Source organism: Paractinoplanes brasiliensis (assembly GCF_004362215.1).
GTDB classification, from domain to species: domain Bacteria; phylum Actinomycetota; class Actinomycetes; order Mycobacteriales; family Micromonosporaceae; genus Actinoplanes; species Actinoplanes brasiliensis.
The window spans coordinates 911,904-969,206 of the sequence record NZ_SNWR01000002.1 but is presented as its reverse complement, the minus strand read 5'-3'; the positions used below and the strand labels follow the sequence as shown (position 1 = coordinate 969,206).

Genomic DNA, 57,303 nt, shown 5'->3' with positions numbered 1-57,303 from the left:
CGGTCGCTGTGGAGACCGCTCACGGCGTCCAGCAGCGGCCCATCCACCACGCCGGCCTCGACCTCGGGGGCCAGCAGGTCGCGTGTCCAGCGCCGTTCAGTGGTTGAGGCCTGGCGCCGCACCCACAGGAGGGTGGCTATGGCCAGGGGCATGATGATCAGGTACGGCATGTATGCCTCGAGGAACGGGTTGCCGAAGGCCAGGCCGGTCACGTCGTCCCAGGCGAAGTGCAGGAACATCGCGGCCAGGCAGGCCAGCACCCCGCGTACGACGTGACGTTCGCCGGCGGCGCGGCCCAGGATCCACATGACGCCGGCGCAGAAGACGGCGCTGAACAGGGCGTGCGACGTGATCCCGGCGAATCCACGGATGACGAGGACGAACAGTGTCGACGACAGTTGATTCTCGCCGAACGTGCTGGTCGCGTTGTTGTAGGCGTACAGGATGTCCTCGGACACCTGGAAGCCGAGCCCGATGAACGCGCCGATGATGAACCCGTCGTACGCGCTGCGGACGAGCGCCGGGGCCAAGCCGATCAGCAGGATGAGGCCGAGGGCCTTGCCCCACTCCTCGTTGATCGGGGCGGTGAGGCCCGCGCCCCACTTGGCCGCGCCGGACGGGCCGAGCAGCTTCGACCAGATCTCGAGCATCGCCGCGTTGGCGGGCAGGGCGATCCAGAACGTCGCCGCGAAGGCGCCCCAGACGAAGCCGGTGGCGAGCAGGCCGCCGGGCTGGGCGGTGTATCTGTTCTGGTGGCGCAGGAAGAACAGCCACGGGACCAGGTAGATGCCGAAGAACAGGATGCCGCTGGTCACGGCGAGCCGGTACGTGTCGAAACCCGCGCCGAAGTACTTGATCATGCCGACGGCGCCGATGCCGACGCCGGCGAGCCACACCCAGAAGGCGGCGTTGTGCGGCTGGAACAGCTTGAAACGGGTGCCCCAGCCGGATTGGTCGATCGCGGCGAGCTGGGCTGTCCTGGCGGTGGCGCCGGTGATGGTCATTCGCCCGCTCCCGGGCTGATGCTGCGCAGCAGCGCCTCGAACTCACCGGAGTACTGCTGGAACGACCCGGGCACGGTGTCGGCCTGGACGAGCAGGGCGGGCGCGGCCGTGGGTTGAGAGGTTGACATCTTGAATGCCGCAATCAACATGTCGCCGGCCTGTCCACTCGCGGTGCGGACGACACCGACCAGGCCCGAGGTCGTGGTGAAGGTGCTGGGTGCGCCGGAGATGTCGGCGCCGGGGTCCTGTGAGGTGATCACCTGGTCGAGGAACTGGGCCGCCGTGCCGTCGAACGCCGCTCCGGTCATCCGGATCTCGGCGCCCGCCTTGGCCAGTTTCACCGTCTCGCTGGTCGGGCTGACCTCGATGCCGTCGCCGACCAGGGAACCGTCCTCGAGCTGCCAGCCGACCGGCGGCACCGCGGTCGCCCCCGCGCCGAGATCGAGCACGTCGCCGGCCTTGGTCGGGTTGTCCCACGGCACGACGGCATTGAGCGCGGACCAGCCGTGGATCAGCAGCAGCGCCACGACCAGGACAAAGACGGCCGGTTTGAGCCGGCGCCGATCGAGTCCGAACCATCGATGTTCCACCGGCACCCAGCCCGGCATCTCTGTCGTCATGTCGACCCCCTGCGCATCAACCTAGTGCCGACTACAGTCGATCGCGCGGATTGACGGGAGTGGTTAGTGGGAAGCAACGCCGCCATGAAGATCTGGCCCGGGAACCCCTACCCGCTGGGTGCGACCTACGACGGAGGGGGGACGAACTTCGCCCTTTTCTCGGAGCTCGCCGAGCGTGTCGAATTGTGCCTGTTCGACGAAGAGGACAACGAGACACGAATCGACCTGCCGGAACGGGAGGCGCTCGTCTGGCACGGATACCTGCCCCGGGTCGTGCCCGGCCAGCGGTACGGCTACCGGGTGCACGGGCCTTACGACCCGTCCCAGGGCCTGCGCTGCAACCCCAGCAAACTGCTGCTCGACCCGTACGCGAAGGCCGTCGACGGACGCAACGACTGGAACGAGGCGCTTTTCCCCTACCGGTTCGGCGATCCCGGTTCCCGCAACGACGACGATTCCGCTGCCTACGCGCAGAAGTCGGTGGTCATCAACCCGTTCTTCGACTGGGGCAACGACCGGCCGCTGCGCATCCCGTTCCACCAGACGGTCATTTACGAGGCGCACGTCAAGGGCATGACCGAGCGGCATCCGGACATTCCCGAGGACGTACGCGGGACGTACTCGGGACTCGCCCACCCGGCGATGATCAAGTATTTGAAGCGCCTCGGGATCACGGCCGTCGAGCTGATGCCGGTACATCAATTCGTCCACGACAGCACGCTGGTGGACCGGGGGCTGACGAACTACTGGGGTTACAACACGATCGGCTTTTTCGCGCCGCACAACGGTTACGCGTCGTTCGGCGGGCACGGCGGGCAGGTGCAGGAGTTCAAGTCGATGGTCAAGACGCTGCACCAGGCCGGCATCGAGGTCATTCTCGACGTTGTCTACAACCACACCGCCGAGGGCAATCATCTCGGGCCGACGCTGTCGTTCCGCGGCATCGACAACCCGGCCTATTACCGGCTGGTGGATGACGACAAGCAGTACTACTACGACACCACCGGCACCGGGAACAGCCTCAACGTACGCCACCACGAGTCCTTGCGGCTCATCATGGACTCGCTGCGCTACTGGGTCACCGAGATGCACGTCGACGGCTTCCGGTTCGACCTCGCGGCAGCGCTGGCTCGCGAGTTCCACGCCGTCGACCGGCTGGCCGCGTTCTTCGACCTGGTCAACCAGGACCCGATCGTCTCGCAGGTCAAGCTGATCGCCGAGCCGTGGGACGTCGGCGACGGCGGCTACCAGGTAGGCGGGTTCCCGCCGCTGTGGACGGAGTGGAACGGGCGCTACCGCGATTCGGTCCGCGATTTCTGGCGGGGCGAGCCGGCGTCCCTGGGTGAGTTCGCATCGCGTTTCACCGGCAGCTCCGACCTGTACGAGATCGACGGGCGGCGGCCGATCGCCTCAATCAACTTCGTCACCGCGCACGACGGCTTCACGCTCAACGACCTGGTGTCGTACAACGAGAAGCACAACAGCGCCAACGGCGAGGACAACCGCGACGGCGAGAGCCACAACCGCTCGTGGAACTGCGGCGTCGAAGGCCCGACCGACGACCCGGACATCGTGGCACTGCGGGAACGGCAGAAGCGCAACTTCCTGGCCACGCTGCTGTTGTCGCAAGGCGTGCCGATGATTTCGCACGGTGACGAGCTGGGACGGACGCAGGGCGGCAACAACAACGTCTACTGCCAGGACAACGAAATCAGCTGGGTCGACTGGACCGACGCCCGCAACCAGGACGTGCTGACCGGATTCACCCGCCGGTTGACGGAACTCCGCGCCAAACACCCGATCTTCCGGCGCCGGCGTTTCTTCACCGGCGAACCCGTGGGCGACGACAAGGTGCCCGACATCGCGTGGCTGCGACGCGACGGTCAGCCGATGACCGAGGCAGACTGGAACACCCGCAGCGGCATGACCATGACCGTTTTCCTCAACGGGCACGGCATTCCGGAACGGGACGCGCTGGGCGAGGCGATCGTCGACGACTCGTTCCTGCTGCTGTTCAATCCGCTCGAGGAGAGGGTCGAGTTCACGTTGCCGGACCGATCGTTCGGCCGTACGTGGGAGATCGTGGTGAATACGGCCGACCCGCTGCTGGCCGTACGCCGGAAAACCGCGCGGGCGGCGTCACGGCTCGAGGTCATGAGCCACACCCTGGTGGTGCTGCGCTGCCGCTATTGAGGGCCGGAGCTCATTATCCACGGCCGTCGCGTTTCCCGCGGCGGCCGTTGCGTTTCCCGCGGCCGTTGCGTTACCCGCGGCGGCAGCTGCGTCATGGGGCGGCAGCTGCGTTTCTGGGGCGGCAGCTGCGTCTCTGGCACGGCCGGTTCGTTTCGAGGCGGTGGCTGATTCTCTGCGACCGGGGGTTGCGAGTCAGCGGCGGCGGTTGCGTGGATGATTGCGAGCCGCACGCTCGTTGCCATGCCGGTAATTGCCGGTCAGACGAGCCATCAGCTCCTGCGGATCGATTTCGTCGACCTCGGCGAGAAACCGCGCGGCGGTCGCCCCGCGCAGCACTCCCGCCGGCCGCCCGTGATGCAGCAGCTCGACATCGCCGTTCTTCCGAACCCGATACGTGAAACCTTCCGGAGGGCCTGCCATCGGCCCATGGTCGCCACGTTCAGCGGTTCTCGCGACCGAATTCCCGGCGCCGATCCCCTGTCAGACCTGCTGCGTCTCGGTGGTGGAGGGGTGCAGTTCGGCGGTCGTCTCCGTGACGAACTTGCCCGTGGTGGTGCTGCGGTGCACCTCGCGGTCGCCGCCGCTGTCCCCGCCGACGTGCTCGGTCGTGGTTTCCCGCGGGTTGCGCTCGGTAGTGCTTTCCTTGACGAACTTCCCCGTCTTCGCACTGCGGTGAACGTCGTGCTCGTTGCCGGCCATGAGAAGTCCCCTTTCGGTCATCGGATGTCCTCTTCGACCTGCCCGGCCCGGGGTGCCGCAAAACCTGCGCTCCGAAAGGCGCACCCCATTTCCCCGTACGGGATGCGCCTCGTACTCAGAGGCAAGGCGACATCCGCTTTCGTGCGGGACGCGCCCGGGATTCAGGCGACTCGGCGTTTCAGTGCCGCTTCCCAGCCGGGCAGCTCGTCGGGCCGCCGGGCGGACGGTCCCACGTAGTCGGCCGACGGGCGGATGATCTTGCCGAGGCGTTTCTGTTCGAGGATGTGGGCACTCCACCCCGCCGTACGGGCGCAGGTGAACATCGCGGCCAGCAAGTCCACAGGCACCTCGGCGAAGTCGAGCACGATCGCGGCCCAGAACTCGACGTTGGTCTCCAGCACGCGATCCGGCTTACGTTCGCGCAGCTCGGCCAGGGCCGCCTTCTCCAGTTCCCGCGCCACTTCGTAGCGCGGCGCACCCAGCTCGCGCGCCGTGTCGCGCAGGATGCGAGCCCGGGGATCCTCGGCGCGGTAGATGGCGTGCCCGAAGCCCATCAGCCGCCGCCCGCTGTCCAAGACCTTTTTCACGTACGCCCGTGCGTCCCCCGTTCGCTCGACGTCGGCCACCATGCCCAGCGCGCGAGCGGGCGCTCCGCCGTGCAACGGCCCCGACAGCGCCGCGACGGCGGCCGACAGGCAAGCCCCCACGTCGGCGCCCGTGCTGGCCACGACACGTGCGGTGAAGGTCGACGCGTTCATGCCGTGCTCGGCCGCGCAGACCCAGTAGCGGTCGATCGCCGCCACGTGCCGCGGGTCGGGCTCACCCCGCCACCGGATCATGAACTGCGACGTGACATCGCGCCCCTCGGCCACAAGACGCTCCGGCACCGGCGGCAGCGCATCACCTCGAGCCGCCGCTGCGACGACCGTCAACATTGATGCGGACGCCCGAGCCACGTCAACCCTTGCCGTCGCGTCGTCAATATCGATCAGCGGCCGCAACCCGAGCAAGGGCGCAAGGGCTGCCGCAGCAGCCTGCACATCAACCCGAACGTCCCCGCTCCGCAGCCCGGCCCAGCCCCCGTGCCTGCCGATGATCTCGCCGGGGCCAGGGTCGGCGATCTGTGGGCCCCAGCCGGGGAGTGACGCCCCCCTGCCCCGACCTGATGCGGAGTCGGGATGCAAGGACGAGGCAATGGAGCCGTCTGAGCGCTCCACCCCGGGTGCGGCGCCGTAGCCAGGGGCGGCGTCGTCTCCGTGCGTGGCGCCGTGGCCCGGTGCGACGCCGTGGCCCGGCACGACACCGTGGCCCGGCACAACGCCATGGCCCGGCACAACGCCATGGCCCGGCACAACGCCATGGCCCGGCACAACGCCATGGCCCGGTGCAACGCCATGGCCCGGTGCAACGCCATGGCCCGGTGCAACGCCATGGCCCGGTGCAACGCCATGGCCCGGTGCAACGCCGTGGCCCGGTGCAACGCCGTGGCCCGGTGCAACGCCGTGGCCCGGTGCAACGCCGTGGCCCGGTGCAACGCCGTGGCCCGGTGCAACGCCGTGGCCCGGTACGGGAGCGGGACCGGCAGCGGTCGGGAACTCCCCCGGCAGGCCCGTTGGGGTCAGGGGCGCGTCGAAGGAACCGTCGGCGAGGAGACCGTAGACGTCGCCGAACGAGACGGCGCCGGCGAGGAAGCGGATGTCGACACCTCGGTAGCGCAGGGCGCCGCCGTCGCGGTCGGGCTCGGCTATCTCGGTGTCGAAAGCTACTACGCCGGCCAGCCCTGGATTGACAGTCAACATGTCAACACGATGCGAGCCGTATATGTTGACGTCAACATTGATCCAGTCAATATGAGAGCATCTGCACATGCCCGTTCACCCGCCGCCGCCCCCGCTCACCACCGCCGAAGTCGCCCAGTTGCTCGGGGTCAAACCGGCGACCGTCTACGCCTACGTGAGCCGCGGACTGCTGGGCAGCCGGCGCAACGGTGACGGCAAGAACAGCCTCTTCGACCGGCGCGAGGTCGACGCTTTCCTGGCCGCGCGCAAGCGCCCGACCACGCCCGGCATACGGACCGGCATCACGCTGATCAGCGACGGGACCCTGCACTACCGGGGCCACGACGCGATAGCGCTGGCCAGCGTAGCCAGTTTCGAGGAGATCGTGGCGTTGCTGTGGACAGGCACCCGTCGCTACGAAACCCTCGCCCCCGACCCGCGCCTTCTCCGCCTGGCCGAGGACGTGATCGCGCCCCTGCCGGGCACGGCCCGGCACACCGACCGGCTGCGCCTGATCGTCGCCGCGGCGGCCGCCGGTGACCCGCTGCGCTTCGACACCACGCCCGCCGCGGTGATCGCCACCTCCCGCGCCCTGCTGGGCACGATGGTCGCCGCCCTTCCGCCGGTCGCGGGAGAGGCGGTGGGGGCACGTGGAAAGCCCCGGTCCAAGGGCAGCGCGATCGAGGGATTGACGAGCGGAGGCAGTGAATTGCTCTTCCGTGACGAGATGAGGACGGGCCTGGCGGAGTCAAGTGGCCAAGAGGCCGTGTCCGATTCGGGCGGCCCGCAGGCGACGACGGCCGAGACCGGGCTTGGGCAGGCGGGCGTACCGGACTCAGAGGACGGTTCGGCGGACGTAGCCAGCGCGGGCGGCGGGCACGCCGGCACGAATGGCACGAGCAGCACGCACACCAGCACGGGCGACACCAGCAACACCCACACCAGCACGGGCGACACAAGCAACACCCACACCAGCACGAACGGCACGAGCAACACGCACGCCGGCACGGGCGACACCAGCAACACCCACGCCAGCACGAACGGCATGAGCAGCATGCACGCCAGCACGAACGGCACAAGCAACACCCACACCAGCACGGGCGACACAAGCAACACCCACACCAGCACGGGCGACACAAGCAACACCCACACCAGCACGGGCGACACAAGCAACACCCACACCAGCACGGGCGACACAAGCAACACCCACACCAGCACGGGCGACACAAGCAACACCCACACCAGCACGGGCGACACGAGCAACACTGACACCGGCACGGGCGATACGCGCGACGCGCACTCCGGTGCAGAAGACACGCAGGCCAGACTGCCTCACGTGGTTGGGGACCTGGGGCGGCCGCAGCCCGTGGGCGGGCGGATTGCTGAGGCCCTGTGGGGGCGGCTCACCGGCTGGGAGGCGACGCCGCGGGAGCACAATCTGCTGGACGCGGCGCTGATTCTGCTGGCCGACCATGACATCGCCGCGTCGACGTTGGCTGCCCGGGTGGCGGCGTCGACCCGGGCTCACCCGTACGCGGTGGTCGGTGCGGGTTTGGCGGCGCTCGACGGGCCGCTCCACGGCGCCGCCAGCAGCCTGGCCTTCCCCCTGCTCGCGGGCGTGCTGGAGAAGCCGAACCCGATCGACGCGATCGCGGAACGGCTGCGGGCCGGGGAGCCGGTGCCGGGGTTCGGGCATCGGCTCTACCCGGACGGCGACCCCCGGGCGCGCGCCCTGCTCGACATGCTGGGCGACACGCGGGCACGCGACGCCGCCGAGCGCCTTTCCGAGGTCATGCGCGCACGCTCCGGCGTACGGCCGAATGTTGATCTGGCTCTGGCGGCGCTGACGCTGGAGTACGGGATGCCGCCGGACGCTGGAGAGACGATTTTCGCGGTGGCGCGGACGGCCGGCTGGATCGCGCACGCGCTGGAGGAGTACGCCGACCGGCCGTCGCGGTTCCGGCCGTCCGGGGACTATGCGGGACAGGTTCCGGGGTGAGTCCCACGGTAAGGTCCGGACATGCCGACCGATGATCCGCAGAGCCTGTCCCTGCTCGACGCGCTGCACTCCACCCCCGCCCGGCGCTACCTGTCCACCGAGCCCATCGCCGACGAGGTGATCACCGCCCTGCTGGATGCCGCCGTGCGCGGCCCGAGCGGCGGGAACAGTCAGCGCTGGGCCTGGATCGTCGTGCGTGACCCGCAGGTCAAGCGGCAGATCGCCGAGTGGTACAGGGAGGGCTGGGAGAAGAACTACGGGTCGCGGCGTGAGCAGATCCTCGGCGCCGACTCCCCGGACGGCGGCATGAGCGCCGCCACTTTCCGGGCCGCCGACCACCTCGCCGCCCACCTCGAGGACGCCCCCGTCTGGATCTTCCCCGTGCTGCTGGGGGCCAAGCGGTCCCGCAACCCGCGGCTGGGCTCGTCCATCTACGGCGCCGTGCAGCACCTCATGCTGGCCGCGCGCGCCTACGGCATCGGATCCACGCTGACCACGCTCTACGCCGAGCACGAGGACGACGTACGGGATCTGCTCGGTCTGCCCGAGGACGCGCTCACCATGGCGCTGATCCCGCTCGGGTACCCGGAGAAGGGGCGGTGGGCGCAGCCGAAGCGGCGGCCGCTCGACGAGGTCGTCTTCCACGATCGGTACTCCTCGTCATGACGTACATCAAAAGCATCACCGTCGACTGCCAGGACGCGCTGGTGGTGGCCCGGTTCTGGGCGGCCGCGCTGGGCGGCGAGCTCGACGGGGACGGCACCCCGGCGAAGGCGTTCGTCGAGGCGCCCGGCTGGGGCGGGCCGAACCTGTGGTTCCAGCGGGTGCCCGAGCCCAAACAGGGCAAGATCCGCATGCATTTCGACCTGCGGGCGCCCGGCGGGGACGTCCCGGCCGAGGTGGAGCGGCTCAAGGGCCTCGGCGCGACCTTCGCCTGGGAGGCCGACGGCCTGGTGGTGCTGCGCGACCCGGAGGGCAACGAATTCTGCGTGGAGGAGTAAAGGGGGTGGGGTGGCGGCCGATAGCAGGGGCACCACAGCCAGGGAAGGGACCCGCCCATGCCGCAACGGACTTTGCCCGTCCGTGACGATCTTTGGCAGCCGGAGGACCGCATCTACGACGGGCTGATCGCCCGTGCCGTCGGCCATTCCGAGGATTCCGAGGCCCGCGACGGGACGGCCGAGATGATGGCGGGTGCTCTCATCCTGGCCGTGCTGTTCATCGTCATCCTCAAGGGCGCCGACTCGGCGATGGCCGCGCTGGTCACCTGCGGGGTGCTTGGCGGCGCCGGCTTCCTGTGGATGGTCGCCAACACCAAGCCGGCCCAGCCCGACCGGTCTCAGGCTCTTCGCGAGCTGGGCGGGCCGGGGTCGCTGCCGGCCGGCTACCTGGTGCACGCCGGGGCGTGGGAGGCGGGCATGTCCGACCACGTCGCCGGGGTGGCCGAGTCGCAGCTGCTGGCCGCCGCCGAGCTGTGCAACATCTTCCCCGGTACGGTCGACGACCTGCTGCACTTCGTCGGCAACGTCGCGGTCCACGTGCCGAGCGGCCGCCACACCAACGCGGCGGACGTGCGCAGACGGGCCCGTGAGCTGGTGCTGGTGGGCAAGCCGATCCTCGTCGACTACGCGAAGAGCGCACCCAAGCTGCCCACTCCCCCGCCCGAGGGCAAGAAGCGCAAACGCTGATCGGTCGTAGTCGGCGGGGCGCCGTGCTGGTGACACACGCGCCGACCGGGACCGGCCGGTGTGGACCTGAGCGGCGTCAGGCGCAGCGGCGGATGTCGGCCTCGGCCGGGCGGGGCAGGAATTCCGGGGCCAGACCGAGCCGGTCGACGGTCATCCAGACGGCGGGGTGGGCCGCCACCACGTCGAGCAGGCAGCCGCGGGCACGAGCGTCGGCGTGCATCTCGAACAGGGCCCGCACTCCGGCCACGTCGATGAAGTGCAGACCGCCGAGATCGAGGTTGAGCCCGGCCGGCCGCCAGCGGTCGATGGTGTCGACGATCCAGCTGTGCAGCCAGGCCCGGTTGCCCACGTCCAGTTCTCCTGCCACGCTGATGCTCACCGCGGCAGCGCCGGCCGACGTTGTGCGCACGTGCAGCGACGCGGGCGTGTTCTCGACGGTCATACCCCTCATTGTCGCGGCGGCAATACGGCCGCCGAATCGGTCAGGTGACCGATTCCGCTAACCGCGCCGGGCGGCAACCCAGGTGGCGATCTGCGTACGGGCATTGAAGTCCAGCTTGGTCAGGATGTGCTCGAGGTGCGTGTTGGCGGTGCGGCGGCTGATCACCAGCCGGTCGGCGATCTGCTGGTTGGTCATGCCCGCCGCGACCAGCTCGGCCACCTCACGCTCGCGCCTGGTCAGCGGCGCCCAGTCGGGCACGGGGTCGGCGCGCTCCGACGTGGGGCGTTCCTCCAGCGCGTACGCCACCCCGGCCGCGAAGTCGAACGCCAGCCCTTCGGCCAGCAGCTCGTCGAAGCGCTGGTCGCCGAGCACGTCCCGGGCCCGCTTCTCGGCCCACACCCGGCTCGCCCCGAGGTCGGGCGAGCCCATCTGCGGCAACCCGACGGCCTCCCAGTGCCGGTGCGCCACGCCGAAGAGGCGGGCCCCCCGTTCGGCATCCCCCAAGGTGGACGTCGCGCAGGCCAGCGCGTCCATGGCCAGCGCGTTCCCGCCCACGTCGCCGAGCCGGCGCTTGATGCTCAGCGCGGACCGGGCATGCCGCGCCGCGTCGTCCGGGCGGTCCCGACCGAGTTCGATCACCGACCGCACGTACTCGGCGTACGAGCGCGCCCACTGCTCACCTGTCTGATCGCACAGTGCGAAGTGCTCCTCGGTGATGGCGGCGCCCCGCTCGTGCTCGCCGAGGAACGCCAGCGCGATCGCCTGGGTCGACATCGCGATGAGCAGACCCGTGCCGGGGTCGCCGCCGCGGGTGTGCAGCCGTGCCGCCTCCTGCGTCCTGGACACCGCGGTGGCAGGGTCGCCCCGCAGCACCGCCGCGACGCCGGTCAGGTACGACACCCACCCCTGCGCCTCGACGTCGGCGTGCTCCCGGCACTCGCCGGCGTACCGCTCGACCCGGTCCGCTTCCCCCTGCAGCGCGCAGAGCCAGGCGCACGCCCACAACGCGTGGGTGCGTGCCGGGCCCGGTTGCGGCGCCACGGCCATCGCGCGTTCCAGATAGTGCCGGCCCTCGCGAGGATGACCGCAGGCGAACCAGAAGAACTTGAGGGCGGCGGCCAGCTCCAGGCCGGCCTCATGTTCACCCGGGTCGGAAAGGCTGAAGTCCAGCGCCGTACGGAGGTTCGGGTGTTCCAGGGTGAGGCGGCGGAACCACTCGGCCTGACGGGAGCCGCACCACTCGGCGTCGAACCGCTGAGCCAGCCGCAGGAGGTGGTCGCGGTGCCGGCGCCGCACCTCGTGTTCCTCCCCCGAGGCGCGCAGGATCTCCACCCCGTACTCGCGAATGGTGTCGAGCATCCGATAGCGACCGGCGGACCCCTGACCGTCGAGCACCAGCACGGACTTGTCGACCAGGCCGGCCACCAGGTCGAGCGTCTCGCCGCACACGTGCTGCACGGCCTCGAGGTCGAACCCGTCGGCGAACACCGAGGCCCGCGCCCACACCGTGCGCTCGCCCTCGCTGCACAGGGCGTACGTGCCGTCGATGGCCTTGCGAAGCGACTCGTGCCGCCCGCCGCCGGCCCGCGTGAGCAGGCCCGACTCGTCGGCATACCAGCCCTCGACCAGCTCGGCGATCCGTTCCACGGGAAGCGCCCGGGTGCGGACGGCGGCCAGCTCGATCCCCAGCGGGATGCCGTCGAGCCGGCGGCACAGCCGGGCCACGGCGTCCTGGTTGCCGGCGGTGAGCGTGAAACCCGGGGAGGCCGCGGCGGCCCGCTCGGCGAACAGCAGGACGGCGGCGTCGATCTCGCGGTCGGCCGGGGAGGCGGCCGGGTCGGGCACGGGCAGCGGCGGCAGCAGGAAGACGTGCTCACCGTCCACCCCGATCGGTTGCCGGCTCGTGGCCAGCACCCGCAGCCCCGGCGCCGCCCGCAGCAGGGTCCGGACCAGCGCGGAGCATTCGGCGACGACGTGCTCGCACGTGTCCAGCACCAGCAGCAGCCGGCGGGAGACGAGGTAGCGGGCCAGGCCGCCGCAGGGCGGACCGGCCGACTGGTCCTGCAGGCCGAGCGCCTGTCCGACGGCCTCGGCGATCAGCAGCGGGTCCGTGATGGCAGAGAGGTCGACGAGCCAGACGCCGTCCGCAAAGGCCCGCTGCACCTCGGCGGCGACCCGGATCGCCGTACGGGTCTTGCCGACCCCGCCGATGCCGGTGATCGTGACCAGCCGCGAGGTGGCCAGCAGGCGTTTCAGTTCGGCGCGCTCGCGGTTGCGGTCGACGAAGCTGGACAGTTCGGCGGGCAGGTTCCCGCGGAGCCGCCGTGATTGCGCAGTGCGAGCGTCCATCGACGTACCGTAAGCACACCGGAGCGGGCTTTCCCACGCGGGCCCACCGATCGGGTGATGTCGGATGTGTGCGGCGACGCCGCCAAAAATGTCGTACGGGGGCGATAGGTTCTCGGCGTGCTCGAAACCCTCGATGACGTGCCCTGGTCCGACATCCACCACGCTTACGGCCCCGCCGGGGATCTGCCCGCTCAGCTGCGGGCGCTGCTGTCCGGCGACGCCGATGTCCGTAGGGAGGCCTACGGGGAGTGCTACAGCAACATCTTCCATCAGGGCACGCGATACGAGGCCAGCTCGTACGCCGCGCCGTTCCTGCTCGAGATGCTGGCGTCACCCTCCACGCCGGAACGCGATGAGCTGATCGAGCTGCTGGTGGCCCTGGCCATCGGCTACGACGCGCCCTGGCTGCCGCACGGCCTTGACTCCTCGTCGCTCAAGCCGGTTGAGCTGCGGGTTCACGAGGCTGTCAGCGAGGGCGTGCCGTTGTTCGCCCGCCTGCTGGAGGACGACGACGTCGCCGTCCGGCGTTCGGCCGCGTTCGCGTTGGGCTGGTTCCCGGCGCGAGCCGTGGTGAGCGTTTCGCCGCTGGCGTGGGCGTTGCTCGACGCCGACGAGTCCGTGGCGGCGACCGCGGCGATCGCGCTCGGGCTGATCGGTGACGGTCATGCGCCGGCGTCCGAGGTGCTGGAGGCGTCGTTCGCCGGGCCGCGGCCGCTGCTGCGCGCCGGAGCGGCGATCGGTCTGGCCCGGCTGCTCGGCCACGACACCCCGGCCGAGGTGGTCGGGGAGTTGCAGCGCTGGGCGGCCGACGTCGAACCGCCCGCGGCGCCTGGCCCGGAACCACGCGGGGTGGGCCCCGGCGCGGAGACCGGGGTGCGGTTCTACGACGGTGACCTGCCGGGTTACGCGTCGCTGGCGCTGCGGCTGGTGGCGAAGATGCCGTAAGCGAAACCGTCGAGGCGCAGCTCACCGTTCTGCTCGGTCACGCCGGACGTCCAGATCGGCTCGCCCACCGTGAAGTCCGCCGCGCCGCTTCCCGCGCCACTCCCTGCCCCGCTCGCGGTGCCCGTGGTGGTCGTCGCGCCTGTGGTGGTCTCGGTGCCCGTCTCGCCGACGATTTCGGAGATGTCGAGTGTGGCCGGTTCGCGGCGGGGGTTGAGGACAACGAGGTGGGTGCCGCCGCGCACGTACGCGAAGGGGTAGCCCTCGTTGACGACCCGGGTCGACGCCCGCGTGCCGAGCGCGGGTGTGGCCCGGCGCAGGGCGATCAGTTTGCGGACGAAGGCGAGGGTCGAGTCCGGGTCGTTCTCCTGCGCGGCGACCGTGGGCCGGTCGGGATCCGGGTCGATGGGCAGATACAGCCGGGACGGGTCGGCGGTGGAGAACCCGGCGTTCACGCCGTCGTCCCACTGCATCGGCGTGCGGCAGCCGGCCCGGTTGTAGCCGGGGTTGCAGATCGAGCCCTCCACGTTCGGCAGTCCCGGCACGTACCGCATGCCGATCTCGTCGCCGTAGTACAGGCAGGGCACGTTGCCCCAGGTGAACAGGAAGATCAGGGCCGTGCCGAGCTGGTCGGGCGTACGGGGGCCGCAGCGCAGCCGGTCGAAGTCGTGGTCGGCGGTGGCCAGGATGATCGGCCTGTCCGGGTGTCCCTGGCGGGCGCCGTTCCAGGCGTCGAGGAAGGGCCGGGTGCTGCCCTTGCCCTCGGCGTCGAAGAACGGCTCACGCGGCGCCTGGAACGGCAGCCGCCCCGCGTAGTGGTTGTTGAACAGGCTCGCGTGCGCGTCCTTGATCACGAGGAAGAAGTCGGCGTCGAAGGCGAGCGACCCGCCCGTACGGGGTTCACCGCCCTCCGGAATGAGCACCGCGTCGGGATGATCGGCCTCCAGCCACGAGCGGATCTCGCGCCACAGCTCGACCGTCTCGGCGTACCCCTGGGCCAGCTCTTCGTCCTTGACCAGCGAGAACGCCATGTCGACGCGGAAACCGGCCACCCCCAGACCCAGCCAGTACGCGATGATGTCGCGCAGCGCCTGCCGGTTGCGCCTCGGCCCGGGGGCGTCGATCGGGTCACGCCACGGCTCGTCCGGGCTCGCGCCGACCCAGCCGAAGTTCAGCGCCGGCTGCTCGTCGTAGAAGTTCTTGAGGTAGTAGCCCCGACGTGGCCCCGGCGACCGCACCCACGCCGGCGTTCCCGGCATGTCGCGCTTCCACGACCGTACGGGAAGCTCCTCACACCAGATGTAGCGGTCGCCCTCGGGATCCGGGCCGTCGGCGGCCAGTTCCTTCCGGAACCACGGGTGCTCGATCGAGGTGTGCCCGGCGACCAGGTCGAGCAGGACCCGGATGCCCTTCTGGCGGGCCTTGACGACGAGTTCGGCCATGTCCTCGTTGGTGCCGTAACGCGGCGCGATCGTCAGGTAGTCGGACACGTCGTAGCCGGCGTCGACGAACGGCGAGGCGAAACACGGGTTGAACCAGATGACGTTCACGCCGAGCGACGCGATGTGGTCGAGCCGGTCGATCACCCCGCGCAGGTCGCCGACACCGTCGCCGTCGGAGTCGGCGAACGACTGCGGGTAGATCTCGTACATGACCGCGTCGGCCAGCCATTCACGTCCCATGGCCGCCATGTAACCACGGGTCCCGTAAGTCTGCTGGTCGGCGCGGTGGACGGGCTGCTGTCCACCGCGCCGCACTCGATCCGGTGGGCGCGGACGGCGGAAAGGTGGCCCGCTATCTGCTTTCGATCACCGTACGGGCCGGGGTCGCCGGGCGGCCCAGGACCTGCTCGAGGGTCGGGTCGGTGACGGCGAACTCGCCGCGCCGGGCCGCCCGGAACATCCCGAGCGTGAATTCCGCCGCGGCCTCGGGCATCCCGCCCCGGACGGCGGCGGCCTTCCACTCGTCGTCGCCGACGGTCACATGGGTCAGCCCCGCGATCTTGGCGATGTCCGCGAAGTCGAGCAGTTCGGGGGCGGTCAGCGGGGGCGAGACGCCGTCCAGCACGCCGTCGACCAGAGCGGTTGCCGCCACCGCGGCCAGGTCGTCGTGGGTGGTCCACGAGAACGGGCCGTCCTCGGGGACGACGAGCCGATCCTGGGCGGATGCCAGGTAGTAGCCGATCGTGCCGGCGTAGAACCCGTTGCGCAGGGCCGTGAACGGCACCCCGGTCGTGGCCAGGTAGTCCTCGGTGGCCGCGTGCGTGAGCTGCGGCGCGAACAGCGACGTGTGCGACGCGGCCTGGTGGCTCGTGTAGAGGATCCGGCCCGCTCCCGCGTCGCGCGCCGCGTCGATGGCCGCCTTGTTGGCCTGCACGGCGGCCGGGCCGGCGATCGCCGCCGAGATCACGAGGACCTGGCCGGCGCCCTCGAACGCGTGAGCCAGGCTGCCGGGGTCGGTGAAGTCGCCCTGCCGCACCCGTACACCCCGGACGGCCAGGGGTTCGGCCTTGCTGACGTCGCGGACGCTCACCGCCACCTCGTCGGCCGGAAGCCGGGTGAGAACGAGGTCGACGATGCGGGAGCCGAGCTTCCCGGTCGCACCGGTAATGACGATCATGACGCCTCCTGTTTCCGTTGATACGACACGAACGTTATCACTGTTTCGGCAGGCGCTAACAGGGGGCTGTTAGCATCGCTTCATGCAGGTTCGTGACGACCACCGCGCCGCCATCGTCGAGGCGGCCACCCGTCTCCTCCGTTCACAGGGCACCCGGGCGGTGACCACACGGGCGGTCTCGGAACTGGCCGGGGTGCAGGCGCCGACGATCTACCGCCTGTTCGGCGACAAGGACGGCTTGATCGACGCGGTCGCCGAACACGTCATGGCCACCTACGTCGACACCAAAGCGGCGAATCCGGGCGGCGACGATCCCGTGGCCGATCTGCGCGCCGGCTGGCAAGGGCACATCGATTTCGGGCTGGCCAACCCGGGCCTGTTCGCGCTGCTCAACAACCCCGAGCGCGCGAGCCGCTCGCCGGCGACCGCCATGGGCCTCCGGGTGTTGCAGGCCCGCGTACGCCGTTTGGCCGAGGCGGGTTTGCTGCGGGTGGACGAGGACCGCGCCGTGGCGATGATTCACGCCGCCGGCACGGGGACTGTCCTGGCCCTGCTGGGCATGCCGGCCGAGAGCCGCGACGCCCACCTGCCCGACGCCATGTTCAACGCCGTCGCCGCCGCCATCCTGACGCCGGCCCCCGTGCCGGCGTCAACAACAGCCGACCCGGGCGCGGTGGCCGTGACGTTCCGAACCGTCCTGCCAGACCTGCCGGCCCTGACGCCGGCCGAGCGCGCCGTGATGGCGGAGTGGCTGACCCGTTCCCTGACCCAGCTCCAAGACAGCTGACCAGCAACCCTGTCACCCGGCGATGCCCTCCATCCGCAACGCCGTCGTGTTGAGGCGATCAACGACATGTTGACCTGTTGACTCCCCCATCAACATTGAGCAGCCTCATCAACATTGCCGTGATCCCGTCGACGCTCCGATCAACGTTGATTCCGCTCTTCAACTTCGAGCCCGCCACACAACCAGCGACACACCGCTCAACTCGTCGTGGACCGCGCCCTGCCCCCGGCCACCCCGATCCCGGCCCTCAACACCGAACCCGCCACACCACCAACGACACCGCTCAACTGGTCGTGGACCGCGCCCTGCCCCCGCCCACCCCAATCCCGGCCCTCAACACCGAACCCGCCACACCACCAACGACACCGCTCAACTGGTCGTCGACCGCGCCCTGCCCCCGCCCACCCCAATCCCGGCCCTCAACACCGAACCCGCCACACCACCAACGACACCGCTCAACTGGTCGTCGACCGCGCCCTGCCCCCGGCCACCCCAATCTCGCCCTCAACACCGAACCCGCCACACCACCAGCGACACACCGCTCAAGTGTTGATCCTGTGCACCAAGGTTGATCAAGCCCTTCAGATCGGGAGATCGACGTGACCGGGGTTTGCCGCGAACGCGACGTATTCATCGCGCTCCGGAACAAAAGCCATGAAAACCCGAGCACGGCACCGGCTCAGCCACTCGACAACCTCATGCCGCGAGCCGGTGACATCGACATAGTCCCCGGCATTCTCGGCCTCGCCCTGCCAGATCGCCGTGAAGACCCCCGGCTCGAGCAACGTGACGAACACGGTTCCCGTCCCGTCGGGCGGAGCACCCATAACAGACCTCGTCCCTCGCGCCCTGCGGCCTGACCTCGCACTGTCATCCTGCAACCCGCCTGCCCAGGCTGATTGCGGTTCTGTGCAGGAAGCTACGGACGGCCCGACAACTACGCCTACGGACTCGGCCGGGGTCGGACCAACATCGTGAGCAGACCCCAGGTCAGCTGCGTAAGCGCCCGCAGAGCGCACGCACCAACATTGGGCTCGCCACTCAACCAGCGATACACCAATCAACCGCTGATCCCGCCCATCAACATTGAGCTCGCCGCTCAACCCCAGCGACGCTCCGATCAGCTGTTGAACTTGTCTCGTCAACGTTGATGCCGCTGTCCAGCACTGGTCGAGCCTTGAGTGGAACCCATCGCATTGAGGTCGCTCAACTGGCGGTGGGTCCGAACTGCCGTCGAGCGTGCTGTCCAGCACTGATCAAGCCCTGAGCGCACCCATCGCATTGAGATGGCACAACTGGCGGTGGGTCCGAACTGCCGTCGAGCGTGCTGTCCAGCACTGATCAAGCCCTGAGCGCACCCATCGCATTGAGATGGCACAACTGGCGGTGGGTCCGAACTGCCGTCGAGCGTGCTGTCCAGCACTGATCAAGCCCTGAGCGCACCCATCGCATTGAGGTCGCTCAACTCGCGGTGGCTCCGAACTGCCGTCGAGCGTACTGACGACGTTGAACCCGACGTACAGCTCCGGGTCGCGGCCCGTCAACCCTTGAGGGAGCCCGTCAACCGTGGAAGGGGCCCGTCAACCGTCGAAGGGACCCGTCAACCGTTGGTTGGGCGGACAGGCGTCACTCCGTCGGACCCGTGTCCTACGTGGGGGACGCTATCGGGCCGGCTTCGGTGGAGCGCTGGTGCAGGCGGGCGGCGTGGGAGGGCCAGCCTTCGGCGGCGGCGAAGTCGGCTGCCGCCGACAGGTCGGCTGGGTCTTCGGCAGCGGTCAGCAAGTGGTCCAGCAGGCGGGTCAGGGCGGCCCGGCGGTCGGCCCGGCGGTCCTCGTCGGCCGAGCGGCCCGCGGCGTAGACGCGCACCAGGTCGTGGACCGACCAGCGGCCGGGGGTCGCGGGCCGGATCAGGTGGTGCCGGGCGAGCTCGCGCAGCTGTTCCTGGGCGCAGGCGCCGGTCAGGGCCTTGGCGGCGTACGTGTCGAACGTCCGCGCCGGGTGGTGGGCCAGCAGGCGGAGCAGTTCTCGGGCTCGGGGAGTCAGGTTGCGGTAGGACACGTCGAGGGCCGCCTGCACGCCGGGGTCGAGGCGGCCTGTGCGGCGGCGCTCGGCCAGCCAGTCGGCGTGGTCCGTGAGGGTCCAGCCAGGGCGTTTGCGCATGTGGCCGGTGACCAGCGAGAGGGCCAGTGGCAGGTAGCCGCACGTGCGGGCGATGCGGTCGAGGGCGGCGGGGTCGGGACCGGCCGGAATGCCGGGCACCGCGGTGCGCAGGAACGCTCGCGCCTCGGACGGGGTGAACACGTCGACGGGGACGTGCAGGGCCTCGGTCAGATCGTCGAGGCTGCGCCGGGTGGTGATCACCGTGGTGCTGCCGGGGACGCCGGGCAGCAGGGGCCGCACCTGGGCCTCGTCGGCCGCGTCGTCGAGCAGTATCAGGGTGCGGACGCCGGTCAGGCGCAGGCGGAACGCCGTGGTGCGGGCGGGCAGGTCGTGCGGCACGTGCTGGCCGGCCATGCCGAGCAGCCGCAGGAAGCCGTCGAGGACCGCGCCGGGCTCGACCGGGGGCTGGTCGGGGTGGCAGCCCCGCAGGTTGACTGCGAGGACCCGGTCGTACGGGGTGTCCGCCGCCAGCGTGTGGGCCAGGTGCACGGCGAGGCGTGTTTTGCCGGCGCCGGCCATGCCCGCGAGCACGGTCAGCGCGGCGGGTGCGACGGTGGTGCGGCCGATGTAGCCGGGCGGGTCGTCGGGCAGCGTGTTCAGCACGCGGACCTGGGCGTCGGGGCGGGATTCGCCGCTGACCACGCGCAGCGCCTGCCGCCACTGGGTGGTGTAGCCGACGTCGGCGTGCAGGGCCTCGACGACGGCGACGACCAGGTCGGGGTCGAGGCGGCGGCGGCCGGCGCGGAAACAGTCGACCACCGTGGTCTTGCCGACCTGCTCACCGACGGGGCGTACGGCGTTGACGCGGGCGGCGATCGTCTCGTACGACGGGTTGCCGGCCCAGGTCTTGAGCAGGCGCAGGCAGCCGGTGACCTCGTCGAGGGTCCGGGCCTGGCCGGGGTCGGGCAGCACGGCGAACTGCGACACGGCGGCTCCCGCGGGGGTCGGGACGTCGAACGTACGACACTAGCCGGTTCGGCAGCGGCGGGATGTCAGCGGATGGACAACGCCGGCCGGTTGCGACAGACCCGATACCCAGGAAACGACCAGCTCGAAGGGGCCGGCCGCGCCCCGGGTCGAACCGGCAGCTCCGGGCCGGTTCCGCAACGGGCGTACGTTGGGACGGGTCTCCGATGCCGGAACGGCCGGGCGGGTTCCGCCGAACGTACAGGGGGCGGATCAGACATCCGGATTCGTTCGGATTCCGCATACGGAGGGCGAATGTGCCGCAGAGTAGTTGGTGCCGGACGGATCCGATAACGGGGGGTCGTTCCCGCACGGGGGCGTGAGCGACACGGACCCGGCCGACGAGCACCGGGCGTGGCTGCCTCTGAGGCCCACGCCCGGTTCTCTGTCCATGGATGTCGCGGCGCGCCACACAAAACATGCCGCAGTCAGCCCGCCGCGCCGCGAGCAGGCCTGCGCCGGCGCAAGCCCGCGAGCGCAAGAAAAGCAAGAAAAGCAAGAAAAGCAAGAAAAGCAAGAACACGACGCCGCACCGCGCGCAAGAAAAGCGTCCCAAGACAAGCGTCCCAAGAAAAGCATGGGACGCCGCGCCGCGATCAGGCCGCCGCGCCGCGCAGAACCCCGTCGACCAGCTTCTCGACGAAACCTTCGGCCGGCACCCGCGGCTCCCACTGGAACAGCCCGTGCATCATCGACGGCCCGGTCAGCATGAGCAGGGCGAGCTCGACGTCGAGGTCGGCACGCAGCTCCCCGGTCTGGATGCCGCGCCGCAGCACCGCGCGCATCAGGTCACGTCGCGGCTCGACGACGCCCTTGTACATCTGCAGAATCGAGTCGTCGCGGAGCAGCTCGGGCAGCAGGCACGCGGTGACCTTGCTGTAGCCGCGCGAGTGGCCGCTGCGGTTGGCCGTGATCAGGGTGATCAGGTCGTCGCGGACGGACTCGCCGGCCAGCGTCGGCAGCGGGCCCTTCATGGCCGCGACGGCGTCGATGACCAGGGCCTCCTTGTTGGGCCAGCGGCGATAGATCGTCGCCTTGCCGACCCCGGCCCGCGCCGCGACCGCCTCGATCGAGATGGCGGCGACGGTCTGGCCTTCGCTGAGCAGTTCGAGCACGGCGCGCAGAATCGCCTCGTCGGCCTGGGCGTTGCGGGGCCGGCCGGGAGCTTTGCGCTCCTGGCCGGCCAACGAGGCTGTGGTCATGGCGTTCATTGTTACCGACGCGTCACGCTTCGACCAGCTCGACGCCTTGTTCCTCGGCCAGGCCCTCGCTGGAGGTCGGCTCCGGGGCGTCGGCCGGGCGTTTGCCGGGCAGCCAGAGAAGGGCCACCACGGCGCCGAGCACGGCGAAGACCGCCGAGCCGATCGAGGCGTAATGCATGGCGTCGAGGAAAGCGGCGTTCGCCGACGAGATCAGCTGCGGCGCGGCCGCGCCGGCCTGTTCGGCGACCCCGTACGCCCCGGAGATCGACTCGCGGGCGGCGTCGGCGGCCGGGCCGGGCAGCGCGTCGGTCACGCCGCCGAGGTTGGCGCGGTAGACCGAGCTGAGCACGGCGCCGAGGACGGCAACGCCGAGGGCGCCGCCGAGCTGGCGGATCGTGTTGCTGACGGCCGAGCCGACACCGGCCTTCTCCCGCGGGAGCGCCGACATGATCGATTCGGTGGCGGGCGGCATCACGTTGGCCATGCCCACGCCCATCACGAAGAACGCGGCGCCGACGAGCCAGATCGGGGTGTCCTGCCCGATGAAGATCCAGATCGACAGGCCGGCCGCGACCAGCAGCAGGCCGACGGTGCTGACCAGCTTGGGGCCGAACCGCTTGACCATGGCCGCGCTGCGCGGGGCGAAGACCATCTGGGCCACCGCGAACGGGACGAACAGGGCGCCCGAGGCGAGCGGGCCGTAGTCGCGGACCAGCTGCAGGTAGAACGCGCCGAAGAACATCGAGCCCATGGCCGCGAAGAACACCAGGCCGATCACGCCGGTCGAGGCCGAGAAGGTGCGGTTGCGGAACAGCCGCACGTCCAGCGACGGGAATTCGGTGCGCAGCTCCCAGGAGACGAACGCGACGAGCACGACCGCGGCGCCGGCGAGGGCCCCCCACGACGCCGGATCACCGAACCCGGCCTCGCCGCCTTCGATCACCCCGTACGTGAGCAGGGTGAGCCCGACGATCGAGAGCAGGACGCCCGGGATGTCGATGCGGTTGGGCTTGGGGTCGCGTGACTCGGGCACCAGGAAGTTGACCAGGAACACCCCGGCCAGGGCGACCGGCACATTGATCAGGAACACCGAGCCCCACCAGAAGTGCTCGAGCAGCAGGCCGCCGACGATCGGGCCGATGGCCACGCCGAGACCGACGGCGCCGGCCCAGATGCCGATGGCGCGCGGGCGTTCCTGCGGGGTGAAGACGTTCGCGATGATCGCGAGGGTGGCCGGCATGACGGCGGCGGCGCCCAGGCCCATCAGCGCGCGGGCCGCGATCAGCTGGTTGGCCGTCTCGGCGTAGCTGGAGATGAGCGAGGCCAGCGCGAAAACCGTGAGGCCGGTGATCAGGGTTACCCGGCGGCCGAGGCGGTCGGCCAGGATGCCGGCGGTGAAGAGCAAACCGGCGAAGACCAGGGTGTACGAGTTGATCGCCCATTCGAGTTCGCTCTGCGTGGCCCCGAGGCCGTGCTCGGGGTCGGCGATCGTGCGGAGCGCGACGTTGAGGATCGTGTTGTCGAGCACGACCACCAACAGGCTGATGACCAGCACGCCGAGGATGACCCAGCGCCGAGGGTGACCGGCCGGCGCGGTCGTTGTTCTTGAATCCATCGGGCGTTCCCCCATATTTCGAAACGGAACTGTTCCGTATCCGAGGAGCACGCTAGTCCGCCGCAATGCGAAACGGAACGTCTCCGTATCGAATGTGTCGGCGGTCACTGCACCCGTCGCGCAACCCGGCGACCCGACGCGGGGCAACCGGTCGCCGAGATGGTGGAGAAATGACTGGGACGAGCACGCTCCTCGGCTGGCTGCCCGCCGGTGGAGGGCTGCGCCGCGAGGACTGGGCGGGCCGACATCGGCTGATGACCAGGTTGCTCGCCCTGAGCATGGCCGCCCTGGTCGTCTACGGCGCGCTCACCGATGGGCTGCACAACTGGAACCTCAGCACCTGGCTGCTGCTGCTCATGCCGCCGTGCGTGGTGGCTGCCGTCCGTCTGCCCGGCCACCGCCTCCCGTCGATCTTCGTCTCGTTCGGCTTCACGCTCGCCTGCGCCGCCTTCGTGGCGATGACCCACGGCCGCACCGAGGCTCACTTCACGTTCTTCATCGCGGTCGCCGCGCTCGCCCTCTATCGCGACTGGGCGCCGTTCGGCGTTTTCCTCGCCGCCACCACGGTCCACCACGGGCTCTTCGGCCTGCTCGAACCCGGACTGACGTACGGGCATCACGCCGCGCAGACACACCCGCTGTTCTGGGCCCTCGTGCACGGCGTGGCCGTCCTGTTCGCCGCCGCGTTCCAGGTGATCGCGTGGCGGCTGACCGAGGCCGAGGAGCGGCGCGCGCAGGACAACCTGGACGAGAGCCAGGCCCAGCTCAGCGTGGCGTTCGACGCGACACCGGTGCCGATGGCGATGCTGGCGCCGGACGGCCGGATCCTGCGGACGAACGCGGCCTACCGCGCCTGGTTGCACCTGCCCGCCGTGTTGCCGGCCGGGTACCGCGTCACCGACCTGCCCCTCGAGGCGCTCGACGGGGCCGCGAACCCGATGACGGAGCACCTGCAGGAGGAGGACGGCTCCTCGGTCCTGCTGCGCAACTACCGCCGTACGACCGACGGCGAGCAGCTGTGGGTCGAGATCCACGGCACCAGCGTGTACGACAAGAAGGGCGAGCTGCGCCTGATCTTCGTGCACTGCCTGGACGTCACCGCGAGCCGCCGCCACCAGGAGGAACTGCAGGACCAGGTACGCCACGACGCGCTCACCGGGCTGCTGTCACGCTCGGCCTTCGAGCACGACCTGGCGGCCCGGCTGGACTCCGGCGCGCCGGTCAACGTGCTCTACATCGACGTCGACCGCTTCAAGTCGATCAACGACGGCTCCGGGCATGCGGTCGGCGACGAGCTGCTGCGCGCGCTGGCCGTCCGCCTGCGCGGCTCGGTGCCCGTCGGCTCGCTGGTGGCCCGTCTGGGCGGCGACGAGTTCGTGGTGGCGCTGGGCGGCTCCCCCGCCGCCGGCGCCGAGGCCGGTCAGGCCGTGCTGGCCGCGTTCGCCGAGCCGCTGCGGCTCGGCGGCGGCCACCTGCAGGTCTCGCTGAGCCTCGGGCTGGCCACCGGGCAGGGCGAAGGGCAGGCCGACGACACGGTGCTGGCCGCCGACACCGCCATGTACGCGGCCAAGCGGGCCGGCGGCAACCGGATGCACGCGTTCAGCGACGACATGCGGGTCAAGGTGCGCGAGCGCCTCGACGCCGAGGCCCGGCTGCGCGATGCCCTGGCCGGCGACCCGGTCGAGACGCTGCCCGTCTGGTTCCAGCCGATCGTCTCAGCCGCGACCGGCGAGATCACGGGCGCCGAGGCCCTGGTGCGCATGCGAGCGCCTTCGGGCGAGATCCTCGGGCCGGGCCACTTCATCCCGGCCGCCGAGGAGACCGGCCTGATCGTGCCGCTCGGCGAGCACGTGATGCGCCGGGCCGTGCTCCGCCTGATCGAGTGGGACGAGCACCTGGGCTACGTGTCGGTCAACGTGAGCCCGCGGCAGCTGGCCGAGGCCGGGTTCGTGCCGATGCTGGCCAACCTGCTCGCCGCGCACCCCGAGCTCGATTCGTCCCGGCTGGTCATCGAGATCACCGAGACGGCGCTGCTGGGCTTCTCGGTCGACGTCCGCGAACGCCTCGCGATGATCAAGGCCCTGGGCGTACGCATCGCGCTCGACGACTTCGGCACGGGGTACAGCTCGCTGACCTGGCTGCAGTCGGTGCCCGCGGACGTCGTCAAGCTCGACCGCTCGTTCGTGGCCGGGCTCGCCGCCGACCCGCGCAAGGCCTCGATCATCCAGGCCGTGCTCTGGCTGGCCCGTTCGCTGGGCATGACAGTGGTGGCCGAGGGCGTCGAGGAGCCGGCCGACTGGCACGCCCTGCGAAACCTGGACTGCCCGTCGGCGCAGGGCTACCTGTTCGGCAAGCCGCTGCCGCCGGCCGAGTTCGCAGCCACCCTGGCCCCGCGACGCATCGTGGAGCAGGCTGCCTAGCGCTCGAGGATGGCGACGACGCCCTGGCCGCCCGCGGCGCAGATCGAGATGAGGCCGCGGCCGGAGCCCTTCTCGGCCAGCAGCTTGGCCAGGGTGGCGACGATCCGCCCGCCGGTGGCCGCGAACGGGTGGCCGGCGGCCAGCGACGAGCCGTTGACGTTGAGCTTCGCCCTGTCGATGGAGCCGAGCGGGGCTTCGAGGCCGAGCTTCTCCTTGCAGAACTCGGGCGACTCCCACGCGGCGAGGGTGGCGAGCACCTGCGACGCGAACGCCTCGTGGATCTCGTAGTAGTCGAAGTCCCGCAGGGTCAGGCCGTTGCGGGCCAGCAGGCGCGGTACGGCGTACGCGGGGGCCATCAGCAGGCCCTCGTCGCCGTGCACGTAGTCGACGGCCGCGGTCTCGCTGTCGGTCAGGAACGCCTGCGGCGCCAGCCCGTTCTCGGCCGCCCACTCCTCCGAGGACAGCAGCACAGTGGACGCGCCGTCGGTCAGCGGGGACGAGTTGCCCGCGGTCATGGTGGCGTCGGTGGTGCCGAAGACCGGCTTGAGCTTGGCCAGTTTCTCCAGGCTGGTGTCGGCGCGCAGGTTCTGGTCGCGCGTCAGCCCCAGGTAGGGCGTCAGGAGGTCGTCGAAGAAGCCCCGCTCGTACGCGGCGGCCAGGCGCTGGTGCGAGGCGAGCGCGAGCTCGTCCTGCGCGTCGCGCCCGACGTTCCAGCGCAGCGCGGTGACGGCGGCGTGCTCCCCCATCGACAAGCCCGTACGCGGCTCGGCGTTGCGCGGGATGTCGGGCTTGAACGCCAGCAGCGGGTTGAGCCGGGCCGCCGCGCGCAGCCGGTCGGGCAGCGTACGGGCCCGGTTGAGGTCCAGCAGGGCGCGGCGCATGTCGTCGTTGAGCTGCAGCGGCGCGTCCGATGTGGTGTCGACGCCGCCGGCCACGCCCACGTCGATCTGGCCCAGGGCGATCTTGTTGCCGACCAGGATCGCCGTTTCGAGTCCGGTGCCGCAGGCCTGCTGCACGTCGTACGCGGGGGTGCGTGGGTCGAGGCGGGAACCGAGCACCGTCTCGCGGGTCAGGTTGAAGTCGCGCGAGTGTTTGAGCACGGCGCCCGCGACCACCTCGCCGAGGCGGCGGCCGGCCAGCCCGTACCGCGCGACCAGGCCGTCGAGGGCGGCGGTGAGCATGTCCTGGTTCGAGGCCTGGGCGTAGCGGCCGTTCGAACGGGCGAACGGGATCCGGTTTCCACCCAGCACAGCGACGCGGCGCACGGCAGCCTCCCACGGGGTCGGTCACATTACCGTCGAGTAGCTTACCAACGCGGGGGCCGAGTAGGCTGCGGCGCATGGGCGACAGGTACGCGAGCTTCGCGAATTCCGGTCCCGGGCGGGGCCTGGTCAAGCGGCTGGGGCTGCCCGACCCGCCACGGCTGCGGCGCTACCGGCCGGGTGACCCGCTGACCGAGGGTCCGGTGCTACTGGGCGCGGCGCCGGGCGGCCGGCTCGGCGACCCCGTACGCAAGCTGCTGTCGGCGGCCGGGGTCGACGCGATCGACGAGCCCCTGGCCGACGGCGGGCACGGCGCGCTGATCTTCGACGCGACCGGCATCACCGGCACCACCAAGCTTTCCGAGCTGTACGAGTTCTTTCACCCAAACGCGCGGTCGCTGCGCCGATCGGGCCGGGTGATCGTGCTCGGCACCCCGCCCGGCAGCGCCGCCGGTGGCCCCGAGGCGACCGCGCAGCGAGCCCTGGAGGGCCTGACCCGCAGCATCGGCAAGGAGTTCGGGCGCGGCATCACGTCCCAGCTGGTGTACGTCGATCCCGGTGGCGAGGGCGCGCTCGAGTCGACGTTGCGTTTCCTGCTCAGCGGCCGGTCCGCGTACGTGTCGGGCCAGGTGATCCGGGTCGGCGCCGGGAACCCGCCCGCGCCTGCCGACTGGCAGTTGCCCCTGGCCGGCAGGACGGCGCTGGTCACCGGCGCGGCCCGGGGCATCGGCGCGGCCATCGCCCGGGTGCTCGCCCGCGACGGCGCCGACGTGATCGCGCTCGACGTGCCGCAGGCAGGCGACGCCCTGGCCGGCGTGGCCAACGACGTGCGCGGCCGGGCCTTCCAGCTCGACCTGACCGCTCCCGGGGCGGGCGAGCGGCTCGCGTCCTACCTCAGCGGCCCGCTCGACATCGTCGTGCACAACGCCGGCATCACCCGAGACCGCACGATCGCCAAGATGGACCCGGCGGGCTGGCAGTCGGTGCTCTCGGTCAACCTGGTCGCGCCCGAGCGGATCAACGAGGCGCTGCTGGCCAAGGATCTGGTCCGTTCCGGCGGCACGATCGTCGGGGTGGCCTCGATCGCGGGCATCGCCGGCAACCGCGGGCAGACCAACTACGCGACCAGCAAGGCCGGCGTGATCGGGCTGGTGCAGTCGAGCGCGCCCGGCCTGCTCGCCAAGGGCATCACGATCAACGCGGTGGCGCCCGGGTTCATCGAGACGGCCATGACGGCGAAGATGCCGGTGACGCTGCGCGAGGCCGGACGCCGGATGAACAGCATGGCCCAGGGCGGGCTGCCGGTCGACGTGGCCGAGACGATCGCGTGGTTCGCGTCGCCGGGGTCGGCCACGATCACCGGCAACGTCGTACGGGTGTGCGGCCAGAGCCTTCTGGGGGCGTGAGGTCATGCCGGGGACCACGCTGCGGGCGGCGTTGGGGCTCATCCCCCGCCACCGGCCCGGCACGCTGCCCGACCTGGAACTGGCCGACCGGGGCGTCACCGTCGACCGCGACCGCCTGGCCGCGTACGACCGGGTCTGTGGTTTTCGCCTGAGCGACCGGCTCCCGGCGACGTATCCGCACGTGCTGGCGTTCCCGCTCAGCATGCGGCTGCTCACCGATCCCGCCTTCCCGTTCCCGGCGATCGGGCTGGTCCACATCGCCAACACGATCACCTTGCGCCGCCCCATCGACGCGGGTGAGCGCTTGGATCTCGCGGTGCGCCCGGCCCACCTGCGTCCCCACGACCGCGGACGGCAGTTCGACATCGTGGCGAGCGCGCGGGCCGGCGACGAGACCGTGTGGGAGAGTGTCTCGACGTACCTGTCCCGCTCCGGGAACAGCGGCACGAAAGGCACGGGCAAGGAGTGGGAGCCGCCCGCCTCGACGGCCACCTGGCGGGTCCCGGCCCGCGTCGGCGTCGACTATGCCGCCGTGTCGGGCGACCGCAACCCGATCCACACGTCACGGCTCGGCGCGCGGCTGTTCGGGTTCCCCCGCACGATCGCGCACGGCATGTGGAGCAAGGCCCGCTGCCTGGCCGCGCTGGAGAACAGGCTGCCCGCGGCGTACACGGTGGACGTGCGGTTCAAGCAGCCGATCCTGCTTCCCGCGACCGTCCACTTCGCCTACGACGGCGACCGTTTCGACCTGTTCGGCAATCGGCCGCATCTTGCCGGGCACGTGACGCCTGCGTAATGTTACCGGCCAGTTAACCTGCGTGGAGGGGCGTCCGCATGGAGTTCTGGCTCGACCTCAACGAGGAGCAGACCGAGCTCCGCGACTGGGTGCACGGCTTCGCCGAGGGCGTGATCCGGCCCGCCGCCGCCGAGTGGGACGAGCGCGAGGAAACCCCCTGGCCGGTGCTGCAGGAAGCGGCCAAGATCGGGCTGTACGGGTTCGAGTTCCTGATCAACGCCTGGTCCGACGTGACCGGCCTGTCGTTGCCGATCGCCAACGAGGAGCTGTTCTGGGGCGACGGCGGCATCGGCATGGCCCTGTCCGGCACGTCCTTGGCGGTGGCCGCGATCTACGGGTCCGGCTCGCCCGACCAGCTCGTCGAGTGGGTCCCGCAGTGCTTCGGCGACGAGGCCGAGCCCAAGGTCGGCGCGTTCTGCTCGACCGAGCCCGAGGCCGGCTCCGACGTCGGCGCGATGCGCACCCGCGCGGTCTACCACGAGGCCACCGACGAATGGGTGCTCAACGGGCAGAAGGCGTACGCGACCAACGGCGGCATCGCCAACGTGCACGTCGTCACCGCCTCGGTCGACCCGGCGCTGGGCGCGCGTGGGCAGGCCGCGTTCATCGTGCCGCCCGGCACCCCGGGGCTCGTGGCCACGAAGAAGCTCAAGAAGCTGGGCCTGCGGGCCTCGCACACCGCTGACGTGTTCCTCGACGCCGTGCGGGTGCCGGGCAGCTGCTTGCTCGGCGGCAAGGAGAAGCTCGACGAGCGGCTGGCCCGGGCCCGCGAGGGCAAACGGGCGGCGGGCTCGGCTTCCATGCGTACGTTCGAACTGTCCCGCCCGGCCGTCGGCGCGCAGGCGCTGGGCATCGCGCGGGCCGCGTACGAGTACGCCCTGGAGTACGCGCAGAACCGGGTGCAGTTCGGCCGCCCGATCGTGGAGAACCAGGCGATCGCGTTCGCGCTGGCCGACATGCGCATGGAGATCGACGCGGCGCGGCTGCTGGTGTGGCGGGCGGCGTGGATGGGCCGCAACGACCGGCCGTTCAGCGCCGGCGAGGGCTCGATGTCGAAGCTCAAGGCGGGCGAGGTGGCCGTGGCCGTCACCGAGAAGGCCGTGCAGATCCTCGGCGGCGCCGGCTACCTGCGCGAGCACCCGGTCGAGCGGATGTTCCGGGACGCCAAGATCTACACCATCTTCGAGGGGACGTCGGAGATCCAGCGGTTGGTGATCTCGAGGGCCATCACCGGGCGGCAGATCCGCTGATGCTGTTCGTGGCGCGGACCATGGCACGGCGCGGGCTGCTCACGCCCGGGCCGCCGCACCGCGTCGCGCGGCAGCTCGCCGCCCTGCACACGTGGAAGTTCGGGTTGGCCGGGGAGCTGCGGCAGGCCGCCGCACGGTCGCCGGCCCGGGTTGCGCTGATCGACGAGGGCGGCGTGACCACGTACGGGGAACTGCTTGATCGCACGTCACGGCTGGCGGCGGCCCTGCCCGTCGAGCCCGGCGACCGGGTGGGGATCTTGAGCCGGAACTCGTCGGCCATGGTCGAGGCGCTGATCGCGGTGGCCACGCTGGGCGCCGATCCGGTGCTCATGAACACCGGGCTCTCGCCGGAACAGCTCGCCGCGGTGGCTCGTGACCAGCGGCTGGCGTTGATCTTGCACGATGCGTCTCTCGTCCCGCCGCCCGGCGTGCCGGCACTGCCGTTCGGGCAGATCGGATATGTCACCCCTCTGACGAAACCTCCGTCACGGCCGGGGCGCACGATCATTCTGACCTCGGGAACGACGGGCGTGCCGAAGGGGGCGCACCGGCCCACACCGGGCGGTTTCAGCCCGCTCTGCTCGATCATCGACCGGATCCCGCTGACCGCCGGCGTGCGCATGCTGATCGCCGCGCCGCTGTTCCACACGTGGGGCTATGCGGGCCTGCAGATCGCGCTCGCCCTGCGCGCCACCGTGGTGCTGCGGTCCCGGTTCGACCCGGCCGACACGCTCGACACGCTCGCCGACCAGGACTGCACGGCCATGATCGCCGTACCGGTGATGTTGCAGCGCCTCCTGGAGCAGCCGGCCCGTGAGGTGCCCCTGAAGATCGTCGCCGTCAGCGGCTCGGCGCTGCCCGGCGGGCTGGCCACCCGGTTCATGGACAGCTACGGCGACGTGGTCTACAACCTGTACGGCTCGACCGAGGCCTCGTGGGCGTCGATCGCGACCCCGGCCGACCTGCGCGCCGCGCCCACCACCGCCGGCCGCCCGCCGCACGGCACGATCGTCGCAGCGCTCGACGAAGACGGCCGGCCGGTTCCGCCGGGCACCCCGGGCAGGCTGTTCGTGGGCAACGAGATGCTCTTCGAGGGCTACACCAACGGCGCGGCCCGGGAACTGAACGGCGGGCTGCTGGCCACCGGCGACATCGGGCACCTCGACGAGGAGGGCCGGGTGTTCGTCGACGGCCGACAGGACGACATGATCGTGTCGGGTGGCGAGAACGTGTTCCCGTCCGAGGTGGAAGACCTGCTGGCCGCCCGGCCCGAGGTGCGCGAGGTCGCGGTGATCGGGGTGGCCGACGACCGGTACGGTCAGCGCCTGGCCGCCTATGTCGTGCTCCACGAGGGGGCCGAGCTCACCGCCGATGCCGTACGCGACCACGTGCGCGCCCGGCTGGCCCGCTTCTCCGTCCCCCGCGACGTCGTGTTCCTGCCCGAACTGCCCCGCAACGCCACCGGCAAGATCCTCAAGCGGGAGCTCGCCTGACCCGCTCAGCGCGGCGGCGGCGTCTCCCGTCCCGCCTCGGCGTGGAACCGGATCACCTTGTGGGTGCCGTCGCAGAAGGGCTTGGTGGCCGACTTGCCGCACCGGCACAACGCGATGGTGCCGCGGCCGGGTTCGATCGGCTCCCCGCCGGGGGTCTGCATCTCGAAGTCGCCCCGCACGATGAGCGGGCCGTCGGGGTAGGGAACAATCGTCGCGGACATGGCCGCCTGCATGCCCGGTGAGCTGCGGCTGAAACAGATCGTTTACGTGCCGCGCGGCAGGGAAGTTCAGCTGCCATGCAACTACCCGTGGCCCGCGGCCGTGTCTCCGCCGCCCTGATCGACGTGCTCAGCGGCCGGGCCGCCAAGCTTCCGGCCTTCGCCCGCTTCGACGGCGACGAGGACCTGCACCTGACCCTGTTCGTCTGCTACGAGCTGGCCTACCGCGGCTGGGACGGCGTCGACGACCGCTGGGAATGGGACCCGGGCATGCTGCGGCTGCGCAGCGCGGCTGAACAGAGGTTCCTTGATCACCTGTACGAGATGGCCGGGCCCCCGGAGCACGGCGTCGACCCGGCCTCGGTGCCGGAGCGGCTGTGCGAGATCGTCGAGGCCGACGACGGGCCGGCGCTGTCGAAGCACCTGCGCGGCCGGGCCACGTACGAGCAGTTCCAGGAGTTCGTGACCCACCGCTCGATCTACCACCTGCGCGAGGCCGACCCGCACACGTTCGCCATCCCGCGGCTGGGCGGGCGGGCCAAGGCGGCGCTGATCGAGATCCAGGCCGACGAGTACGGCGGCGGGGTCGAGCGGCGGATGCACCAGGAGCTGTTCAAGCAGACCATGCGGTGGTTCGACCTGGATCTCACGTACGGCGCCTACGTCGACTCGGTGGGGGCTCGAACCCTCGCGGTCAACAACGTGATGTCGCTGTTCGGGCTGCACCGGGCGCGGCGCGCGATGATCCTCGGGCACCTGGCCGCGTACGAGATGACGTCGTCGCTGCCGAACCGGGCGTACGGGAACGGGCTGCGCCGCCTCGGCGGGGACCCGGACGCGACCGCGTTCTACGACGAGCACGTGGAGGCGGACGCGGTGCACGAGCAGATCGCCGCCCACGACATGTGCGGCTCGTTCGCGGCGGCCGAACCCGGGCTCGCCGGCGACGTGCTGTTCGGCGCCAAGTGCGCGCTGGCGGTCGACGCGTGGTGGGCCACCGGGGTGCTGGACGCGTGGAAACGCAACACGTCATCGCTTCGGGCCGCGACGGTTGAGGCCGGGCTGGCCGGGTAGTCGTCAGCGATGCAAGCCAGTGTCACGTTCGTCGGCAACGCCACCACCCTGCTGCGGCTGGGCCAGTTCACGCTGCTCACCGATCCCGCTTTCGGGCCGGCGGGCAGCCGTGTCCACCTGGGATACGGGGCGTGGACCAAACGCGTACGGGATCCTGCCCTTGACGTCCTGAGCGGCGTGACCGTCGACGCCGTCGTGCTGTCGCACCTGCACAGCGACCACTTCGACCCGGCCGCCCGCCGATGGGTGGAGCCGACCCTGCCGATCCTGACCACCCCGCAGGCGAGCCGGAAACTGCGCCGCAAGCGTTTCCTGTCCGCCCGCGGGCTGCCGCCCTTCGAGTGTCACGAGTGGACGCGCGACCGCCAGCGCCTGCGGGTGACCGCGGTGCCGGGGCGGCACGGTCCCGGGGTGGTGAACCGCCTGTTGCCCGACGTGATGGGCTCGGTCATCGAACTCGAACTCGACGGGCGCCTGGCCACCCGCGTCTACATCACGGGCGACACGCTGATGCACGACGTGCTCGAACAGGTGCCGCGGCGCTTCGGCGACATCGACGCGATGCTGATCCACCTGGGCGGCACCCGGCTCGCCGGCCTGCTGCTGACCATGGACGACCGGCACGGCGTGGAGCTGACGAGGCTGATCCGGCCCGCCCTCACCGTCCCGATCCACTTCGACGACTACCAGGTCATGAAGTCGCCGCTGTCCGACTTCGTGACCCGCGCCGAACAGCAGGGGCTCACCGGCATCACCCCGATCGGCCGGGGCAAGACGCTCACGCTGCCCGTGCGGCCGGGCAGCCCCGGGCTCAGCCGACCCCACAACCGAGCGGCCTGACAGATCTCTTCGCCAGAATGCCAGTTGCACACCAAGCATCCGTCAGTCCTGCCCAATGAGCAGATTTTCCCGTTGAGCACATGGGACCGGATGGGATCATGCCGGGATGATCACCACCGCTGACTGGTACCTCGACTTCGCGGAACGCCAGGCGCGGGGCAGCTCCCCCGCCTACGAGCGTCTGGCCCGTGAGGTCGCCGAGGACGACGAACTGCTCGCCCTGCTCGACACCCTCCCCCATCCCAAACGCCAGCCCAACCTGCTGCTCGCGGTCGTCCGCCTGCTGGGCGGTCCCGTCACCGGCTTCCCAGCCTTTCGCGCGTACGTGACCAAACGCTGGACGGACATCGAGCCGGAACTGCGCCGCCGCGCCACCCAAACCAACGAGATCGGCCGTTCCGCCCTGCTCCTGCCGGTGCTGAGCGCCCTCCCCCAGCCGCTGGCCCTGCTGGAGGCCGGCGCCTCGGCCGGCCTGAACCTCTACCCGGACCGTTACTCCTACGACTACGACGGCACCCGGCTGGGCAGTTCCGGGCCCGTCCTCACCTGCCACCTGACCGGCCGCACACCACCGGCCACGCTGCCCACCGTGGTCTGGCGGGCCGGCCTCGACCTGAACCCGCTGACGATCACCGACCCCGGCGACCGGGCCTGGCTGGAGGCGCTGATCTGGCCGGAACACCACCGTCGCCGCTCCAACCTGGCGGCCGCCGCCTCAATCGCCGCGGCCGACCCGCCCCGGCTCGTCCGCGGGGACCTGGTCGAGGATCTGCCGGCCCTGGCCGCCTCGGCGCCCCCGGACGCGACCCTGGTGGTCTTCCACACGTCGGTGCTGTACCAGGTTCCGCCGGAACGACGGGCCGCGTTCGCCGCGCTGGTCGGCACGCTGCCGGGGCATTGGCTGGCGGTGGAGGATCCGGAGATCTTCGGTCACCCCACGCCGCCGCCGGGTGACGGGCGGCACAAGAACGTGCTCTCGCTGGACGGTACGCCGCTGGCCTGGACCGAGGGCCATGGCCGGAGTCTGAGCTGGTTCGGGCCGCTTTCTGCCGCCTCTGCCCAGTAGCCTGCGCTTCCTGCCGGCTCCGGCCCCTTTTCTACCGGCTCTGCCCAGTAGCCTGCGCTTCCTGCCAGCTCCGGCACCTTTTCTACCGGCTCTGCCCAGTAGCCTGCGCTTCCTGCCAGCTCCGGCCCCTTTTCTACCGGCCCTGCCCAGTAGCCTGCGCTTCCTGCCAGGTCCGGCACCTTTTCTGCCGACTCGGGACGCTTTCGCTGTCTCCAGCCATATTCTTGCTATTACCGGCCATTTTCTCTGGTTCCGGCCATTTTGCCTGGATCTAGCACCGTTCTGCCGACGCTGGCACCTTTTCACCGACTCTGGCACCCTTTTGCCGGCTCCGGCCCGCAACCCAAGCCGTCTCCCAGCTCTGGTTGGCTGCCCGGACGAACACCTCGCCGACGGCGACCCGGCGCCTGCTGGTGACGATGAAAGCGACGGCGTCGGCAATGCCCTCCGGCCGCAGCCGCTCGATCATCGCGACCTGCGATCGAGCCCCGGCGCGCAGCTCCTCGCGGGTGTGTGAGGCGAGCTCCTCGTTCACGTTCCCCGGTTACACAACGCTGACCCGTACGCAGCGGGGCTGCATCACCCGACGCAAAAACTCGGGTCGGCATCCCTTCCCGGTTCGTTGCCGCCTTCGATCTGCCGTTTTTCGACGCGGCACGAGACAGGATGTCCCCTTATGATCGACGCGTTCGTAAACAGTCGCCGACAATCCGCCTATCCAATATGGCATGATCGAGTACTGACATTCGAGCTCCACGGTGCGAGACAATTCATGCATGGGCCAGTTGTCATTGTTCACTCGCGCCGAAACCGCCGCCATGCGCGACCGGACCCGGGCGCGAAACTACTCCCCGGAAATGGACGAGTTCCGGCGGATACACAAGCGACAACGCGACTGGGGATTACGCCGCCGACACGCCGAAAAGCTACGCCACCTCAGCGAAAGCGGCAAACAACGGTCGCCGGATTCCGTCATCAGTCCCGCGCTCCCCGCCGCTCCGAGCCGGCCACCAGCTCGAGTCCCCACCCGAAGCGGACGCGCTGCCGCCCAGCCATCGCCCGCTCTCAGCCGGCCCACGGCCACGCGTCGCCCCACAGGCCGCCCAGTTCCACGTCCTCCGACGCCAAGCCCGCGAGCCACTTCGCCCCGCACGCTGCCGACTTCAAGCCGACCGACGAGCCCACAAGCCCGGACAGCCCCCATAAACCCACCAGCGTGGCGCGCGCAGTCCCAGTCCCAGTCCCACCGTCTCGCGACGAGAGCCGCCGGCGCACCCAGCACGGCGGACCAACCACCAGACCAGCCTCACCACCGACAACCAAGCGCCCGGTGCCCAACCCGCCCGCGCATCCACAACCGCGAACCAACCGCCGAGCCCAGGTCACCACCGACAACCGCGCACCCAACTGCCCGCGCGTCCCACAACCTGATCCGATGGTCAATTCGGCCTTACCACCGCAATCCCAGACTCGAGGGCTGGATTCTATTCGCCCCCGTGACGGGCCCGAGCTGCCGAACCAGCAACACGACCGCCCAGTACAAGCCTGGGCGCCGTTCGTCCAAGCCCTCAGGCCCACCACCTCGGCCGCCCGCCCCCACATGGTCCACATGCAGATCCACATGCGTCCGCGGGGGAGCACCCCGCAGAACCTCCACCCGCAGATACGTGTCCCCAGCCGGCGCCGCTTTCAACGACCCCCTTACCAAAACCATGAGCGCCCGCCCGCGGTCACCAAGCCGGGGTCAGGGGCTGCACCGCCGATCGGCATCACGGCTCCCGCCCGACGAAGTCGTGATGACAAACGCGCAACCCTCGGCGTCAAGGCCACCGGCGAGCTGGGTCGCGCTGCCCGCCCCGGGAAAGGTGGTCACGCCAGCGTCAGGGGCCGCATCGCCAATCGGCATCACGGCTCCCGCCCGACGAAGTCGTGATGACAAACGCGCAACCCTCGGCGCCAGGGCCACCGGCGATCTGGGTCGCGCTGCCCGCCCCGGGAAAGGTGGTCACGCCAGCGTCAGGGGCCGCATCGCCAATCGGCATCACGGCTCCCGCCCGACGAAGTCGTGATGACAAACGCGCAACCCTCGGCGTCAAGGCCACCGGCGATCTGGGTCGCGCTGCCCGCCCCGGGAAAGGGGGTGAGGACAGCGGCCGTCAAAACCGTGTTCGTCCGGCGTGGCGGCAGGCATGCGCTCGTTGCATTTTAATGAAGAAGTGTGGGCACTCTTTGGTTGTGGTTACGGTGACACTCAATGCCGTAATCAGGCTTCGGCTCGCTGCAACTCATCATTCTGTGGTCAAGGTCAGAGCAAGCCAAAAGCACGAGTCTCCACCTGGCTGACGAGGTCCAGGAGTAATTGATCTTTTCTTACTGGGCCCTCCCCGCCCACCCAGGGGGCTGGCCATAAATTACGCCATCCGGTGGGACGGAAATGGGTTGTCCACAGGGTCTGGGCCGTGACGCTGCTGACATTTTGAGCGTGTGGGATCTGCGCGACGACGTGGCCCGAGAGCTGACGGTCCGGCTGGCAGCGCCGGCGGTCCAGCAACGGCCAGGACACGGCCGGCGGCCAGGACGAGCAGCGGTCGGCAAACGGCCAGCGAGCAGCATACGAGCGGCGATCGCCACACAGCCAGCAAGCAGCACACGAGCGCCGGCCGGCACACGGCCAGCGGCGGCCACAAAGCCAACGATCGGCACACGGCCAGCGGCCGCCACACAGCCAGCGATCGGCCCACGAGCGGCGGCCAGCAGCGTGAGGAGGGCGGCGCGGATGTCAGTCGCTTCGTCGGTCATGAGCGGGGCGAGTGGGAGGGGTCGATCATTCGGGATGGCTGCGGTCGTGAGCGGGCCGCGTTCGGGATCGCTGCGTTCGTCAGCGGGCCGTGTTCGGGATCGCTGCGTTCGTCAGCGGACCGCGCTCGGGTCGGGGGCGTTCGTCAACGGACCGTGCTCGGGATCGCTGCGGTCGTCAACGGACCATGCTCGGGTCGGGGGCGTTCGTCAACGGACCGTGCTCGGGATCGCTGCGGTCGTCAACGGACCGCGCTCGGGTCGGGGGCGTTCGTCAACGGACCGTGCTCGGGATCGCTGCGGTCGTGAGCGGACCGTGCTCGGGTTGGGGGCGGTCCATTTCCCGGGCGGGGATTAGGGTGTTGTGGTGTCCACTGACGACGAGCGGGCGGCTCGGGTTGAGGATGTGCGGGCGTTGGCTCTGGCCATGCCTGATGTGGTGGTCAGCGAGGGCGACTATCCCGGCTTTTCGGTCGGGGGTAAGGCGTTCGTCTTCTTTCGCGGGCCCCGGAAAGATGCGTTCGACCCGGAGACGGGCGAGCTGTACACCGATGTGATTGCGTTTCACGTCGAGTCGGAGGAGGACAAGCAGGCTCTCGTGCGGGATGAGAGCACGCCGTTCTTCACCACGCCGCACTGGAACGGGTATCGGGCCGTGCTGGTGCTGGGCCGCGACATCGGGCGGCTCAGCCGGGGTGAGCTGGCCGAGATCGTACAGGACGCGTGGCTCGCCCGGGCGCCGAAACGAGCGGTCAAGGCGTGGCTGGCCCGCGCACAGGAATGACCCGCGCGTCGGAGCTGCACCATGTCCGATATCAGCAGCCCGGCGTAACCCGCCCTCGCGGCAGAACGAGGCGACGGGAAGGCGCGACTGGAAGGCACGACAGAACGACGCGACAGCACGACGTGACAGGAAGACGCGACAGAAGGACGCGACAGGAAGACGCGACAGAACAACGCGACAGAACGACACGGCAGCACGACACGGCAGCACGAAACGGAACGAACAGCACGGCGTGATCGGCCTGCGCCCCGGACGAGCGGCCAGGCGACGGCAGGGCGAAACCGGCGATAACGGCCCGTCGACGGGGAAGCGGATCATAGGGTTGACTCATGCTGGATCCGATGCTTGAGGGCGCCGCGCCCCAGGTCAGCTGGGCCGAGCCGGACGGTGTGCTCGGTACGTACGTGGCGCAGATGGACCGGCTCACCGAGGCCGTCGACCCGGGTGTGCCGTTGAGCCTGACCGTGCACGGGCTGCTGGTCAGCGGGGAGCTGATCCCCCAGTGGCAGTGGTTCGCCGAGGTCAGCGAGCTCAACGACCACGAGGACGCCTTTTATGTGGGCACGGCCGAGCATGTCAAGGAACAGTCGGACCTGGCCCACGACGCCGTCCGGATCCGGGACACCGGTGGGGAGATCACACACCGGCAGTATTCGGCGCTGATGGCTCCGACCCGCTACATCCATCTGCGGAACGCGCGCGTCCACAGCCCGGGCATGCACCTGGGGGAAGAGGGCACGCTGTGGCGTGGCCGGCTCGCCGACGTCTCGGGGTGGACACCGGGCACAACGGCGTCGGCGGAGGACTGACCTCAGGCCGCGAAGCGGCGGCGTAGGCGACGCCACCCGCCGCCCGCGCCGTTGACGATGCGGTCGCCGATGATGACCCATTCGGCCAGCAGGGAGGCGGCTCTGTCCATCGTGCGGCGGGCCTGTTCGAAGTCGTCGCCGTCGTGGCGGAGTTCCCACAGGTCGCGGGCCTGGTCCCAGGCGCGGGCGCGGGTCACGGTGACCAGCACCCGCTGGCTCCAGTCGTCGAGGCCGCCGACGAACTCGTCCAGCTCCAGCTGCCACTTCGTCGAGAAGCCGCGGCGCAGGGGCGGGATCTCCTCGTAGAAGATCTCGTTGACCAGCAGGTAGTCGGGGTGGATGGCGTCGTCCAGCGGCGCGCCCGTCTCGTTCCACGTGGCGATCAGGGCCAGCGCCAAGTCGTGGTTGATGTGCGCGTTGACGCCGAGCATGGCCGCGATCAGGCGGCTCATCTTCGTGTCGCCGGCCCGCTTGAACAGGACCTCCCAGACGTCGGGGGTGTCCTCGTCGTCGTTGTTCCACAGCCCCAGCGCGTCGAAGTAGCGCTTGGCGAACTCGATGTCGAGCAGTTCCAGGAACTCGGGTTCGTTGACGCCGGTCAGGATGGCCAGCTCGACCCGCCGGGTGATCTTGAGGTAGAGCTCGTTGAACGCGGACACCCTGTTCTTCGCCGGGCTCGGCGGCAACTCGTCCAGGACGGCCTGCAGCGCGACAAGCTTGGCGACGACCGCCCCGATGCTCTGCGGGTGGCCGTCGAGCACCTCGGTCACCTTGTCCCGCAGCGGATGCCAGCCGCGGCCCGCCGGAATCTCCAGTGCCGACAGTTCCAGACGCTTCGTACGCAACAGCTCGGCGCTCCCCCGCGCGAGCTCGCGATCAAACCCCGTGCCAGTCATGCCGAGCAGTGTTCGCTTCCGAACGGGCTCGCACCACCTCCTTGTCGGCTAACCGTCGCGCGACATGGCTCACACAGTGGACAGACCGCCGCCCAGCAGCGCCTCCAGCAGCACCGTGCGGTCGGCGATGCCCTGCGCCGACACCCATTCGTGGCGGGCGTGCGCTCCCCCGCCGGGTGGGGCCAGTCCGTCGACCGTGGGCTTGCCCATAGCGCCCGTGGTGTTGGTGTCGGCAGCGCCGTCGGCCGGCCGTCCGTCGAGCGTCTGACCCACGCCGGCGGCCACCTCGGCGATGCACGCGAGCAGGGCGGTGGTGGGTTCGGACTCGCGCCACGTCGGCCGGTGAGCCAGCAGCGTCGTTTGAAGACCAGCCCTTTCCCGTACGGGGGAAAGCCTCTGCAACGCACCCAGCACAGCGCTCTCGTCGCCGGGTGCCACGAACCGCAGCCCCAGGTCGGCGTGGGCGCGCCCGGCGACCACGTTGGTGCGCCCGCCGCCGCTGATCGTGCCCGCGTTGCACAGCACCGGCCGGTCCGCGACGAGCGCCCGCACCCGCACCAGCTGGTCGACCAGCTCGTCGATGGCGTTGACCCCGGCGTCCGGGTCGAGCGCGGCGTGCGCCTCGATGCCGGTGACCTCGATGCGGGCGCGTGTGCTGCCGCGACGGCCGGTCTTCAGGTCGCCGCCCGGGTGCGGGGGTTCCATGCCGAGCACGGCGGCGGCCCGGGCGGCCTCGGCGCGCACCAGGTCACCCGCGGTGGGCGAGCCGATTTCCTCGTCGGCGACCACGATGACCCGTACCTCGGGATGGTCTTGATCGGAGGCCCGCAGACGGGTGACGGCGGCCAGCAGCGCGACCAGGCCCGATTTGGTGTCGTAGACGCCGGGGCCGCGCACGGTGTCGCCGTCGACCGACCACGGCATCGACGCCAGCGTGCCGACCGGCCAGACGGTGTCGTAATGGCTGAGCAGCAGCAGCTCACCGCCGGTGACACCGCGCGCGGGCAGGGTCCAGAGCAGGTGATCGAGTTCCCGCGTGGTCGCGAACCCGGCCTCGGACGCGTCCGCCTCGAGCACCTCGGCCAGGGCCGCGAGCGCTCGGGTGTCCCCGGTCGGCGACTCCAGGCCGGTGTAGTGACGGAGCTTGTCGAGCGACATATACGAACGCTAAGTTCGATGCCGTACGTTGTCAACGCGGGTATATCGGCGATGATACGGAACGTATCTCGGGGGTGGATGTGGCGATCGAAGTGCGCGACCTGGCCGGGCTCGGCGAGTGGTCGGCGGCGTCCGCGCTCTACCGTGCCGTCTTCGGTTACACCGAGCCCGAGTTCGGCATCAGCCCCCGCCTGCTGGCGGCGCTGCACGAGAACTCGGGGTCGGTGATCGGCGCGTTCGACGGGGAGGCGATGGTCGGGTTCTGCTACGGCTTCACGGCGGTCGACGGCGGCGAGATCTACCACTATTCGCAGGCCGCGGTCGTCGCGCGCCGGGCTCAGGGGCTGGGGATCGGGCGCCGGCTGAAGTTCGCCCAGGCACAGGCGGCCCGAGCGACCGGCGCCCGCACGATGCGGTGGACCTTCGACCCGTACGCGTTACGCAACGCCCACTTCAATCTCGCGGTGCTGGGCGCCACGGCCATCCGGTTCCTGCCTGACTACTACGACGACGGCTCCTCGGATCGGCTCCTGGTGTCCTGGGATCTCCACACCCCCGCGGAACGCCGCAGTCCCGCGGATGAGGATTCCCCCACCGCCACTGCTGATCAGCATCACGCCGCGCCCACGCCGGCCGAACGCGCCCGGCTGCGGGATGCGCTGACGGCCCGTTTCGAGGCCGGCGCCGTCCTCGTCGACGTGGAAAGACGAGCCGGCCAGGCCGTCTACGTGTTCGCGAGGCCGGCGAAATGACCACCAGCCCCGCCGAACGGTTCGACCGCAACGTGCAGCGGCGCTCGGCCCAGGTCCTCAAGCAGCGCGTGCTCGATCAGCAGCGGGTCGCGTTCGACAAGGCCCTCGCGTGGGCGGCCGAACACGACGCCATCGAGCAGGCCGCCGCCCGGATGGTGTCGGCGCGGCGACGCTACCTGCTCGGCAACGGCAAGTCGCTGGCGTACGCGTCGATGCTCGGCGCCGACCTCAGCGCCGGCCTGTCCGGGGTGCACCTCGTCGACGGGGCCAACCTGCGGCCGCTCGACGTCCTCGGCGACATCCGGCAGGGAGATCTGCTGGTGGCGATCCTGATGTCGCGTTACCGCCGGGACACGGTGGCGGTGGCCGAGGCGTACGTGGCCCGCGGCGGCGACCTGGTGCTGATCACCGACTCGGAGGACGCGCCGCTGACCGCCGCGGCGTCGACCCGCATCGTCATCGGCACCGAGACAGCCTCGTACGCCAGCTCACCCACCTCGGTCGTGCTCGCGCTGCACCTGCTGGCCACGCTCACCATCGCCAGTTCCAAGGGCGCCGGCCGCCGCCTGCACGAACGCGACGCCCTGGCCGCCGAACTGGGCCTCTACATGGAGCCGTCATGACCCGCGTCCAAGACATCGAGCTCTTCCGCGTACGCCTGGATCTGGTGCACGAGTTCACCACGAGCTCGCACGCCAAGCGGTCGCTGGAACACATCCTGGTCGCGCTGACCGCCACCGACGGCTCCGTGGGCTGGGGCGAGATCGCCTCCCCGAGCGGTCCGTTCTATTCGGCCGAGACCGTCGAGAGCTGCTGGGCCGTCGCCCGTGATCACCTCGCCCCGATCGTGCTGCGCACCGACTGGGATCATCCGGCCACGCTCGCCGCCGCCCTGGCCAAGGTCCGCGGCAACCATTTCGCCCGGGCCGGTTTCGACGTGGCGGCCTGGTCGTTGTGGTCGTCCGCGCGCGGCGTCCCCCTGGCCAGGGCGCTCGGCGGCACCCGGGCCACCGTCGAGGCGGGCGTGTCGCTGGGCATCGAGCCCACCATCGACGACCTGCTGGCCCAGGTCGGGCCGCGGGTAGCCGAGGGTTACCGCCGCATCAAGCTGAAGATCGCCCCCGGCTGGGACGTCGAGCCCGTACGGGCGGTGCGGTCGGCGTTCCCCGAGGTGCCCCTGCACGTCGACGCGAACGGCGCCTACACCGTCGCCGACGAGCCGGTCATGAGGAAGCTGGACGCTTTCGGCCTCCTGATGATCGAGCAGCCGTACGCTCCCCGCGCCCTCACCGACCACGCCGACCTGCAGGCCCGGCTCGGCACGCCGATCTGCCTGGACGAGTCGGTCGAGGAGGCCGACGACCTGCTGACCGCCCTGCGGCTGGGCGCGGGCCGCGTCCTGAACATCAAGGTGTCCCGGATGGCGGGCCTGACAGCAGCCGTACGAGCCCACGACCTCGCCGCCGAGCACGGCATGCCGGTCTGGTGCGGCGGCATGCACGAGTTCGGCATCGGCCGCGCCGCGAACGTGGCCCTGAGCGCCCTGCCCGGCTTCACCCTGCCGTCCGACGTGTCCGGTTCCGACAAGTACTACGCACGCGACATCACGGCGCCGATCGTCAGCGCCGGCGGCCTGGTCGAGGTGTCGACGGACCCTGGCCTGGGCCGCACCCCCGACCTGGATCTCGTTCAGGCCCACACGACCGGGCGCTGGCATTCCCGTACGCCGTGAGGCCAGCTCTCGGCTCGTGTCAGTACCGGGTGGTCAGCGGGGGAACTTCACATGCTCGTACGGGATGGATTTGACCGCCAGGACGACGGCGGCCGTGGCTGCCACCGGCACGGTCGCCCACACCCATGCCGGGCCGCCGATCGCGGGCACGAGCACGGACTGCGTGGTGGCGACGAGCGCGACGACCGCGCCCGCCTGATAGACGGGACGCGTGAACCGGCGGAGAACGGCCTGGGGCACCTGCATCCACCCTTCTGGATCAACGGCCATCGGAGGCTACTGCACCGGATCTTGTGAAGTCCATGACAGTCGCTCAGTTGCCTGCCTCTGGTCCCGATGACCGGACGTGAGCCGAGGACAGCTGTGGATCTGGTGGCTCGTGGTCGGCGTGGCGGCGACCGCGGGGCAATACGTGCTGCCCGTCGGCAGCATCACCGGGAGCATCCTGTACGACGTCATCGGCGCCGTGAGCGTGGTGGCGATCGTCCTCGGCCTGCGCGTGCACCGGCCCGCCCGCCCGGCGATGTGGCGCTGGTTCGCGGCCGGGCAGACGAGTTTCGTGCTCGGCGACGTGACGTGGGTGATCTACGAGAACGTCCTGGACCTGTCGCCGTACCCGTCGCTGGCCGACGTGTTCTACCTGGCCTCGTACCCGATGTTCGTGGTGGCCCTGCTGCTGCTGGTGCGCCAGCGCAGCAGCCGGCTGGGCGACCTGATCGACGGGGCCATCGTCGCGACCGCCCTGGCGCTGGTTTTCTGGATCTTCGTTTTGCGCCCGGTGGCGGCGGACTCGGGTCAGACGCTGGTCGAGCACGTCGTGACGATCGCCTACCCGGTGGCCGACGTGCTGCTGCTGGCGTTGCTGGCCCGGCTGTTCACCAGCGGCGGCGCGCGCACCGCGAGCGTTCACCTGCTGGTGCTGGGCACGACGCTGATGCTCGCCGCGGACACTGCCTTCTCGCTGATCCCGCTCTACTCCGAGGCGAGCACCCACCCGACCGACCCGATCTTCCTGCTCTCGTACGTGCTCTGGGGTGTCGCCGCCCTGCACCCGTCGATGGCTGCGGCGCCGGCCCCGGGCCGGGTGCCGGCCGAGGTCGGCCGCGGACGCCTCCTGCTGTTCGGGTTCTGCTCCCTGCTGGCGCCAGCCCTGCTGCTCGTGCCGAACATCGGCGCCGACCGGGTCGGCCGCTGGTCGGTCGCGATCGGGGCCGCCGCGCTGATCGTGCTGGTCATCGCGCGGATGTCCGGTTTCGTGTTCGAGGTGCGCCGGCAGTCGGCCGCGCTGACCCGGACCACCATGAACGACGCGCTCACCGGGCTGGCCAGCCGCCGCCGGTTCGAGGTCGCGCTGGCCGACGCGCTGGACGGCGGCCGCCCGCAGATGCTGCTGCTGGGCCTGAACGGTTTCAAGAACGTCAACGACGAGCTGGGCCGTCCGATCGGCGACCGGGTGCTCGGGTTGCTGGCCGGGCGGGTCCGCGCGGTGGCGCCGGAGCCTTCGGTGGTCGCGCGGCTCGGCGGTGACGAGTTCGCCGTGCTGCTCGCCGACGCCGGCGACGACGAGGCCGGCACGATCGCGTCGAAGCTGGTCACCTCGCTGAGCGCCCCGGTGGCGGTCGGCGGTCACGAGCTGTACGTCGGCGTGGCGATCGGCCTGGCCGGCGGGTCCGGCATCACCCCGGTGGAGTTGATGCGGCAGGCCGAGTCGGCGATGTACGCCGCGAAGCAGACCGGTGAGCCCGTACGGCGGTGGACGCCCGCGCTGGACGAACGCGCCGGAGAGTTCGTACGGCTGGGCGCGGAGATCCGCACGGGGCTCGACAACGAGCAGTTCCGGGTCGTCTACCAGCCGATCGTCGAGCTGCCGTCCGGGCGGGTCGCCGCCGTCGAGGCCCTCGTACGGTGGGAGCACCCGACCCGTGGCCTGGTCAGCCCGATCGCTTTCATCCCGGTCGCCGAGCGCAACGGCCTGATCGTCGAGCTGGGCGAGTGGATCCTGCGGACCGCCTGCCACAAGCTGGCCGGGTGGCGCGTCACCCTGGGCGAACGCGCCCCGGACAGGGTCAGTGTGAACGTGTCGGCCCGGCAGCTGGCCCGGCCGCATTTCGCCGCGACGGTGGCGGCGGCCCTGTCCGGCAGCGGACTGCCCGCGTCGTGCCTGGCCATCGAGGTGACCGAGACGGCGGTGTTCGAGGGCGGTCAGGCCGTCATCGCGCTGCACGAGCTGCGGGCCCTGGGGGTGCGGATCGCGCTCGACGACTTCGGGACCGGGCATTCGTCGCTGGGTCTGCTGCAGACAGTGCCGGTGGACATCCTCAAGGTGGACAAGTCGTTCGTCGACAACGTGACCGAGGCCGGCCGGCACACGGTCATCGCCGAGGCGCTGCTGCAGGTCAGCTCCGGCCTGGGCCTGTCGGCGGTGGCCGAGGGGGTCGAGACGGCGGAGCAGGCCGCGGCGTTGCACCGGCTGGGCTACCGGCTGCTGCAGGGCTACCATTACGGGCGGCCGGTCGCGGAGCCCGACTTCGAGCTGACGGCCGCGATCACCACCAGCGGCGAACCCGTTTCGGCTTGAGCACGACCGGGTGAATGAAGCCGGGAGTCACGTTTGATCGACTCGGGGGCAGGGTAATGCGGCGGTCCCCATCCGCAGCTGAGCGACCGGAGTGAGCATGTCGTTGGAGTACCGGCTCGAACGCCACGGCGGCCGAATCACGGTGGCGCCCGAGGGCGACATCAGCCTCGAGACCGTCGACGTGCTGCGTGAGGTGCTGCGCAGCATTGTGGACAGTGGCGAGGCCGAGCACATCGACGTGGACATGCGGTCGGTGACGTTCCTCGACTCCAGCGGCATCGGGGTGCTGGTGGCCGCGCGCAAGGCGGCCGCGGCCCGCGGCGCCACCTTCACGCTGCGCGAGCCGACGGCGATGGTCCTGATGGTGTTGCAGGTGGCGCACCTCGACGGGGTCCTGCTCGAGGACACCCCGGCGAGCTGAGGCACGCCACCGGCTCAGTTGTTACGAGGTGGCCCAGTCCCCCAGCGACCAGTCGCGGACCTCGGGCATGTCCTCCAGGTGCTCCACGACGTAGGCCTCGTGACGCCGCAGCTGCGCCTCGCACCAGGCCTTGAGGTCGGCCGCGCCGCGGGGCAGGCGGTGAGCGTTGTTGATCGCGTCCATCACCAGGTGGTAACGCGACGCCTTGTTCCGCACCGTCATGTCGAACGGGGTCGTCGTGGTGCCCTGCTCGATGAAACCCCGCACCCGGAACCGGTCAGCGTCCGGCCGCCCGTGCACCAGCTGGTGAATCGCACCCGGATAACCATGGAACGCGAACACCACATCGACGGTGTCGGTGAACAACTCGGTGAACTGGGTCTCGCTCATACCGTGCGGGTGATCCTTGGGACGCGGCAACGTCATCAAATCGACAACGTTGACCACCCGGACCTTGAAACCGGGCAACCGGTCCCGCAAGATCTGCGCCGCCGCGACCGTCTCCATCGTGACCACATCCCCGGCACAGGCCAGCACGATATCCGGGTCACTGGCGCCGTCGTCAGTACCGGCCCAGTCCCAGATCCCGGCACCACGGGTGCAATGCTCGATCGCCTCGTCCATGCCCAGATACTGCAACTGCGGCTGCTTGTCGATCACGATCAAGTTGATGTAGGACCGCGACCGGAAACAATGGTCGGCCACCGACAACAGGCAGTTCGCGTCCGGCGGCAAATACACCCGCGAGACGTCCCCACGCTGGGTCAGCACATTCTGAATCAACCCGGGACCCTGATGACTGAAACCGTTGTGATCATTACGCCACGCCGTCGAGGTGAGCAACACATTGAAACTCGGCACCTTCGCCCGCCACGGCAGATTCTTCGCCTCCTGCAACCACTTACCGTGCTGCACCGTCTGCGACGCACTGACCATCGCGAACGCCTCATAGGTAGCGAACATGCCATGCCGGCCGGTCAGGTTGTACCCCTCCAACCAACCATGACAGTTGTGCTCACTGAGCACCTCCATCACCCGGCCGTCACGGCTCAGCGCCACATCACCGTCGTACACCTTCTCCATGAAGGCACGATCAGACACCTCGAACACCGCACCGAGCCGGTTACTGTTCGTCTCGTCCGGACAGAACAACCGGAACCGATCCTCATTACGGGCATAGATGTCACGCATCATCTCCCCGAGCCGACGCGTCGACTCCGCCCGCCCGGTAGCCGGCAGCTTCACCTCGACCGCGTAATCGCGGAAGTCCGGCATGTCCAGCTCACGGGTCAGCACGCCGCCGTTCGCATTCGGGTTGGCGCTCATCCGCAGATCACCCTCGGGGTCCTGCTCGCGCAGCAGCGCCACCGGAGCGCCGTCGGCATCGAAGAGCTCGTCCGGCCGGTACGACTTCAGCCACTGCTCGAGCAGCGCGAGATGCCCGGGATTGTCGCGCACGCCGGACAGCGGCACCTGGTGCGACCGCCACGTGCCGGTGACCTGCACCCCGTCGACCTCGTCGGGACCCGTCCAGCCTTTCGGGGTGCGCAGCACGATGAGCGGCCACGTCGGGCGGGCGCCGTCCCACTCCCCCTCGCGCGCCGACTGCTGGATCGCGCGGATGCGTGCCCACGCCTCGCCCAGCGCGGCCGCGAACCGGTGGTGCATGCCGGGCAGGTCGTCGCCCTCGACCTCGATCACCTCGTAGCCGTGGCCGCTGAGCAGCGCGCGCACCTCGGCCGGGTCCTTACGGCCGAGCACCGTGGGCCCGGAGATCTTCGCGCCGTTGAGGTGCAGGATCGGCAGGACAGCGCCGTCGTGCACCGGATTGAGGAAGGAAACGCCCTTCCACGAGCCCTCCAGCGGACCGGTCTCGGCCTCGCCGTCGCCGACCACCGCGATCGCCAGCAGGTCGGGGTTGTCCATGACCGCGCCGAACGCGTGCACCAGCACGTAGCCCAGCTCGCCGCCCTCGTGGATCGAGCCGGGCGTGGTCACCGACACGTGGCTGGGGATGCCGCCCGGGCTGGAGAACTGGCGGAACAGCTTGCGCAGGCCCGGCTCGTCGAGGGTGACGTCGGGATAGACCTCGGAATAGGTGCCCTCCAGGTAGCCGGCAGCGACCAGCGCGGGACCGCCGTGGCCGGGGCCGGTCAGATAGATCGCCTGCTGGCCGGTGTGCCGGATCAGCCGGGACACGTGGGCGTAGACGAACGACAGGCCGGGGCTGGTGCCCCAGTGACCGAGCAGCCGGGGCTTGATGTGCTCGGCCTTCAGCGGTTCGCGCAGCAGCGGGTTGGCCTGCAGGTAGATCTGACCGATGGTCAGGTAGTTCGCGGCCCGCCACCAGGCGTCGACCCGGTTGAGGTCAGCATCGTCGAGCGTGGGAAGCAGATCGGAGACAGCCGTGGTCACTCGCTTGTCCCTCCAGAGTCCGGTCGTTGCCATCGAAGCTATGGGTACCCCGATGTCATCTATAGAGTCTTTGGTACCGGGTCGAAGTGACTTTCGCGTATCGCTGAACCGACAGCCCCGCTCCATCCGTTCCCCCTGGCGTGCCAGAGACCACGGACGACCCGCCAGTCGTCGAGAACCGCCGCGCCCGCATCGCCCGCTTCCTCCGACGGCCGAGGATCCAGCTCGCGCTGACCGTCACCGCAGCGGTTCTGCTCTTCGCGGCGCTGGTCTTCCCCAACGTGTTGTCCCGCCTGACCCCGGTCGGGTTCGCCCGTATTCCGGTGGAGGGCGCGGTGGTCGTGGGGCTGCTCGCCGTCCTGCCGGCGCGGGCCCGAAAGGTCTTCGCCGTCGTCGCCGGCACGCTCATCGGCCTGCTGGTCATCGAGAAGTGCCTCGACATGGGCTTCTTCGCCGAGCTCAACCGGCCGTTCGACCCGGTGCTCGACTGGGTGCTGTTCGACGACGCGTTCAGCTTCGCCGTCGACTCGTACGGCCGTCCGGCCTCCATCGTCGCCGTCGCCGCGATCCTGCTGCTGGTCGTCGCCATCCTGGGCGTAACCAGCTGGTCGGTGCTGCGGGTGGGCGAACTGGTGGCGCGGCACCGCAGGCGCTCGGCGGTCACCGCGGGCGGCCTGGCCGTGGCCTGGGGCCTCACGTTCTCGCTGGGCGTCTCGCTCACGGGCGCCGTGCCGGTGGCCGCGCGCAGCACCGCCACCTACGCCTGGGACCGCGCCCACCAGGCCCGCGCCGGCCTGCGCGACGGGGCCACCTTCCGCAAGGAGGTGCAGCAGGACGCGTTCAAGGCGGTCCCGCCGGCCGACATGCTGACCGCGCTCAAGGGCAAGGACGTCGTCTTCACGTTCATCGAGAGCTACGGGCGCAGCGCCGTCGAGGGCGTCGCGCTCTCCCCGCTCACCCGCCCGGTGCTCGACGGGGGCGCCGCCGAACTGGCCGAGGCCGGGTTCGCCGCGCGCAGCGGCTGGCTCACCTCACCCACCTTCGGCGGCGGCAGCTGGCTGGCCCACGCCACCTTCGAGTCCGGCCTGTGGATCAACAACGAGCAGCGGTACCGCAACCTCGTCTCCAGCGACCGGCTCACCCTGACCCGGGCTTTCAAGAACAACAACTACCGGACCGTCAGCGTGATGCCGGGCGCGACCCGGGCCTGGCCCGAGGGCAACTTCTACGGGTACGACGCGGTGTGGGACTCGCGCAACCTCGGCTATCAGGGCCCCAAGTTCAGCTGGTCGCCGATGCCCGACCAGTACACGTTGAAGCAGCTCAACACCATCGAGTACAAGAAACCCGGCCGCGGCCCGCTGATGATCGAGCTGCCGCTGGTCTCCAGCCACACCCCGTGGGCGCCGATCCCCGAATACCTTCCCGACTGGAACCAGGTCGGTGACGGCTCGATCTACACGAGCATGGTGGAGGCCGGCCAGAAACCGAAGGCGCTGTGGGCCGAGCCCAAGAAGGTCCGCGCCGAGTACGGCAAGTCGATCGTCTACTCGCTGACCGCGCTGATCAACTGGATCAAGCTGTACGGCGACGACAACCTGGTCATGGTCTTCCTCGGCGATCACCAGCCCTCCCCGATCGCGTCCGGCGCCGGCGCCAGCCACGACGTGCCGATCACCGTGCTCGCCAAGGACCCGAAGGTGCTCGACCGGATCACGAGCTGGGGCTGGGCCGAGGGCCTGCGCCCGGGCGCCGACACGCCGGTGTGGCCGATGAGCGACTTCCGCGACAAGTTCTTCACGGCCTTCGGCGACCAGACCCCGGCGTCGTAGGCTGCTGCGGATTCGGTGGCGGGGTCTCCCGTACGGGCGGGAATTGTTGGTAGCGTGCCGCCATGCCGACGGATTCCGGAGTTGACCGCGCCCGACTCGCCGCCCTCGCCACACGCGAGCGGGCCACGTTCGCCGAGCGGCGGCCCCGGTCGGCGGCCGCCTACCAGCGCGCCGGCAACCTGTTCGGCCGGGTGCCGATGACGTGGATGAACAAGACCGCCGCCGGCTTCCCGATCTATCTGCGCAACGCCCGTGGCAACCGGATCACCGATGTCGACGGCCACGAGTACATCGACTTCTGCCTCGGCGACACCGGCGCGATGGCCGGGCACTCCCCCGCGCCCGTTGTCGAGGCGGTCACCCGGCGGCTGGGCGAGCTCGGCGGCGCCACCACCATGCTGCCCACCGAGGACGCGGCCGCGGTCGGCGCCGAACTGGCCCGGCGCTTCGGACTGCCGTACTGGAGCTTCGCCCTGACCGCCACCGACGCCAACCGGTGGGCCATCCGCCTGCTGCGCGCCGTCACCGGACGCCCGAAGATCCTGGTCAACAGCTACTGCTACCACGGCTCGGTCGACGAGTCGCTGATCGTCGCCGGCCCGGACGGGCGCGGGCAGAGCCGCGAGGGCAACGTCGGCGCGCCCACCGACGTCACCACGACCAGCCGGGTCGCCGAGTTCAACGACCTCGAGGGCCTGGAACGCGAGCTGGCGCACGGCGATGTCGCGGCGGTGCTGATGGAGCCGGCGCTCACCAACATCGGCATCGTGCTGCCCGAGCCTGGCTACCTGGCCGGCGTGCGCGAGCTGACCCGCGCACACGGCACCTACCTGATCAACGACGAGACCCACACGTTCTCGGCCGGGCCGGGCGGCGCCACCGCGGCGTGGGGCCTGGAACCCGACGTGCTCACCATCGGCAAGGCGATCGCCGGGGGCATTCCCATCGGCGCGTACGGGCTCAGCGAGTCCCTGGCCGCCACGCTGCTCGCCCGTACGGACCTCGACCTGGTCGACATGGGCGGCGTCGGCGGCACCCTGGCGGGCAACCCGGTGTCGATGGCGGCCGCGCGCGCCTGCCTGGAACAGGTGCTCACCGAGGCGGCGTTCGCGGACATGATCGCCACGGCCACGGCGTTCGAGACCGGCCTCCGCAAGATCATCGGCTCGTACGGGTTGCCGTGGTCGGTCAGCCGCCTGGGCGCGCGCGTCGAGTACCGGTTCGCCGACCCCGCCCCGCGCACCGGCACGGAGTCGGCCGCCGCCGCGGACGCCGAGCTCGAGGACTTCCTGCACACCTACCTGGCCAACCGCGGGGTGCTGCTCACCCCGTTCCACAACATGGCGCTGATGGCCCCCGGGACAACCACCGCCGATGTCGACCGCCACCACGAGATCTTCACGGCGGCGCTGACCGAGCTCACGTCCTGACCCCCACGCATCGGTTCCCGTCGATCGGCCGGGTCGTTTCGCGATACGGCCGTGAACCGGAGCGGCGCTCCGTAGCCTGTCGTCATGGGTCTGTTCGGAAGCCGGGCGCAAACCGAGCCCGCGGTGCAGCGCACCCCGCCGCGTGACGTCGAGGCGCTCGAGGTGCTGGTCGACAACCTCGAGTCCGTCACCGACGAGGCCAGCAGCTGGCGCATCTACGCCTCCACCAACCTGGAGTTCTACGACCTCGAGTACGTGGCCGTGTGGATCGTCGACCACGGCGCGCCCCGCCTCGAGTACGAGGTCGGCCGTCTGGTCCAGGCGCTCACCGGCACCCCGCCCAGCCTGGTGCAGCAGGCGATCCGCACCGGCCACGCGGCGTACGCGGACCAGGCCGGCGCCGGCAACGACACCCGGCTCGCCGCAGCCGTCCGGGCCGGGGCAAAAGCGGGGGTCGCCGTCCCCATCACCAACGCCAACCGCGTGAACGCGGTCATGGAGTACTACACGACCGCCGCCACCGCCCCCGACGCCGCCCTGATCAGCAAGTGGGGGGCCATCGCCCGGGTCGCCGAGCAGGCCCGGGTGGCCGCCCTCACCCGGTTCTACACCCAGCAGGTGGCCGACGACCGGCTCGCCGTCACCAAAGTCGTCGCCGCCCTCGGGAACACCACGGACTCCAAGCTCGCCGCCCGGGCCGCGCTCGACGCCGTACGGACCGCCTTCCACTGGGCGTACGGGTCGTTCTGGCAGATCGACGAGGACGAGAACGTGCTGAAGTTCGCCGTCGAGTCCGGCACCGCGGGCGAGGAGTTCAAAAAGGTCACCCTGGCCGCCACCTTCGCCGAGGGCGTGGGCCTGTCCGGACGCGCCTGGCGGGCCCGCGACCTGGTCTTCGTCCGCGACATCGGCCAGCTCACCGACTGCGTCCGCGCCCCGGCGGCGCAACGCGCGGGCGTACGGTCGGGTGTCTGTTTCCCCGTCTCCAGCGGAGACCGCATCATCGGCACGATGGACTTCTTCACCACCGAATACGTCGACCTGTCCGACTCCCGGATGGACGCGCTGCGCAACGTCCAGCAGCTCGTGTCGCAGCGCCTCGACGTCGTGCGCGGGGCCGAGACCGCCGCCGAGAACGCCCGCGCGCTGCTCGACACCGTCTCGCGGCTGCGCACCGCCACGGCCGACGCCAGCCATGTGGCCGACGAGGCGGTCAGCCGCGCCTCCGACATGACCGGCGACGTAGCCTCACTCAACGACGCCTCGGCCGCGATCGGCGACGTCATCCAGATCATCTCGTCGATCGCCGACCAGACCAACCTGCTGGCGCTGAACGCCACCATCGAAGCGGCCCGGGCCGGTGAGATCGGCAAGGGTTTCGCGGTCGTCGCGGGCGAGGTCAAGGAACTGGCCCGGGAAACCGCGGACGCCACCAAGAAGGTCTCCGAGCAGATCGCCGCGCTGCAGTCGAGCGCCGAGTCGGTGGCCGGCGGGATCCGCACCACCAGCGAGACCATCGCCCAGCTCGACTCCGTGCAGGCCCGCATCGTCGAGGTGCTCGAGGAGCAGGCCGAAATGGCGCACGCGTTCGAGCACTGAGCTGCCGGCGACCCCGTACGGGCCGCCGGCAGTCACACCGCCGATCAGTAACGGAAGCGGGAGACCAGCGTCTGCAGCTGGCTCGCCGTCATGGCCAGGTCCTCCGCCGCGTGCCGGGTCTCCCCGACCGACGCCGTCGTACGCTGGGTGGCCTCGGAGACACTGCCGATCGTGGCCGCGATGTCGCCGGCGCCGGCCGCCGCCTCACTCAGCGTGCGGTTCATCTCCTGCGTGGTCGCGGTCTGCTCCTCGACGGCCGAGGCGATCGTCATCTGGATGCCGTTGATCCGCTCGATGATCGCCGAGATCTCCGCAATCGCCGTCACCGCGTTGCCGGTGTCGCCCTGGATCGCCTGCACCCGCTGCGAAATGTCCTCGGTGGCCTTGGCCGTCTCCTGCGCCAGGTCCTTGACCTCGCCGGCCACGACCGCGAAGCCCTTGCCCGACTCACCGGCCCGCGCCGCCTCGATCGTCGCGTTCAACGCCAGCAGGTTCGTCTGCTCGGCGATCGCGGTGATCGTCTTGACCACCGACGCGATCTCGCTGGACGAGTCACCCAGCCGCGCCACGATCGCGTTCGTGGCCGAGGCGACATCGACGGCCTGCACCGCCACCTCGGACGCCTCGGTGGTCGAGACGCTGATGTCACGGATCGCCGAGCCCATCTCCTGCGAGCCCGACGACACGACCTGCAGGTTGTTCGACACCGCGTCGGCCGCGGCGGCCACCGTCCCCGCCTGCGACGACGCCTCCGACGCGGCCGCGTCCACCTCGCCCGAAACCGCGCTGAGCTGCCCCGACGCGGCGTGCAGGGTGCTCGCGTTGCCGGCCAGCGTCACGACGTCCTCACGCAACCGGCCCACGGCCTGGTCCAGGGACGCGGCCATCCGGGCCACCTCGTCCTCACCGGTGATCCCGGTCGTCCTGGTCAGATCTCCGTCGGCCAGCCCCTCGGCGACCCGGGCCACCTCCCGGACACTGCTGCGCACCCGGCTCGCAACCCGGAACCCGAGCAACAGGCTGACCAGCACACCCGCGGCCAGCAGACCGGCGACGATCCAGGTGGCGGTGGTGGTCTGCTCCTCGCTGTTCGCGATGGACTCCTCGGCCAACGCTTGGGCCCGGCCCAGCAGCGCATCCTGGTCGGCGTTCAACGCGCCGTAGAGCCGCCCGTAAGTTTCGGCAGCCTCGGCCAGCTGGGCGGGAGTCGCCTTGGTGAAGTCGGAGCCGAGGAAGTCCAGGTAGGCGGCCCAGTCCGTACGGGCCTTGGCGGTGGCCGCGCTGCCCTCGGCGTCCCCGGCGAAGGCCGATTCGAGCTGGTCGAGCGCCTGAGCGACGGCGGCCCGGTTGCCCTCCATGTTCTTGCGGATGCCCTCGGCCAGGGTCGGGTAAAGCTTCAGGCCCGAGTTGTTGCCGCTGAACGCCTCGATGTTCTTGGCGAACTGACCGGCCGCCGACTCCAGCACAACGGTCTTGCGCTGCGCCGCTGCGGTGTCGGTGTTCTGGCTCCGCAAGGTTGCCAAGGACACCCCGCCCACGATCACACCGCTGAGGGTGCCCACCAGGACAGCCGTCCCGATCTTCGTCCGCAGCGAGCGGTTGTCGAACGCTCCTACCAGTCCCATGCCCTATGCCTCTCCTGTTGTGATGCGCAAGACACAGATCGGCACCGAGGCACGGTTCCGAAAAGAAACTGCTGCATTCACGCTAAACAGCCGAGATCGTTGCTGAGCGCCCGTTCCCCACATCAGCGACTGATGTGACTGGTGAGTCTTGTCGCCGGCGGCCCGGTCGACGTCGGCGGCGCCCGGTCGACGTCGGCGGCATGAACGCCGGCGCGCAGGGCGCTCAGCGATCGGTGAACCGACTCGTTCGCGCCCCACCGCACAGCCGCTAGGCATCCTAGGAGGCTAGGTTAGTGGGGAAGGAAGGAGGCGAGACCAGCCGGGCGGTCGTTGCCGTGGGGCAGTCACGCATCGACAGCCGGCTTCCGTAGCGGCGGGCATCCGCGTCGTGCCGCGTGGGGCAGTCACGCACCGACAGCCGGCTTCCGTAGCGGCGGGCATCCGCGTCGTGCGGCAGGGGCGTCAGCACCCGGGCCTTTGGCCGGCACCACATCGGCGGTCCGCAGCTTCGCGCGTAGCCCGTCGAGTTCCCGCGCGTCCGGGTGAGGGCTAGGCGCTTTCGGGATGGGGCTGGAGAGCGCGGCGTACGGGGTGGAACTTGCCCAGCGGGCCGCGCAGGCGTTCGGCGTGCACGGTCAGCAACGGCCGGGAACCCATGCCGAGCGCCCGCATCCGCGCCGCCATCGGGTGGACGCCCAGGCCCACGCGGAAGGCCCCACGCCCGAGGCGTACGCCGGTGAGCTGCATCGGCACGGAGCCGCGCAGGAGCGTACGGGCTTGGGCGCCGTGCTCCAGGTACGCCCAGGCGGGCAGCGTGGCGCGCACGCCGAACGGGAGGCGGAACCGGCCGTGCCGGAATGAGGCGCGCATCACCTCGTCTGCGCGGTCGCGGACGACCACGTCGGTTTCCATCTTGGAAAAGCGCAGGTCGGCGTCCATCAGCCACTTCGGCAGGGCCCAGAAGTCCTGCCCGGCCTCGCGGGTGAACACGCCGGTCACCGGGAGGTCGACGAAGTGCAGGCCGGGCGGGCCCTCGGGGCCGCGCACGAACACGGCGACGCCGACCTCGTCGTACGACTTGAGCGCCCACTCGTCGTAGTGGACGCACATGAGCAGGCCGAACGCGCGGCCGAACAGGGTGAACGGGCGCAGCGGCGTCCCCTCGAGGACGTTGCGGGCCTCGGCCGGCGGCGTGGTGAACACCGCCGAGGTCAGGCGGGCCGACGTTATCTCCACCGGGAGGGTGACCGTCTCGCCCTGCAACTGCCACACACCGTCTCCCACTCGCTGCGCCATGCCCGAGACCCTACCGGGCACAGCAGGGTGGCCGGGCCGAGCGCGAAGTGATAGGCCTTCGATATGTCGATGACGACGGTGGGTGTGTTGCGCGAGACCGCCGGGCGCGAACGGCGGGTGGCCATCACACCCGACGGCGTGACCCGGCTGCGCCGTACAGGCGTGCGAGTCCTGGTCGAGACGGGCGCGGGACGCCACGCCTGGTTCAGCGACCCCGACTACGCCGCGGCCGGCGCCGACATCGGGGGCCGGCAGCAGGTGTACGGCGAGAGCGACGTGCTGCTGGTGGTGC

At 70.4% G+C, this 57,303-nt stretch carries 47 protein-coding genes and 2 pseudogenes (2 of these 49 running past the window's edge); 26 read left to right on the top strand and 23 right to left on the bottom strand.

All coding sequences use genetic code 11. From position 1 onward, the window contains the following. Together C8E87_RS36445 and C8E87_RS36440 are read right to left on the bottom strand one after the other, a co-directional pair. On the bottom strand, positions 1-1,004 hold the 5' portion of the coding sequence (locus C8E87_RS36445; RefSeq protein ID WP_133877938.1) for a PrsW family intramembrane metalloprotease. The gene continues 163 nt to the left of window position 1, outside the view; the window shows 1,004 of its 1,167 coding nt (coding positions 1-1,004); its start codon is at positions 1,002-1,004; its stop codon lies beyond the left edge, outside the window. Continuing rightward, entirely contained in the window at positions 1,001-1,624 is a 624-nt protein-coding gene (locus C8E87_RS36440) for a hypothetical protein (protein WP_133877937.1), read from the bottom strand. Before C8E87_RS36440 ends, C8E87_RS36445 begins: the two co-directional genes overlap by 4 nt. A gap of 84 nt (positions 1,625-1,708) precedes the next feature. Here C8E87_RS36440 and glgX point away from each other — a divergent pair, with 84 nt between their 5' ends. Further along, positions 1,709-3,817 carry a glycogen debranching protein GlgX gene (gene glgX / locus C8E87_RS36435; RefSeq protein WP_133877936.1) on the top strand — a complete coding sequence of 703 codons (2,109 nt, stop codon included), beginning with the start codon at positions 1,709-1,711 and terminating at the stop codon, positions 3,815-3,817. A 192-nt stretch (positions 3,818-4,009) separates the two neighbouring features. On the opposite strand, the gene C8E87_RS36430 is transcribed toward glgX, so the two are convergent. The 4 genes and pseudogenes from C8E87_RS36430 to C8E87_RS36415 all read right to left on the bottom strand — a co-directional run. Continuing rightward, on the bottom strand, positions 4,010-4,237 hold the full coding sequence (locus tag C8E87_RS36430; RefSeq protein WP_133877935.1) for a hypothetical protein: 228 nt from the start codon (positions 4,235-4,237) through the stop codon (positions 4,010-4,012). 60 nt (positions 4,238-4,297) lie between these two features. After that, complete coding sequence (locus tag C8E87_RS36425; RefSeq protein WP_239080087.1) at positions 4,298-4,537, bottom strand: hypothetical protein; 240 nt, start codon at positions 4,535-4,537, stop codon at positions 4,298-4,300. Between the two features lie 140 nt (positions 4,538-4,677). Next, positions 4,678-5,583: pseudogene (locus tag C8E87_RS36420) on the bottom strand (citrate synthase 2); the annotation flags it as partial. Positions 5,584-6,072: 489 nt separating this feature from the next. Next, a pseudogene (locus tag C8E87_RS36415) lies at positions 6,073-6,315 on the bottom strand (citrate/2-methylcitrate synthase); the annotation flags it as partial. A 67-nt stretch (positions 6,316-6,382) separates the two neighbouring features. Here C8E87_RS36415 and C8E87_RS46005 point away from each other — a divergent pair. From C8E87_RS46005 to C8E87_RS36390, 4 genes are read left to right on the top strand one after another with little or no spacing between them, the layout of a single operon-like run. Continuing rightward, on the top strand, positions 6,383-8,293 hold the full coding sequence (locus C8E87_RS46005) for a citrate/2-methylcitrate synthase (RefSeq protein WP_243755191.1): 1,911 nt from the start codon (positions 6,383-6,385) through the stop codon (positions 8,291-8,293). Between the two features lie 21 nt (positions 8,294-8,314). Then, on the top strand, positions 8,315-8,959 hold the full coding sequence (locus C8E87_RS36400) for a nitroreductase family protein (RefSeq protein ID WP_133877934.1): 645 nt from the start codon (positions 8,315-8,317) through the stop codon (positions 8,957-8,959). Further along, positions 8,956-9,294 carry a VOC family protein gene (locus C8E87_RS36395; protein ID WP_133877933.1) on the top strand — a complete coding sequence of 113 codons (339 nt, stop codon included), beginning with the start codon at positions 8,956-8,958 and terminating at the stop codon, positions 9,292-9,294. Before C8E87_RS36400 ends, C8E87_RS36395 begins: the two co-directional genes overlap by 4 nt. Before the next feature lie 57 nt (positions 9,295-9,351). Next, positions 9,352-9,981, top strand: coding sequence for a hypothetical protein (locus tag C8E87_RS36390; protein WP_133877932.1), 630 nt, complete (start codon positions 9,352-9,354; stop codon positions 9,979-9,981). Between the two features lie 76 nt (positions 9,982-10,057). Here the strand turns inward: C8E87_RS36390 and C8E87_RS36385 are convergent, their stop codons facing one another. Together C8E87_RS36385 and C8E87_RS36380 are read right to left on the bottom strand one after the other, a co-directional pair. Further along, positions 10,058-10,423, bottom strand: coding sequence for an STAS domain-containing protein (locus tag C8E87_RS36385; RefSeq protein WP_166661397.1), 366 nt, complete (start codon positions 10,421-10,423; stop codon positions 10,058-10,060). Positions 10,424-10,480: 57 nt separating this feature from the next. Next, positions 10,481-12,772, bottom strand: coding sequence for an ATP-binding protein (locus C8E87_RS36380; protein WP_133877930.1), 2,292 nt, complete (start codon positions 12,770-12,772; stop codon positions 10,481-10,483). A 117-nt stretch (positions 12,773-12,889) separates the two neighbouring features. Here C8E87_RS36380 and C8E87_RS36375 point away from each other — a divergent pair, with 117 nt between their 5' ends. Further along, positions 12,890-13,717, top strand: coding sequence for a HEAT repeat domain-containing protein (locus C8E87_RS36375; RefSeq protein ID WP_133877929.1), 828 nt, complete (start codon positions 12,890-12,892; stop codon positions 13,715-13,717). Here the strand turns inward: C8E87_RS36375 and C8E87_RS36370 are convergent. Further along, positions 13,675-15,396: an alpha-amylase family glycosyl hydrolase gene (locus C8E87_RS36370; RefSeq protein WP_203720570.1), complete on the bottom strand. Its 1,722-nt coding sequence runs from the start codon at positions 15,394-15,396 to the stop codon at positions 13,675-13,677. The two genes, C8E87_RS36375 and C8E87_RS36370, sit on opposite strands and share 43 nt — an antisense overlap. Positions 15,397-15,508: 112 nt before the next feature. Further along, a complete protein-coding gene (locus C8E87_RS36365) occupies positions 15,509-16,333 on the bottom strand; it encodes an NAD(P)H-binding protein (protein WP_133877927.1) in 825 nt (274 codons plus the stop codon). 82 nt (positions 16,334-16,415) lie between these two features. Here C8E87_RS36365 and C8E87_RS36360 point away from each other — a divergent pair, with 82 nt between their 5' ends. Further along, the gene (locus C8E87_RS36360) at positions 16,416-17,120 is read left to right on the top strand and encodes a TetR/AcrR family transcriptional regulator (RefSeq protein WP_133877926.1); all 705 of its coding nucleotides are present in this window, start codon (positions 16,416-16,418) and stop codon (positions 17,118-17,120) included. 581 nt (positions 17,121-17,701) lie between these two features. Here C8E87_RS36360 and C8E87_RS36355 read toward each other — a convergent pair. The 4 genes from C8E87_RS36355 to C8E87_RS36340 form a co-directional block, all read right to left on the bottom strand. Then, positions 17,702-17,917 carry a hypothetical protein gene (locus tag C8E87_RS36355; RefSeq protein WP_133877925.1) on the bottom strand — a complete coding sequence of 72 codons (216 nt, stop codon included), beginning with the start codon at positions 17,915-17,917 and terminating at the stop codon, positions 17,702-17,704. Positions 17,918-18,767: 850 nt separating this feature from the next. After that, positions 18,768-20,207 (bottom strand): NB-ARC domain-containing protein, encoded by a 1,440-nt coding sequence (locus tag C8E87_RS36350; protein ID WP_133877924.1) that lies wholly within the window; start codon positions 20,205-20,207, stop codon positions 18,768-18,770. Positions 20,208-20,842: 635 nt separating this feature from the next. Next, positions 20,843-21,448 carry a TetR/AcrR family transcriptional regulator gene (locus C8E87_RS36345; RefSeq protein WP_307870661.1) on the bottom strand — a complete coding sequence of 202 codons (606 nt, stop codon included), beginning with the start codon at positions 21,446-21,448 and terminating at the stop codon, positions 20,843-20,845. Between the two features lie 22 nt (positions 21,449-21,470). Next, complete coding sequence (locus C8E87_RS36340; RefSeq protein ID WP_133877922.1) at positions 21,471-23,063, bottom strand: MFS transporter; 1,593 nt, start codon at positions 23,061-23,063, stop codon at positions 21,471-21,473. A gap of 170 nt (positions 23,064-23,233) precedes the next feature. Between C8E87_RS36340 and C8E87_RS36335 the strand changes: the two genes are divergently transcribed. Then, positions 23,234-25,483, top strand: a complete 2,250-nt coding sequence (locus tag C8E87_RS36335) for a putative bifunctional diguanylate cyclase/phosphodiesterase (RefSeq protein WP_133877921.1) — start codon at positions 23,234-23,236, stop codon at positions 25,481-25,483. On the opposite strand, the gene C8E87_RS36330 is transcribed toward C8E87_RS36335, so the two are convergent. Further along, positions 25,480-26,748 (bottom strand): acetyl-CoA C-acetyltransferase, encoded by a 1,269-nt coding sequence (locus C8E87_RS36330; protein ID WP_133877920.1) that lies wholly within the window; start codon positions 26,746-26,748, stop codon positions 25,480-25,482. The two genes, C8E87_RS36335 and C8E87_RS36330, sit on opposite strands and share 4 nt — an antisense overlap. Before the next feature lie 74 nt (positions 26,749-26,822). Between C8E87_RS36330 and C8E87_RS36325 the strand changes: the two genes are divergently transcribed. Genes C8E87_RS36325 through C8E87_RS36310 form a run of 4 tightly spaced genes read left to right on the top strand, consistent with a single transcriptional unit; the run spans position 26,823 to position 31,690 of the window. Further along, positions 26,823-28,151 (top strand): 3-oxoacyl-ACP reductase, encoded by a 1,329-nt coding sequence (locus C8E87_RS36325; protein WP_133877919.1) that lies wholly within the window; start codon positions 26,823-26,825, stop codon positions 28,149-28,151. A gap of 4 nt (positions 28,152-28,155) precedes the next feature. Beyond that, positions 28,156-28,947 (top strand): MaoC family dehydratase, encoded by a 792-nt coding sequence (locus tag C8E87_RS36320; protein ID WP_133877918.1) that lies wholly within the window; start codon positions 28,156-28,158, stop codon positions 28,945-28,947. Positions 28,948-28,985: 38 nt separating this feature from the next. Then, on the top strand, positions 28,986-30,197 hold the full coding sequence (locus C8E87_RS36315) for an acyl-CoA dehydrogenase family protein (RefSeq protein ID WP_133877917.1): 1,212 nt from the start codon (positions 28,986-28,988) through the stop codon (positions 30,195-30,197). Further along, positions 30,197-31,690 carry an AMP-binding protein gene (locus C8E87_RS36310; protein WP_133877916.1) on the top strand — a complete coding sequence of 498 codons (1,494 nt, stop codon included), beginning with the start codon at positions 30,197-30,199 and terminating at the stop codon, positions 31,688-31,690. Before C8E87_RS36315 ends, C8E87_RS36310 begins: the two co-directional genes overlap by 1 nt. Positions 31,691-31,695: 5 nt before the next feature. On the opposite strand, the gene C8E87_RS36305 is transcribed toward C8E87_RS36310, so the two are convergent. Continuing rightward, positions 31,696-31,911: a CDGSH iron-sulfur domain-containing protein gene (locus C8E87_RS36305; RefSeq protein ID WP_133877915.1), complete on the bottom strand. Its 216-nt coding sequence runs from the start codon at positions 31,909-31,911 to the stop codon at positions 31,696-31,698. Positions 31,912-31,986: 75 nt separating this feature from the next. Here C8E87_RS36305 and C8E87_RS36300 point away from each other — a divergent pair, with 75 nt between their 5' ends. The 3 genes from C8E87_RS36300 (at position 31,987) to C8E87_RS36290 (ending at position 34,888) form a co-directional block, all read left to right on the top strand. Further along, positions 31,987-32,982 (top strand): iron-containing redox enzyme family protein, encoded by a 996-nt coding sequence (locus C8E87_RS36300; RefSeq protein ID WP_133877914.1) that lies wholly within the window; start codon positions 31,987-31,989, stop codon positions 32,980-32,982. Between the two features lie 9 nt (positions 32,983-32,991). Further along, positions 32,992-33,822: an MBL fold metallo-hydrolase gene (locus tag C8E87_RS36295; protein ID WP_133877913.1), complete on the top strand. Its 831-nt coding sequence runs from the start codon at positions 32,992-32,994 to the stop codon at positions 33,820-33,822. Between the two features lie 106 nt (positions 33,823-33,928). After that, positions 33,929-34,888, top strand: a complete 960-nt coding sequence (locus C8E87_RS36290) for a DUF2332 domain-containing protein (protein WP_203720569.1) — start codon at positions 33,929-33,931, stop codon at positions 34,886-34,888. Positions 34,889-35,159: 271 nt separating this feature from the next. Here C8E87_RS36290 and C8E87_RS36285 read toward each other — a convergent pair whose 3' ends face one another. After that, positions 35,160-35,423 carry a Rossmann-fold NAD(P)-binding domain-containing protein gene (locus tag C8E87_RS36285; protein WP_203720568.1) on the bottom strand — a complete coding sequence of 88 codons (264 nt, stop codon included), beginning with the start codon at positions 35,421-35,423 and terminating at the stop codon, positions 35,160-35,162. 2,628 nt (positions 35,424-38,051) lie between these two features. On the opposite strand from C8E87_RS36285, the gene C8E87_RS36280 reads away from it, so the two are divergent. Both C8E87_RS36280 and C8E87_RS36275 read left to right on the top strand, forming a co-directional pair. Continuing rightward, positions 38,052-38,468: an MmcQ/YjbR family DNA-binding protein gene (locus tag C8E87_RS36280; protein WP_239080085.1), complete on the top strand. Its 417-nt coding sequence runs from the start codon at positions 38,052-38,054 to the stop codon at positions 38,466-38,468. A gap of 329 nt (positions 38,469-38,797) precedes the next feature. Beyond that, positions 38,798-39,277, top strand: a complete 480-nt coding sequence (locus tag C8E87_RS36275) for a GvpU-like protein (RefSeq protein WP_133877912.1) — start codon at positions 38,798-38,800, stop codon at positions 39,275-39,277. A gap of 2 nt (positions 39,278-39,279) precedes the next feature. Here C8E87_RS36275 and C8E87_RS36270 read toward each other — a convergent pair whose 3' ends face one another. Together C8E87_RS36270 and C8E87_RS36265 are read right to left on the bottom strand one after the other, a co-directional pair. Beyond that, positions 39,280-40,173: a DUF5995 family protein gene (locus C8E87_RS36270; protein ID WP_133877911.1), complete on the bottom strand. Its 894-nt coding sequence runs from the start codon at positions 40,171-40,173 to the stop codon at positions 39,280-39,282. A gap of 69 nt (positions 40,174-40,242) precedes the next feature. Beyond that, on the bottom strand, positions 40,243-41,331 hold the full coding sequence (locus C8E87_RS36265) for a M20/M25/M40 family metallo-hydrolase (RefSeq protein WP_133877910.1): 1,089 nt from the start codon (positions 41,329-41,331) through the stop codon (positions 40,243-40,245). 80 nt (positions 41,332-41,411) lie between these two features. On the opposite strand from C8E87_RS36265, the gene C8E87_RS36260 reads away from it, so the two are divergent. Genes C8E87_RS36260 through menC form a run of 3 tightly spaced genes read left to right on the top strand, consistent with a single transcriptional unit; the run spans position 41,412 to position 43,815 of the window. After that, on the top strand, positions 41,412-42,083 hold the full coding sequence (locus C8E87_RS36260) for a GNAT family N-acetyltransferase (RefSeq protein WP_133877909.1): 672 nt from the start codon (positions 41,412-41,414) through the stop codon (positions 42,081-42,083). Beyond that, a complete protein-coding gene (locus C8E87_RS36255) occupies positions 42,080-42,706 on the top strand; it encodes a MurR/RpiR family transcriptional regulator (RefSeq protein WP_133877908.1) in 627 nt (208 codons plus the stop codon). Before C8E87_RS36260 ends, C8E87_RS36255 begins: the two co-directional genes overlap by 4 nt. Next, complete coding sequence (gene menC, locus C8E87_RS36250; protein ID WP_133877907.1) at positions 42,703-43,815, top strand: o-succinylbenzoate synthase; 1,113 nt, start codon at positions 42,703-42,705, stop codon at positions 43,813-43,815. Before C8E87_RS36255 ends, menC begins: the two co-directional genes overlap by 4 nt. Before the next feature lie 33 nt (positions 43,816-43,848). Here the strand turns inward: menC and C8E87_RS36245 are convergent, their stop codons facing one another. Continuing rightward, the gene (locus C8E87_RS36245; RefSeq protein ID WP_133877906.1) at positions 43,849-44,061 is read right to left on the bottom strand and encodes a hypothetical protein; all 213 of its coding nucleotides are present in this window, start codon (positions 44,059-44,061) and stop codon (positions 43,849-43,851) included. A 100-nt stretch (positions 44,062-44,161) separates the two neighbouring features. Here C8E87_RS36245 and C8E87_RS36240 point away from each other — a divergent pair, with 100 nt between their 5' ends. Then, positions 44,162-46,393, top strand: a complete 2,232-nt coding sequence (locus tag C8E87_RS36240) for a putative bifunctional diguanylate cyclase/phosphodiesterase (protein ID WP_133877905.1) — start codon at positions 44,162-44,164, stop codon at positions 46,391-46,393. Positions 46,394-46,490: 97 nt separating this feature from the next. Next, positions 46,491-46,814 (top strand): STAS domain-containing protein, encoded by a 324-nt coding sequence (locus tag C8E87_RS36235; protein ID WP_133877904.1) that lies wholly within the window; start codon positions 46,491-46,493, stop codon positions 46,812-46,814. 21 nt (positions 46,815-46,835) lie between these two features. Here the strand turns inward: C8E87_RS36235 and C8E87_RS36230 are convergent, their stop codons facing one another. Continuing rightward, a complete protein-coding gene (locus C8E87_RS36230) occupies positions 46,836-49,229 on the bottom strand; it encodes a phosphoketolase family protein (RefSeq protein WP_243755190.1) in 2,394 nt (797 codons plus the stop codon). Between the two features lie 140 nt (positions 49,230-49,369). Here C8E87_RS36230 and C8E87_RS36225 point away from each other — a divergent pair, with 140 nt between their 5' ends. The 3 genes from C8E87_RS36225 (at position 49,370) to C8E87_RS36215 (ending at position 54,090) form a co-directional block, all read left to right on the top strand. Further along, positions 49,370-51,061 (top strand): sulfatase-like hydrolase/transferase, encoded by a 1,692-nt coding sequence (locus tag C8E87_RS36225; protein ID WP_239080418.1) that lies wholly within the window; start codon positions 49,370-49,372, stop codon positions 51,059-51,061. A gap of 62 nt (positions 51,062-51,123) precedes the next feature. Beyond that, positions 51,124-52,491 (top strand): transaminase, encoded by a 1,368-nt coding sequence (locus tag C8E87_RS36220; protein WP_133877902.1) that lies wholly within the window; start codon positions 51,124-51,126, stop codon positions 52,489-52,491. 84 nt (positions 52,492-52,575) lie between these two features. Continuing rightward, on the top strand, positions 52,576-54,090 hold the full coding sequence (locus C8E87_RS36215; RefSeq protein WP_133877901.1) for a methyl-accepting chemotaxis protein: 1,515 nt from the start codon (positions 52,576-52,578) through the stop codon (positions 54,088-54,090). A gap of 44 nt (positions 54,091-54,134) precedes the next feature. Here the strand turns inward: C8E87_RS36215 and C8E87_RS36210 are convergent, their stop codons facing one another. Both C8E87_RS36210 and C8E87_RS36205 read right to left on the bottom strand, forming a co-directional pair. Beyond that, entirely contained in the window at positions 54,135-55,715 is a 1,581-nt protein-coding gene (locus C8E87_RS36210; protein WP_133877900.1) for a methyl-accepting chemotaxis protein, read from the bottom strand. A gap of 549 nt (positions 55,716-56,264) precedes the next feature. Next, positions 56,265-57,011 carry an acetoacetate decarboxylase family protein gene (locus tag C8E87_RS36205; RefSeq protein WP_133877899.1) on the bottom strand — a complete coding sequence of 249 codons (747 nt, stop codon included), beginning with the start codon at positions 57,009-57,011 and terminating at the stop codon, positions 56,265-56,267. Between the two features lie 69 nt (positions 57,012-57,080). On the opposite strand from C8E87_RS36205, the gene C8E87_RS36200 reads away from it, so the two are divergent. Beyond that, positions 57,081-57,303, top strand: the 5' end (the start) of a protein-coding gene (locus C8E87_RS36200) for an NAD(P) transhydrogenase subunit alpha (protein WP_133877898.1). The gene runs 893 nt beyond the window's last position; the window shows 223 of its 1,116 coding nt (coding positions 1-223); its start codon is at positions 57,081-57,083; the stop codon falls past the right edge of the window.

What these genes read in the sequence shown, in the direction of transcription:
- C8E87_RS36440 (WP_133877937.1), bottom strand. Translation starts at nt 1,624, where the DNA reads ATGACGACAGAGATGCCGGGCTGGGTGCCGGTGGAACATCGATGGTTC.
- glgX (WP_133877936.1), top strand. Translation starts at nt 1,709, where the DNA reads ATGAAGATCTGGCCCGGGAACCCCTACCCGCTGGGTGCGACCTACGAC.
- C8E87_RS36430 (WP_133877935.1), bottom strand. Translation starts at nt 4,237, where the DNA reads ATGGCAGGCCCTCCGGAAGGTTTCACGTATCGGGTTCGGAAGAACGGC.
- C8E87_RS36425 (WP_239080087.1), bottom strand. Translation starts at nt 4,537, where the DNA reads ATGACCGAAAGGGGACTTCTCATGGCCGGCAACGAGCACGACGTTCAC.
- C8E87_RS46005 (WP_243755191.1), top strand. Translation starts at nt 6,383, where the DNA reads ATGCCCGTTCACCCGCCGCCGCCCCCGCTCACCACCGCCGAAGTCGCC.
- C8E87_RS36400 (WP_133877934.1), top strand. Translation starts at nt 8,315, where the DNA reads ATGCCGACCGATGATCCGCAGAGCCTGTCCCTGCTCGACGCGCTGCAC.
- C8E87_RS36395 (WP_133877933.1), top strand. Translation starts at nt 8,956, where the DNA reads ATGACGTACATCAAAAGCATCACCGTCGACTGCCAGGACGCGCTGGTG.
- C8E87_RS36390 (WP_133877932.1), top strand. Translation starts at nt 9,352, where the DNA reads ATGCCGCAACGGACTTTGCCCGTCCGTGACGATCTTTGGCAGCCGGAG.
- C8E87_RS36385 (WP_166661397.1), bottom strand. Translation starts at nt 10,423, where the DNA reads ATGACCGTCGAGAACACGCCCGCGTCGCTGCACGTGCGCACAACGTCG.
- C8E87_RS36380 (WP_133877930.1), bottom strand. Translation starts at nt 12,772, where the DNA reads ATGGACGCTCGCACTGCGCAATCACGGCGGCTCCGCGGGAACCTGCCC.
- C8E87_RS36370 (WP_203720570.1), bottom strand. Translation starts at nt 15,396, where the DNA reads ATGGGACGTGAATGGCTGGCCGACGCGGTCATGTACGAGATCTACCCG.
- C8E87_RS36365 (WP_133877927.1), bottom strand. Translation starts at nt 16,333, where the DNA reads ATGATCGTCATTACCGGTGCGACCGGGAAGCTCGGCTCCCGCATCGTC.
- C8E87_RS36360 (WP_133877926.1), top strand. Translation starts at nt 16,416, where the DNA reads ATGCAGGTTCGTGACGACCACCGCGCCGCCATCGTCGAGGCGGCCACC.
- C8E87_RS36345 (WP_307870661.1), bottom strand. Translation starts at nt 21,448, where the DNA reads ATGACCACAGCCTCGTTGGCCGGCCAGGAGCGCAAAGCTCCCGGCCGG.
- C8E87_RS36340 (WP_133877922.1), bottom strand. Translation starts at nt 23,063, where the DNA reads ATGGATTCAAGAACAACGACCGCGCCGGCCGGTCACCCTCGGCGCTGG.
- C8E87_RS36335 (WP_133877921.1), top strand. Translation starts at nt 23,234, where the DNA reads ATGACTGGGACGAGCACGCTCCTCGGCTGGCTGCCCGCCGGTGGAGGG.
- C8E87_RS36325 (WP_133877919.1), top strand. Translation starts at nt 26,823, where the DNA reads ATGGGCGACAGGTACGCGAGCTTCGCGAATTCCGGTCCCGGGCGGGGC.
- C8E87_RS36320 (WP_133877918.1), top strand. Translation starts at nt 28,156, where the DNA reads ATGCCGGGGACCACGCTGCGGGCGGCGTTGGGGCTCATCCCCCGCCAC.
- C8E87_RS36315 (WP_133877917.1), top strand. Translation starts at nt 28,986, where the DNA reads ATGGAGTTCTGGCTCGACCTCAACGAGGAGCAGACCGAGCTCCGCGAC.
- C8E87_RS36310 (WP_133877916.1), top strand. Translation starts at nt 30,197, where the DNA reads ATGCTGTTCGTGGCGCGGACCATGGCACGGCGCGGGCTGCTCACGCCC.
- C8E87_RS36305 (WP_133877915.1), bottom strand. Translation starts at nt 31,911, where the DNA reads ATGTCCGCGACGATTGTTCCCTACCCCGACGGCCCGCTCATCGTGCGG.
- C8E87_RS36300 (WP_133877914.1), top strand. Translation starts at nt 31,987, where the DNA reads ATGCAACTACCCGTGGCCCGCGGCCGTGTCTCCGCCGCCCTGATCGAC.
- C8E87_RS36295 (WP_133877913.1), top strand. Translation starts at nt 32,992, where the DNA reads ATGCAAGCCAGTGTCACGTTCGTCGGCAACGCCACCACCCTGCTGCGG.
- C8E87_RS36290 (WP_203720569.1), top strand. Translation starts at nt 33,929, where the DNA reads ATGATCACCACCGCTGACTGGTACCTCGACTTCGCGGAACGCCAGGCG.
- C8E87_RS36275 (WP_133877912.1), top strand. Translation starts at nt 38,798, where the DNA reads ATGCTGGATCCGATGCTTGAGGGCGCCGCGCCCCAGGTCAGCTGGGCC.
- C8E87_RS36270 (WP_133877911.1), bottom strand. Translation starts at nt 40,173, where the DNA reads ATGACTGGCACGGGGTTTGATCGCGAGCTCGCGCGGGGGAGCGCCGAG.
- C8E87_RS36265 (WP_133877910.1), bottom strand. Translation starts at nt 41,331, where the DNA reads ATGTCGCTCGACAAGCTCCGTCACTACACCGGCCTGGAGTCGCCGACC.
- C8E87_RS36255 (WP_133877908.1), top strand. Translation starts at nt 42,080, where the DNA reads ATGACCACCAGCCCCGCCGAACGGTTCGACCGCAACGTGCAGCGGCGC.
- menC (WP_133877907.1), top strand. Translation starts at nt 42,703, where the DNA reads ATGACCCGCGTCCAAGACATCGAGCTCTTCCGCGTACGCCTGGATCTG.
- C8E87_RS36245 (WP_133877906.1), bottom strand. Translation starts at nt 44,061, where the DNA reads ATGCAGGTGCCCCAGGCCGTTCTCCGCCGGTTCACGCGTCCCGTCTAT.
- C8E87_RS36235 (WP_133877904.1), top strand. Translation starts at nt 46,491, where the DNA reads ATGTCGTTGGAGTACCGGCTCGAACGCCACGGCGGCCGAATCACGGTG.
- C8E87_RS36220 (WP_133877902.1), top strand. Translation starts at nt 51,124, where the DNA reads ATGCCGACGGATTCCGGAGTTGACCGCGCCCGACTCGCCGCCCTCGCC.
- C8E87_RS36215 (WP_133877901.1), top strand. Translation starts at nt 52,576, where the DNA reads ATGGGTCTGTTCGGAAGCCGGGCGCAAACCGAGCCCGCGGTGCAGCGC.
- C8E87_RS36210 (WP_133877900.1), bottom strand. Translation starts at nt 55,715, where the DNA reads ATGGGACTGGTAGGAGCGTTCGACAACCGCTCGCTGCGGACGAAGATC.
- C8E87_RS36205 (WP_133877899.1), bottom strand. Translation starts at nt 57,011, where the DNA reads ATGGCGCAGCGAGTGGGAGACGGTGTGTGGCAGTTGCAGGGCGAGACG.